General features: G+C 47.9%; 49 protein-coding genes and 1 other annotated feature. Of the genes, 11 read left to right on the top strand and 38 right to left on the bottom strand.

Going from position 1 to position 57,136, the window contains the following annotated elements:
- The 3 genes from tnpA to BMZ71_RS06575 form a co-directional block, all read right to left on the bottom strand.
- Positions 1–229: IS200/IS605 family transposase (tnpA, locus tag BMZ71_RS06585; RefSeq protein ID WP_143071397.1), on the bottom strand; the 229-nt coding region annotated here is incomplete at its 3' end.
- Between the two features lie 217 nt (positions 230–446).
- Complete coding sequence (locus BMZ71_RS06580) at positions 447–944, bottom strand: hypothetical protein (protein WP_086988837.1); 498 nt, start codon at positions 942–944, stop codon at positions 447–449.
- 296 nt (positions 945–1,240) lie between these two features.
- Positions 1,241–2,377: a M20 family metallopeptidase gene (locus tag BMZ71_RS06575; protein ID WP_177187524.1), complete on the bottom strand. Its 1,137-nt coding sequence runs from the start codon at positions 2,375–2,377 to the stop codon at positions 1,241–1,243.
- 274 nt (positions 2,378–2,651) lie between these two features.
- Between BMZ71_RS06575 and BMZ71_RS06570 the strand changes: the two genes are divergently transcribed.
- Positions 2,652–3,470 (top strand): aldo/keto reductase, encoded by an 819-nt coding sequence (locus BMZ71_RS06570; RefSeq protein WP_086988835.1) that lies wholly within the window; start codon positions 2,652–2,654, stop codon positions 3,468–3,470.
- Positions 3,471–4,085: 615 nt separating this feature from the next.
- On the top strand, positions 4,086–5,426 hold the full coding sequence (locus BMZ71_RS06565) for a DUF1576 domain-containing protein (RefSeq protein ID WP_086988834.1): 1,341 nt from the start codon (positions 4,086–4,088) through the stop codon (positions 5,424–5,426).
- Between the two features lie 84 nt (positions 5,427–5,510).
- Here the strand turns inward: BMZ71_RS06565 and BMZ71_RS06560 are convergent, their stop codons facing one another.
- Positions 5,511–6,251 (bottom strand): sulfite exporter TauE/SafE family protein, encoded by a 741-nt coding sequence (locus tag BMZ71_RS06560; protein WP_086988833.1) that lies wholly within the window; start codon positions 6,249–6,251, stop codon positions 5,511–5,513.
- A gap of 438 nt (positions 6,252–6,689) precedes the next feature.
- Between BMZ71_RS06560 and BMZ71_RS06555 the strand changes: the two genes are divergently transcribed.
- Both BMZ71_RS06555 and BMZ71_RS06550 read left to right on the top strand, forming a co-directional pair.
- Entirely contained in the window at positions 6,690–7,847 is a 1,158-nt protein-coding gene (locus BMZ71_RS06555) for an ROK family transcriptional regulator (protein ID WP_086988832.1), read from the top strand.
- A 244-nt stretch (positions 7,848–8,091) separates the two neighbouring features.
- Positions 8,092–9,330 (top strand): MFS transporter, encoded by a 1,239-nt coding sequence (locus BMZ71_RS06550; protein ID WP_086988831.1) that lies wholly within the window; start codon positions 8,092–8,094, stop codon positions 9,328–9,330.
- A 412-nt stretch (positions 9,331–9,742) separates the two neighbouring features.
- Here the strand turns inward: BMZ71_RS06550 and BMZ71_RS06545 are convergent, their stop codons facing one another.
- From BMZ71_RS06545 to BMZ71_RS06495, 11 genes are all read right to left on the bottom strand, one after another.
- The gene (locus BMZ71_RS06545) at positions 9,743–10,348 is read right to left on the bottom strand and encodes a TetR/AcrR family transcriptional regulator (RefSeq protein ID WP_086988830.1); all 606 of its coding nucleotides are present in this window, start codon (positions 10,346–10,348) and stop codon (positions 9,743–9,745) included.
- Positions 10,349–10,559: 211 nt separating this feature from the next.
- The gene (locus tag BMZ71_RS06540; RefSeq protein ID WP_068559140.1) at positions 10,560–11,258 is read right to left on the bottom strand and encodes a zinc metallopeptidase; all 699 of its coding nucleotides are present in this window, start codon (positions 11,256–11,258) and stop codon (positions 10,560–10,562) included.
- Positions 11,259–11,493: 235 nt separating this feature from the next.
- Entirely contained in the window at positions 11,494–12,693 is a 1,200-nt protein-coding gene (locus tag BMZ71_RS06535) for a MalY/PatB family protein (protein WP_086988829.1), read from the bottom strand.
- 141 nt (positions 12,694–12,834) lie between these two features.
- The gene (locus BMZ71_RS06530; RefSeq protein ID WP_086988828.1) at positions 12,835–14,508 is read right to left on the bottom strand and encodes an FAD-dependent oxidoreductase; all 1,674 of its coding nucleotides are present in this window, start codon (positions 14,506–14,508) and stop codon (positions 12,835–12,837) included.
- A gap of 31 nt (positions 14,509–14,539) precedes the next feature.
- Complete coding sequence (gene arsB, locus BMZ71_RS06525) at positions 14,540–15,625, bottom strand: ACR3 family arsenite efflux transporter (RefSeq protein WP_086988827.1); 1,086 nt, start codon at positions 15,623–15,625, stop codon at positions 14,540–14,542.
- Positions 15,626–15,666: 41 nt separating this feature from the next.
- On the bottom strand, positions 15,667–16,020 hold the full coding sequence (locus tag BMZ71_RS06520; RefSeq protein ID WP_086988826.1) for an ArsR/SmtB family transcription factor: 354 nt from the start codon (positions 16,018–16,020) through the stop codon (positions 15,667–15,669).
- 99 nt (positions 16,021–16,119) lie between these two features.
- Positions 16,120–16,644: an arsenic metallochaperone ArsD family protein gene (locus BMZ71_RS06515; RefSeq protein WP_086988825.1), complete on the bottom strand. Its 525-nt coding sequence runs from the start codon at positions 16,642–16,644 to the stop codon at positions 16,120–16,122.
- Positions 16,645–16,820: 176 nt separating this feature from the next.
- On the bottom strand, positions 16,821–17,054 hold the full coding sequence (locus tag BMZ71_RS06510; RefSeq protein ID WP_068559151.1) for a thioredoxin family protein: 234 nt from the start codon (positions 17,052–17,054) through the stop codon (positions 16,821–16,823).
- A gap of 32 nt (positions 17,055–17,086) precedes the next feature.
- Positions 17,087–18,091 carry a permease gene (locus BMZ71_RS06505; protein WP_086988824.1) on the bottom strand — a complete coding sequence of 335 codons (1,005 nt, stop codon included), beginning with the start codon at positions 18,089–18,091 and terminating at the stop codon, positions 17,087–17,089.
- Positions 18,092–18,291: 200 nt separating this feature from the next.
- Positions 18,292–18,525 carry a thioredoxin family protein gene (locus BMZ71_RS06500; RefSeq protein WP_086988860.1) on the bottom strand — a complete coding sequence of 78 codons (234 nt, stop codon included), beginning with the start codon at positions 18,523–18,525 and terminating at the stop codon, positions 18,292–18,294.
- 24 nt (positions 18,526–18,549) lie between these two features.
- Positions 18,550–18,840 carry an ArsR/SmtB family transcription factor gene (locus BMZ71_RS06495; RefSeq protein WP_086988823.1) on the bottom strand — a complete coding sequence of 97 codons (291 nt, stop codon included), beginning with the start codon at positions 18,838–18,840 and terminating at the stop codon, positions 18,550–18,552.
- Positions 18,841–19,405: 565 nt separating this feature from the next.
- Between BMZ71_RS06495 and BMZ71_RS06490 the strand changes: the two genes are divergently transcribed.
- On the top strand, positions 19,406–20,524 hold the full coding sequence (locus BMZ71_RS06490) for a 5-methyltetrahydropteroyltriglutamate--homocysteine S-methyltransferase (protein ID WP_086988859.1): 1,119 nt from the start codon (positions 19,406–19,408) through the stop codon (positions 20,522–20,524).
- A 94-nt stretch (positions 20,525–20,618) separates the two neighbouring features.
- Here the strand turns inward: BMZ71_RS06490 and BMZ71_RS06485 are convergent, their stop codons facing one another.
- Positions 20,619–21,941: a uracil-xanthine permease family protein gene (locus BMZ71_RS06485; RefSeq protein ID WP_068559159.1), complete on the bottom strand. Its 1,323-nt coding sequence runs from the start codon at positions 21,939–21,941 to the stop codon at positions 20,619–20,621.
- Between the two features lie 396 nt (positions 21,942–22,337).
- The gene (locus tag BMZ71_RS06480) at positions 22,338–23,360 is read right to left on the bottom strand and encodes a serine hydrolase domain-containing protein (RefSeq protein WP_245734398.1); all 1,023 of its coding nucleotides are present in this window, start codon (positions 23,358–23,360) and stop codon (positions 22,338–22,340) included.
- 214 nt (positions 23,361–23,574) lie between these two features.
- On the opposite strand from BMZ71_RS06480, the gene BMZ71_RS06475 reads away from it, so the two are divergent.
- A complete protein-coding gene (locus BMZ71_RS06475) occupies positions 23,575–24,765 on the top strand; it encodes an MFS transporter (protein WP_086988821.1) in 1,191 nt (396 codons plus the stop codon).
- Positions 24,766–24,838: 73 nt separating this feature from the next.
- Here BMZ71_RS06475 and BMZ71_RS06470 read toward each other — a convergent pair whose 3' ends face one another.
- The 3 genes from BMZ71_RS06470 to BMZ71_RS06460 all read right to left on the bottom strand — a co-directional run bounded on the left by BMZ71_RS06470 (position 24,839) and on the right by BMZ71_RS06460 (position 30,086).
- Positions 24,839–27,562, bottom strand: a complete 2,724-nt coding sequence (locus BMZ71_RS06470; protein ID WP_086988820.1) for a cation-translocating P-type ATPase — start codon at positions 27,560–27,562, stop codon at positions 24,839–24,841.
- A 328-nt stretch (positions 27,563–27,890) separates the two neighbouring features.
- Positions 27,891–29,129 (bottom strand): peptidase U32 family protein, encoded by a 1,239-nt coding sequence (locus tag BMZ71_RS06465; protein ID WP_068559164.1) that lies wholly within the window; start codon positions 29,127–29,129, stop codon positions 27,891–27,893.
- 36 nt (positions 29,130–29,165) lie between these two features.
- Positions 29,166–30,086 carry a peptidase U32 family protein gene (locus BMZ71_RS06460; RefSeq protein WP_086988819.1) on the bottom strand — a complete coding sequence of 307 codons (921 nt, stop codon included), beginning with the start codon at positions 30,084–30,086 and terminating at the stop codon, positions 29,166–29,168.
- A gap of 247 nt (positions 30,087–30,333) precedes the next feature.
- Here BMZ71_RS06460 and BMZ71_RS06455 point away from each other — a divergent pair, with 247 nt between their 5' ends.
- On the top strand, positions 30,334–31,881 hold the full coding sequence (locus BMZ71_RS06455; protein ID WP_177187523.1) for an NAD(P)H-hydrate dehydratase: 1,548 nt from the start codon (positions 30,334–30,336) through the stop codon (positions 31,879–31,881).
- 136 nt (positions 31,882–32,017) lie between these two features.
- Here BMZ71_RS06455 and BMZ71_RS06450 read toward each other — a convergent pair whose 3' ends face one another.
- A complete protein-coding gene (locus tag BMZ71_RS06450; protein ID WP_068559172.1) occupies positions 32,018–32,623 on the bottom strand; it encodes a cob(I)yrinic acid a,c-diamide adenosyltransferase in 606 nt (201 codons plus the stop codon).
- 213 nt (positions 32,624–32,836) lie between these two features.
- On the opposite strand from BMZ71_RS06450, the gene BMZ71_RS06445 reads away from it, so the two are divergent.
- A complete protein-coding gene (locus BMZ71_RS06445; protein ID WP_086988817.1) occupies positions 32,837–34,123 on the top strand; it encodes an AI-2E family transporter in 1,287 nt (428 codons plus the stop codon).
- 43 nt (positions 34,124–34,166) lie between these two features.
- Here BMZ71_RS06445 and BMZ71_RS06440 read toward each other — a convergent pair whose 3' ends face one another.
- Positions 34,167–35,162 (bottom strand): sodium:calcium antiporter, encoded by a 996-nt coding sequence (locus tag BMZ71_RS06440; protein WP_177187522.1) that lies wholly within the window; start codon positions 35,160–35,162, stop codon positions 34,167–34,169.
- A 39-nt stretch (positions 35,163–35,201) separates the two neighbouring features.
- Positions 35,202–35,924 (bottom strand): hypothetical protein, encoded by a 723-nt coding sequence (locus tag BMZ71_RS06435; RefSeq protein ID WP_086988815.1) that lies wholly within the window; start codon positions 35,922–35,924, stop codon positions 35,202–35,204.
- A gap of 228 nt (positions 35,925–36,152) precedes the next feature.
- Here BMZ71_RS06435 and BMZ71_RS06430 point away from each other — a divergent pair, with 228 nt between their 5' ends.
- Positions 36,153–36,929 carry an NRDE family protein gene (locus BMZ71_RS06430; RefSeq protein ID WP_086988814.1) on the top strand — a complete coding sequence of 259 codons (777 nt, stop codon included), beginning with the start codon at positions 36,153–36,155 and terminating at the stop codon, positions 36,927–36,929.
- 50 nt (positions 36,930–36,979) lie between these two features.
- Here the strand turns inward: BMZ71_RS06430 and gpmA are convergent, their stop codons facing one another.
- From gpmA to trpD, 6 genes are all read right to left on the bottom strand, one after another.
- Complete coding sequence (gene gpmA, locus BMZ71_RS06425; protein ID WP_086988858.1) at positions 36,980–37,666, bottom strand: 2,3-diphosphoglycerate-dependent phosphoglycerate mutase; 687 nt, start codon at positions 37,664–37,666, stop codon at positions 36,980–36,982.
- Positions 37,667–37,740: 74 nt separating this feature from the next.
- Entirely contained in the window at positions 37,741–38,517 is a 777-nt protein-coding gene (gene trpA / locus BMZ71_RS06420; RefSeq protein ID WP_086988813.1) for a tryptophan synthase subunit alpha, read from the bottom strand.
- On the bottom strand, positions 38,510–39,691 hold the full coding sequence (trpB, locus tag BMZ71_RS06415; RefSeq protein WP_068559181.1) for a tryptophan synthase subunit beta: 1,182 nt from the start codon (positions 39,689–39,691) through the stop codon (positions 38,510–38,512). Before trpB ends, trpA begins: the two co-directional genes overlap by 8 nt.
- Positions 39,688–40,299 (bottom strand): phosphoribosylanthranilate isomerase, encoded by a 612-nt coding sequence (locus tag BMZ71_RS06410; RefSeq protein ID WP_068559183.1) that lies wholly within the window; start codon positions 40,297–40,299, stop codon positions 39,688–39,690. Before BMZ71_RS06410 ends, trpB begins: the two co-directional genes overlap by 4 nt.
- Positions 40,299–41,081: an indole-3-glycerol phosphate synthase TrpC gene (gene trpC, locus BMZ71_RS06405; RefSeq protein ID WP_086988812.1), complete on the bottom strand. Its 783-nt coding sequence runs from the start codon at positions 41,079–41,081 to the stop codon at positions 40,299–40,301. Before trpC ends, BMZ71_RS06410 begins: the two co-directional genes overlap by 1 nt.
- Positions 41,078–42,145: an anthranilate phosphoribosyltransferase gene (trpD, locus tag BMZ71_RS06400; protein WP_245734397.1), complete on the bottom strand. Its 1,068-nt coding sequence runs from the start codon at positions 42,143–42,145 to the stop codon at positions 41,078–41,080. Before trpD ends, trpC begins: the two co-directional genes overlap by 4 nt.
- Positions 42,146–42,195: 50 nt before the next feature.
- Positions 42,196–42,438: a binding site (T-box leader), on the bottom strand.
- Between the two features lie 161 nt (positions 42,439–42,599).
- On the opposite strand from trpD, the gene BMZ71_RS06395 reads away from it, so the two are divergent.
- Complete coding sequence (locus BMZ71_RS06395) at positions 42,600–43,118, top strand: DNA-deoxyinosine glycosylase (RefSeq protein ID WP_218142779.1); 519 nt, start codon at positions 42,600–42,602, stop codon at positions 43,116–43,118.
- A 146-nt stretch (positions 43,119–43,264) separates the two neighbouring features.
- Here BMZ71_RS06395 and BMZ71_RS06390 read toward each other — a convergent pair whose 3' ends face one another.
- The 7 genes from BMZ71_RS06390 to BMZ71_RS06360 all read right to left on the bottom strand — a co-directional run bounded on the left by BMZ71_RS06390 (position 43,265) and on the right by BMZ71_RS06360 (position 54,617).
- Positions 43,265–44,545: an O-acetylhomoserine aminocarboxypropyltransferase/cysteine synthase family protein gene (locus BMZ71_RS06390; RefSeq protein ID WP_086988811.1), complete on the bottom strand. Its 1,281-nt coding sequence runs from the start codon at positions 44,543–44,545 to the stop codon at positions 43,265–43,267.
- A gap of 513 nt (positions 44,546–45,058) precedes the next feature.
- Positions 45,059–45,913: a creatininase family protein gene (locus tag BMZ71_RS06385; RefSeq protein WP_086988810.1), complete on the bottom strand. Its 855-nt coding sequence runs from the start codon at positions 45,911–45,913 to the stop codon at positions 45,059–45,061.
- 15 nt (positions 45,914–45,928) lie between these two features.
- Positions 45,929–47,401 carry an MFS transporter gene (locus BMZ71_RS06380; protein ID WP_086988809.1) on the bottom strand — a complete coding sequence of 491 codons (1,473 nt, stop codon included), beginning with the start codon at positions 47,399–47,401 and terminating at the stop codon, positions 45,929–45,931.
- 198 nt (positions 47,402–47,599) lie between these two features.
- Complete coding sequence (locus BMZ71_RS06375; RefSeq protein WP_245734396.1) at positions 47,600–49,051, bottom strand: MFS transporter; 1,452 nt, start codon at positions 49,049–49,051, stop codon at positions 47,600–47,602.
- A 961-nt stretch (positions 49,052–50,012) separates the two neighbouring features.
- Positions 50,013–51,881, bottom strand: coding sequence for an ABC transporter ATP-binding protein (locus tag BMZ71_RS06370; protein ID WP_068559200.1), 1,869 nt, complete (start codon positions 51,879–51,881; stop codon positions 50,013–50,015).
- On the bottom strand, positions 51,878–54,094 hold the full coding sequence (locus BMZ71_RS06365) for an ABC transporter ATP-binding protein (protein ID WP_218142778.1): 2,217 nt from the start codon (positions 54,092–54,094) through the stop codon (positions 51,878–51,880). Before BMZ71_RS06365 ends, BMZ71_RS06370 begins: the two co-directional genes overlap by 4 nt.
- 37 nt (positions 54,095–54,131) lie before the next feature.
- Positions 54,132–54,617, bottom strand: coding sequence for a MarR family winged helix-turn-helix transcriptional regulator (locus BMZ71_RS06360; RefSeq protein WP_177187521.1), 486 nt, complete (start codon positions 54,615–54,617; stop codon positions 54,132–54,134).
- Positions 54,618–54,770: 153 nt separating this feature from the next.
- Between BMZ71_RS06360 and BMZ71_RS06355 the strand changes: the two genes are divergently transcribed.
- Positions 54,771–55,157, top strand: a complete 387-nt coding sequence (locus BMZ71_RS06355) for an MmcQ/YjbR family DNA-binding protein (protein WP_086988855.1) — start codon at positions 54,771–54,773, stop codon at positions 55,155–55,157.
- Positions 55,158–55,193: 36 nt separating this feature from the next.
- Here the strand turns inward: BMZ71_RS06355 and BMZ71_RS06350 are convergent, their stop codons facing one another.
- Both BMZ71_RS06350 and BMZ71_RS06345 read right to left on the bottom strand, forming a co-directional pair.
- Positions 55,194–55,913: a 16S rRNA pseudouridine(516) synthase gene (locus BMZ71_RS06350; protein ID WP_086988806.1), complete on the bottom strand. Its 720-nt coding sequence runs from the start codon at positions 55,911–55,913 to the stop codon at positions 55,194–55,196.
- Between the two features lie 275 nt (positions 55,914–56,188).
- On the bottom strand, positions 56,189–57,136 hold a 948-nt coding region (locus BMZ71_RS06345), incomplete at its 5' end, for an IS4 family transposase (protein ID WP_177187520.1).

The following is a 57,136-nucleotide window of genomic DNA, read 5'->3' as shown; positions in this document are numbered from 1 at the left end:
ATGAAACATTTATCTTGGGCGGTATGCTTACCAACATGTGGATGTGATCCACACAGGCGGTCGCTTCGATTATTTCTACACCTTTTCTTTCGCATAACTGCCGAAGTATGACTCCTATATCTTGTTTTATCTTTCCGTAAATTGCTTGCCTCCGGTATTTGGGCGCAAAAACTATGTGATGCTTACAATTCCAAATGGTATGTGCTAAACTATTTTTGTCTTGAGACATATAAAGAATCCTCCTAAGTCATGAATATTGGTTGGCGAACCAAATATATTCTAGCACTTAGCGAGGATTTTTTAATACACCGCTGGAAGCTCTCCGGAACCATGGGCCTAGCCCATGGTTTTCAATTCCACAAGAAAACCATGGAGCTGCCTCGAGGCAGCTCCATGGTTTTTCTTATTATATTCTGTATCGCGACTCCGCGGAACCTACTGCATGATTACATTTCTGAAAGTCTGTCCTTCACGCTCTCGTATTCTTCCGGCGTGATGAGGCCTTCCGCCAATATTTCTTTTAAGCAGTTGATCTCCGCATCCAGATAATCCGGCAAAACGGGTTGCGAATTTGTTGAGGAGTTCTCTTTTTCACCCGGATGCAAGCCTTGGATTTTGTCCAGAACGACATGAAAGTGAGGCTCTTTTTTTGCGGCGGAGTGGGTGGACATTTCCACAAACCAGCCATCAAATTTCATCCTTAATTCCTCTTTTCGCATCTGCGTGTACTGGATGCTGAACACATCCTCTTTATGCTTGTCCTCAGCCTTGGCTTTGGATTTGATCAGATATATTTTTTCATCGGTCACCAATACATATTTTTTCGGATTCTCTTTCATCCCGAAATGAAGGTACTCCCCTTCAGAACAATACTGCTCAGCTAATTGCAGAATAACATCTTGGCACGTTACGGACACAACTGTCTTCTCACCAATTTTCACCATGTTACCACCCCTTCTGCTTAATCCCCCAGAAACATCCAATCACTCATTTGCTCGGCCTGTAGTCTACGCAAATCGGTATCTACGCCTGAAATCCTATACCTTTATTATCGCATCTGGGACAACAAAAGTGCTGTTCTTCCGGTGTGCTTCAGCAAGTATTTCCGCCGCGGAACACTGCCCCATCCAAAAAAACAGCAACGCAGAGGACCGAAAAAGGACCCTCGCGTTGCTGTTTTATTTATAGTTTATCTTGTCTGAATCGTTGCGGCTCACATAATGGAAAGACGATCTGTACTTTAGCAGAACATTTTCCGCCGGCTCATTTCTGCTATGACTGCCGTCAAAAGATCCAAGCGTTGCACAATGGAATCCAGCTCCACATATTCGTGATCGGTATGGAAAGCGCCGCCGATCAGACCGATGCTGCAGACCGTCGGAACACCGACACTGGTTGTGAAGTTGGCGTCGGATACGCCTCCCGATTTCTTGAACGAAACGAACGTGTCAATTTGCTTGCCGACATCCTCGAAGACGCTCCGCAACGCTTTCGCTCCCGGCACATCGACCATAGGCGGACGCTTGCCGATGACTTCGATGTTGATGCCGATCTCCATTTCGGTTGCATGACTCTGCAATTCCTCCAACATATCAAAGAAGGCCGTGACGTCTGCGGGATTTGAGTAACGGTAGTCCAATTCCATCTGGGCGTGCTCGGGGACGACATTCGGTACGCTGCCGCCTTGGATTGTGCCCGCATTGACAGACACACCGGCATCGTAATCAATCAAAGTATTCATGCGAACGATCCAATGAGCCAGTTCGTTGATGGCGCTGCGCCCTTCCTGGGGAGCGTCGCCGGCGTGGGAGGGCCGGCCCTTGAAATGGATCTTCAGTTTTTCGATGCCTTTCCTTTCCTTGATCATCGAACCGTCCGCTGAACTCGGCTCCATGACGAAGGCGAACTTGGACATTTTGGCTTTCTCGATGATCACTTCCCGGGAATAAAAGGAACTGATTTCCTCATCCGGATTGTGGATCACACAGATGTTGAGGCTTTGCTTCAGTTTTCCAGGCAAGTTTTCAAGCAGATAGGCCGTCAACAGGCTGCAGCCTTTCATGTCATAGACGCCAGGCCCATAAAGCCGCTCTCCTTCTATCTTGAAAGGCCGTCTGCTCGCTTCGCCATCCAGGAACACAGTATCAGTGTGGCCGATGAAGAGCAGATCGATGGGTTCGTCTTGAGCATTCGTCGCCACCAATACCGGCCCCACCTCCGGACCGACCGAAACCAGCTCGGTCAGAAAACCTTGCTGTCTATATTTCTCTTCCAAAAACGCCGCCACTTCCCGTGTACCCGCAGGATTTCTGCTGCCACTGTCGATATTGACGATCGTCTCCAATTCACGTAAATACTGATTCCTATCAAAGCTCATGGCCATTCCCCCTTGGCGAAATTATAACATTCACTCCTGTCTAAAATATACCGTTTTTTAAAAGCGTTATCAAATTAACCCTGACATCGATTGTCGCCATACATGACGAAACCAGATCCAATCGCATATTTGCAGACAAATTCCGGAATAATTCTTCCGTATCCCCTATCCATTTCTAAGCTATTTTGAATTTTCGAGCTATATCCTTTTACATCTGCCGCTGACTGCTCTAAACTGAATAATAGTAAACGTTATCATAACAGGAGGTTATTGAATGGCAAACAAAGATGTATTCACTTTTTATAATGGTGTGACGATTCCCTCCATCGGTTTCGGGACATGGCAAATCCCTAACGAAGAAGCCTACGCAGCGGTGACGATGGCTTTGAAGAATGGCTATACGCACATCGATACGGCGCATGCTTATCACAATGAGGAAAATGTCGGAAAAGCGATCCGCGACTTCGGCATTGCCCGCGAAGAAGTGTTCGTGACCAGCAAGCTGCCTGCGCAAGTAAAAGATTTCGACGGCGCCTTGCAGCACTTTGAAGAAACCATGAATAATCTTGGCTTGGATTACTTAGATCTTTACTTAATCCATGCGCCATGGCCATGGGATGAGATCGGCAAGGATTGCACCGAAGGCAACATCCAAGTTTGGAAAGCCATGGAACAGCTCTATGACGAAGGCCGGATCCGCGCAATCGGGGTTTCGAACTTCTCCATCAAAGACTTGCAAGCGATCCTGGACAATTGCGACATCGTCCCGATGGCGAATCAGATTCCTTTCTACATCGGCCGCGACCAAAAAGGACTGCTCGCTTTCTGTCAAACACACAAAATCGTTGTCGAAGCCTATTCACCTTTAGCTACAGGTGCGATTCTGGATAGCCCGGAAATCAAGCAGATGGCTGAAAAATACGGCGTGACGTCGGCGCAATTATCCATCCGTTACTGCTTGGAGAAGGATACCTTGCCTTTACCGAAGTCCACGCACGAAGCGCGCATCATCGAGAATGCGCAGCTTGACTTTAACATTTCGCCGGAAGATGTGGCCGTTCTGGATGCCATGAAAGATGTACGCGCAAAATAAATCATCAAAAAATCCTTGCAATGGACACATTCCATTGCAAGGATTTTTTTATTTTTACAGATGATAATTTTTACGAAAAATAGCAATCCATGCGAGTGCGCTGCTCCGGTGAGGCGCACACTCACCGAAGTTCTTCGGTAACTTCCAGCCGAAACTTCGGCGAGGCTGCGTTCATCGGATGATCCCAGCGGAATGTTGACCGATTTCCTGCGAAGGCACCGTTCACCGGAGTTAGAGTCGATGTATTCGATCATCAGCATACTTCTTCCCCCTAAATGATATTATCCTCTTTCTAAATCGTAGCGGTAAATATCCGAAAGTATACTAATCCGGACTGAAGCTGTTCAAAAGTACGCCTCTTTTGAACAGGTATCTCCTTTTTTACCAAAAATTCAGCACAAATTGTTCCAATTGTGTATTTACTATTGGAATATTAGCGGATTTTAGTAAAATTGAAAATAAATATTGTGAGAGTCGCTTTGGCCTTGTATAATTAAATGTAAGTTAACGTTTACATGATTTTATAAGCTTGAATTTACTTCCTTAAGACAAACAGCAATTTCCATATTTCATTTTCATTAATTAGTTTCAAAACAATAAGATTGGGGGACACTTATGATACAGAAAAGACAGCCTACTATGAGTGGCGCAGAGGAACTCTCCGAGCGATTAAAATACGGTTTATTGGCCGGCTTCGCCTTATTGATGGGCGGAGTGGCTTTCTTATTCAACAGTCCAAGAGAAATTTATGAAGGCAACCTTACCATCTTGGCCTCTCCGGCTAACCTGTTGACGGACTACATGGCTTTGACGAACGTTGGATCGGCATTGTTCAACGTTTCACTGATGACGCTGCAAGCCATCTGGATCGTCCGGATGGCAGATGCAAAGATCAACGGTCCGGTCATAGCCGGTATTTTAACGATTGCGGGATTCGCTTTTTTTGGCAAAAACTTATTCAACTCCATGCCCATCAGCATCGGCGCTTTCACTTATGCAAGGGTCACAAAAGTACCGATACACAAATCTTTGCTGGCCGCCCTTTTCGGAACAGCCTTGGCACCGCTGGTCAGTGAGCTCTCCTTCAACCTAGGCATCGGTCAACCCTATGGTGTGTTTCTGGGGCTGGGCGCCGGTTTTGTTTCCGGCTTCCTGATTCCCCCACTGGCGCATCATTTCGTTACCTTCACAAGAGGATTCAGCCTCTATAACGTCGGCTTCACCTGCGGCATCATCGGAACGGTCTTCATCTCTTTGATGCGCAATTTCGGCTTCGAAATCGAAACGGTAAATATCCTTGCCAGCGGCTATAACGGTCCATTTTCAGTGCTGTTGTATTCACTGTTCAGTTGCATGTTCCTGATTGGCCTGCAGATCAACGGATGGAGCTTCCATGGGCTGAAGCGGATCATGCGCCATTCGGGCCAATTGTCCACCGATTACCTGGAACTTGGCGGTTTAGGTGCGACGCTCATCAATATGGCATTGCTAGGATTCCTGGCTACGACATACATTCTGTTGATGGGTGGAGAAATCAATGGTCCGGTCCTGGGTGGCATCTTTACTGTCATAGGCTTTGGCGCTTTCGGGAAAAACGTCAAGAATGTCTTGCCGATTCTGATCGGGGTCACCCTGATGGGCAGACTTAACTATCAGGACAATCAATCAACAATCGTCCTTATTTCAGCACTGTTCGGAACAACTTTGGCACCGTTGGCCGGCCGATACGGGAACATTGCGGGCATCATCGCCGGAGCCATGCATCTGACGTTAGTCATGAATATCGGTTATCTTCATGGTGGCGTAAACCTCTACAACAATGGATTTTCGGGTGGACTCGTCGCTTCGATACTGGTCCCCATCCTTGAAGCATTCCACCTTCACCGGACCAACCAACGCGCCTTGCGCAGACCAGTCGATCCGGCTGATGAAGTTGAAGTAGATCGCACTAATTAACAGAAATATCCAGTCAGATTTTTTAATCCAGAAAAAAGAGATACCTTACGAGGGGACTAAAGTCCATTCATAAGGTGTCTCTTTTTAAATGAACAGACGCATCGCCGCAATCGCGGTCATGATCATGATGATGCGCTTGTACCACACTTCGTTTATCTTCCGGACGAATCTGATGCCCATCCAACTCCCCAATGCGATAAAAGGAATCATCAGCAACATATACCGTAGTGTTCCCCAAGTGACGGTCCGCCACATAAAGATATGGAATGGCAACTTCACAATATTCATCAGCAGAAAAAACCAAGCCGTCGTTCCGATCATCTTATTCTTGGTGAGATCTTGTGACAGCAAATAGACATTGAAAATGGGTCCTGCGGCATTGCCTACCATCGAAGAAAAACCGCTGACAGCCCCGACCATCCAATGGAAGATTGGATTTTTTGGAAGCGGCAAAACTCTTTTGGCGATCTCTCTGTAAATCAAAAGTCCTAAGCAAATCAATACAACTATGCCCAATAAGGCTTTGAACTGCCTGTCATCAAGATAATTACCCGTGATGGCGCCTATAGCGATACCCATTACGGCGGCAGGCAACAATTTCAGCACATCCCTGAATTTTCCCTGTTTGCCGTACTGAAAGATGGCAATCAAATCCCCCAGCATCAGCATCGGCAACATGATTCCGGCTGACGCCTTCCCGCCGAAAAGAATGGCAACGAGCGCCACCGCCGGAATTGTCGCGCCTTGTATGCCGGTTTTCGAAAAACCGATGATGATTGCCGCAATGATCAGCATCATCCATTCAATCCCATTTAAACCCAACATTCTGATATATGCCCCCTCCCGTGATTCCTTTCATTTTACCGATTTTCTAATTAAATGACAATGACTCAGAGGCCACAATCTAGAAAACGCTTAACCTCTTGACCTCCTTGAAAAAAAGTGCGCGATATTTGGGTTAGGAGGTCATCCAAACCTCGCAATTGCCAGTGAAAAGCGTTAAAATATAACCAAAGACGTATGCCAGCAACGACTGATTCCCTCAACCATCGCTCTTTATTGAGCCCACCCTGTTTTAAACAACTATGTAAACGCATTCACTACTAAGCTTCTGACTTCTATACAAGGTACTCCTGAGTCCAAGCGACTATCCGGAACACATTTTACCTTGCTCCAAAATAGCCCATCCTTGTATTTTTTTCAGATTCGTCATCTTTTTTTGCGCCCAAACCTCAAAAAAATCTGTAAAGGATGTGACACACCATGATCGTCAACCGCAACACCATACGGGAACAAAATGAGACCATCGTTTTGACAGCCATCATCAATCATCCCAATACTTCACGAGCGGCCATCTCTCATGATTCCGGACTCAACAAGGCAACCGTATCTGAAATTGTCAAAAAACTTCTTAAGGAAAAACTTGTCGTCGAACTCGGTACAGGTCAAAGTTCCATCGTTGGTGGGAGAAAACCGGTGTTGTTGAAGGTGAATGCAAATGGTGGATACGCGATGAGTTTGACCATTACACAAACAAAGATTTCTTCCCTCGTCTGCAATCTGCAAGGCAAGATCGTCGCCCAATATGATTTGGTCAGAAAAGTTGAGGCCAGCAATATCATCGACAGCATCGAAGAAGTCGTTCTCTATCATAGGAAGAACCTCAATAAAACACCGTTTCGCTTCGTAGGTATTGTAGTGTCAATCGACGGCTTCCTGCATGAAGATGAGATAGTAGCATCAACTAACAAAATGTTGGAGCATCTGACGGCCAAACATCTGGAAAGCGACGCTATCGACTGTCCGATCTATCTGGAAAATCAGAATAATCTGGCCGTGATTGCCGAAGCGGTATTCGCCCACTCTCCGGGGAACATCATCAGTATCGATCTGGACGAGGGCATCGGCTCCGGAATTTTGTTGCAGAACCGATTGTTCCGCAGCAAAAATAGTCTGGCCGGGAATCTGGGGCACACGATTCTCTATCCATTCGGAAAAGCTTGCGACTGCGGCAAACAGGGGTGCCTGAACCAATATTGCTCAACGGGAGCTTTGGTCGCGGAAATCAGAGACCTGAAGAACGATTCCTCACTTCATTTGACCGACCTGATTGCCCTGTACAAGACAGGCGATGAAGATGCCAAAAATGTAGTGGGACATCTCGTGCTGCATATGGGCGTCGCAATCAGCAATGTCGTCAGCCTGTTCGATCCTGAAAAAGTCTATCTGAATGGCGATCTTTTCCGTGCATTACCGGAATGTGTGACAGAAATCCAAACGGAATTGAACCGAACATCCGGACATAACATTCCGGTAAGTTTGTCCTCACTCGGACAAAATGGAGCTCTTTTGGGCGGAATCGCATTAGCACTCCAGCATTTCTTCCAAGTTCCTCAGCTGCAGCTGCACTTTGAAGAATGAAGTTTCGGATGAATGGAACGCAAATCAAAAAAGAATCAGCCTCTTTCTGACGTCACATCCTCACAGATGTGACGTTTTTTTGACACACTATTGATTTTTGTTAATTATTAATATAACATTTTATATGTAGATACATGTATTCGGTTTCATGAAACGACAGTCCGTATTGTAGGATGCCTTTTCGTTATACGGAAATCTGACAAGAATCATCTTTGACCTATTTGATGTAGAGAGGAATTATCATATGACCTTACGCCACTTTTTATCCTTCTTTTCTGCGGCCTTCTTGATCATGGCCATGTATATTGCCGGGAATGCCGTCGGTTTCTTCGTCGAGCCCATCACTTCGGAATTAGGCTTCACGCGCAGTGCCTTTTCGCTTTACATCAGCCTATCGACTCTGACCGGCGTTTTCGTACTTCCTCTGATTGGACAATTTCTCCCTAAATTTGGGGCAAAGCGCTTGCTTATTGGAGGAGGACTCTGGGTTTCGCTTGGATTTGTGTGGCTGGCATTCGCCACTCGTTTATGGCAATTTTATCTGGGAGGCATCTTCCTCGGTTTGTTCATGATGCCGATCACTATGTTTCTGGCGATTTTGTTGATCAACAATTGGTTTACCGCCAAAAAAGGATTGATGATGGGCTTGTTGAATGCCTCTGGAGGACTTGCGGGAGCTATCATTTCGATGATCATGCCGACATTTCTGGATAACTTCGGTTGGCGCATGGGTTACTTTTTGATTGCAGGACTTTTCGCGCTTCTGACTGTCCCGAACGGACTCTTTTTGCTGGTGGAAAATCCCGGAACTGTAGGCCTGAACGCTTATGGTGACCAACTGCCCGCTTACAACGAAAGCAATCAACCTATACACGATCTATCCATCACTTATGAAGATGCCAGAAAGATGAAACCGTTTTATATCCTGTTCATCGGCATTTTCCTTTCAGCTTTCGGAGGCGGAATGATGCAACATTTACCCGCGCACTTCAGCGGGATGAACTTCACATACGGACAGGTCGGCACATTGTTCTCGCTCGTCATGACCGGTATGATCATTGCCAACATTTCCGTCGGGGCCATCAATGACAAAATCGATTCGACCTTCACGCTTACACTTATTGTTGTCTGCATGCTGATTGCCTTGTTCTTCCTTGCGACAACCCGATCGTTCCTGGCCTTGTCGATCGTCATGTTCATCCTCGCATTCGGGATAGGCGGGCCAGCGGTGTTGACCCCTTTGATCGTGAGCGAAATCTTCGGTATCGCGGATTATCCGCGCATCTGGTCCATCCTCGGCATGGCGCCCTCCATCGGGATGTCCATCTCCGGCCCGCTTTGGGGAGCCGTTTACGACCTGACCGGTTCTTACGCAATCGGCATGTATGTGATGATGGGTCTGGCCATCCTTTACGGCATCTGCTATTTTTTCGCACTGAAAAGAGGCCCCTTAAAACAGCCTCTGAACATAACCAGCATCTAAAGTAATGTATGTAAGAAAAGCTGAACGGGTTCGTTCAGCCCTGAAAGAAATTTAGAAAATCTGTCCGCCTGAGCATCGAAGAGCGCAATAGGACAGATTTATCTAATTTCCGAAGGGCTAACCCGTAAAGCTGGACATCATTTTAGATGCATGAAACATTTTGCGAACTTGTGAAACACCTACGGTGATGCACTTTTGAGTTAAAAAAATTTTATAAATTCCTATCCCATTATAAAACCGCACAGTCATGCGCCTGTACGGTTTTTTTCTATTTTTTCAGTTACTTTCTCAACTGACTATTACTCTTCTTCAAATGGTCCGGTACTTCCTGGACTGCATTCAAATCAAGGTTACCTCTTCCCATGACATTTCCTACTGTCACTAAACGCAAACATACTTCGTTAGATGACGATCACGTTCCTCTGGTTATCTCCACCACACTTTGGGAAATGAAATAATACCCATACTCTCCCATGCGCTCCGGCGCGTCTTTCATACCATTCGTCACCCAAGAGTAGATCATCCCTTGATAGGCGAAGGCAACGGCTGTGATCCAGTGTTCATAAGGAATGACATTTTTTTTCGTCTGGACCTGTTGCTCCAGACGTCCTCTCAGATAGGTGTTGAATTTGAGCGGAAAGGAATAGCTGCTTCTTCCGTTGAAAAGAACGCTGAAGAAGCGTTCATTTTCTTTGATGTAGCTGAAGATGTCCGTGAACGCTTCAACTGTTTTTTGTCTGAACTCCGTTTCCATAGCATCGGACAAAGCCGTTTTCGTGATGGCTTTCCCTCTGTCCTGAAGTTCCTGGATCAGCGCATCGATATTTTTCTCCAATAAATCATGCTTGTCTTCATAGTGCAGATAAAAAGTTCCCCGATTCACTTTTGCACGTTTCGTAAGTTCCCTCACAGTCACTTCTTCGATGGATTTTTCTTCCAACAGTGTTATCAACGCATGCAAAAGATTTTTCTTTGTAGCTAAAACACGTTTGTCTTTAGATTGTTTATCAGGATTCATTATTAGCTCCTATTTTCAGAGTCTGGTCTGGAATTCTTTTCTGATATATACTTCCAAAATGCTAAGATTATTATAGTATAGCAACCCCAAGATAACAAGTGTAACGACTAGTCTCAAAAGGTTCATGGACCTAAAAAAACTGCTCCGGCCCGTTGAAATAGACCTAAGCAGTTTTTCAGGATGAAATTAGGACAATTAGCGTACCTAACGACTAATCGTCATTGTTTCCGCCACCGAAAAGCAAGAGCAGACGGAGCAGTTGCAAGAAACTCATGAAGGCAGCTGCGACATACGTCATGGCAGCTGCGACAAGAACTTTGCGTGCTTTCGGCACTTCTTGTGCATTCAGGATGCCACCATTCGAAAGAATTCTCAAAGCACGCCCGGATGCATTGAATTCGACTGGCAATGTGACCACTTGGAACAGGAAGCTGAACGAGAAGAAAAGAATACCCAAATTGAGGAACGTCTGGTTCATGCCAGAGAAAACACCGATCATGATCATCGGCATGGAAAGTGTCTGACCGAAATTAGCCGCCGGAACCAGAGCGGCACGTAACCGCAACGGAATATAGTTTTTTTGATCCTGGATTGCATGTCCGACTTCATGGGCAGCGACGCCGATGGCCGCGACCGAAGTCGAGTTGGCTGTCGTATCTGAAAGACGCAAAACTTTAGCGCGCGAGTCGTAGTGGTCCGTCAGATCTCCGCGGACGCGTTCGATCCGCACATCATGGATGCCCGATTGTTCGAGGATGAAGCGCGCTGCATCCGTAGCGGTGTATCCGTTTTGGCTTTTCACTTGGTTATAGGTATTGAAGGTACGCTTGACGAATCCCGAAGCAATCATGGAAACCGCGATGCCGAAGATGATCAATATATAGGTGCTATCGAAGAATGGATACAACATGTATCATCAACCTTTCTTTTATTTATTCTACAGTATAGCATCCGATTGTGAAGAAAGGATGAAGGATGCTTAGGTTGGGATAATTTTATAAAATTCTTTAGATATTATTGTTTGCAAAACCGGATTCCGCTTGGACGGAGTAAATCAACTGAAGTGGGAGCAGCGCGCTGCTGTCCGTGGGTTTCCACCAAAACTCTAGGGCTGCCTCGAAAAATCGAGACAGCCCTCAGTTTTTCTATTGATTTTGTGTCCGGTATTTTTTCATGACTGTTACCAAGCGCTCCATCGCTTCCATCAACGTTTTCGTAGGTGCCCCCAGACTGATCCGCTCATATCCTCGACCCTCGTCCCCGAAGATGTAGCCTTCATCCAGGAACACTTGCGCTTCCTGCTCCATGATTTCTTCCAACTGCTTGTGCGACAACCCAAAGGCACTGAAATCCATCCATTGCAGGTAGGTGCCTTCCAGATCGAAGACAGTCACTTCCGGCAGTTCCTTCGCCAAGAACTTCTTCAGCGTCTCATGGTTGTGCCAGATCAAAGCTTTGAACGCCTCCAACCAGTCCTCGGCTGCCGTGTAGGCGATCTCTGTCGCCTTCAAGCCGATAACATTGGTTCCTCCGCCAATGCCGGTCATTTCCATATCCATCTTGAAAGCCGTGTGGAGCTCCGGATTCGAAATGATGACATTGGAATTGCGCAGGCCCGCGATATTGAAGGACTTGCTGGCGGCGGTTGCCGTGATGCAGATGTCCGCAGCTGATTCGGATATGGATGCCATCGGTGTGAAAACATGGCCGGGCATGATCAGATCATGGTGGATTTCATCCGCCAAAATCACAACATCATTGGCGGCACAGATGTCGACGACACGCTCCAATTCCGCTTTGGTCCAGACGCGGCCGACTGGATTATGCGGGTTGCTGAACAGCATCAGCTTTGTATTCGGTTCTTTGGCTTTCTCAGTCAAACCCTCAAAATCAATTTCATAACGATCACCGTTGCGGATCAAAGAATTGTTGATGAGCTTGCGTTTCGTATTTTTGATTGACTTCATGAACGGATAATAGACCGGCCCCATGTAAAGGACACCATCGCCTGGATCGGTATACGCCCGAATAGCGGAATAGAATGCCGCGATGATGCCTGGTGTACAGATGATCCATTCCTTCTTGATTTCCCAAGCATGGCGGTTTCCCATCCAATTGATGATTGCGCGGTAATAGTCTTCGGTCGGCAGATCATAGCCCATTACGGCTGTTTCAATGTATTCCTGCAAACCCTCGACGATTTCCGGCGCTGTCTTTATGTCCAAATCCGCAACAGAAAAAGGAAAAACATCCTTTCCCACATTCGGATTGCTTCTGTACATGGCTGCCCATTTTTCGGACCCTGTATTGCTCCGATTGATGGGTGTTTCGAAATCATACTTCATCTATTCATCCTCCCAACATTTTACTTACTTTTCATTTTATCACTCGTTTTCACAATTGCTACCCCTAATCAGATTTTAATCCAAAGAAAATGGAGAATCCATTTCGGAGATTCTCCATTTTTCTCACATACAATCAAAGACTCACCTTTTAGTTTTTCTCTTCAGCATTATGAGGTAACTTTGATAATTTTTGTTGCCGCCTGAAAGGTTGTAGACTTCCTTGAAGCCTAAATTGATCAGGATATTCTGGGCGGCATTTCCGGTCACACCTTTGTTGCAGTAGGTAACTGTCGGGATATCTTTGGAAAGCTCACCGGCGCGTGCGCGCAGTTCCCCTAGCGGGACGTGGATCGCATCTTGGACGTGGCTCTTCTCGAAGTCTTTGGCGGAACGCGTGTCGATGACCTGGATAGATTCGCCTTTTTGCTGCATTTCGACCAGCCGGGCTGGCGTCATCAAAGGATTTCCGTGTAAGGCGTTATCCAATGCCATGCCTGTATAATGGATAGGATCTTTTGTCGTTGCGAATGGCGGTGCATAGGCTAAATCCAGATGGAACAGGTCTTCCGCTTTCGCCTTGAAAGTGATGGCAGTGGCAAGGACATCGATCCGTTTGTCCACACCTTGCGATCCTAAAACTTGTGCGCCTAAGACTCGTCCGGTGGCTTTATCCGCCAATGCCTTGATGATCAGTTCCTTGCCGCCAAGGTATTCGGCGTGGTCCGGCTTGATGTTGTATAGGACTTCCACGGCATAACCGGCCGCCTTCGCTTCTTTTTCGGTCATGCCCGTCTGGCCAACATGCAGATCGAATACGCGGAAGATGCCGGTACCCAGCACCCCGCGATGTTCCAGATTTCCGCCTGTGATCACATCTCCGGCGATACGTCCCATCTTGTTGGCCGTAGAGCCTAATGGACGGTAAATCGATTTGCCTGTAATGGCGGAGAAGCTTTCGGCCACATCACCGACCGCATATACATCCTGGATGTTCGTCTGCATTTTGCTGTTGACGGCAACTGCACCCGTCGCTCCGATCGTGACGCCGATTTCTTTGGCGAGCTCAGTGTTCGGTCGCACGCCGGCAGCCAGGATGACGATATCCGTTTCGATGGTGGCACCATTTGTCGTCACTACTTTTTTGACGGTCCCCTTACCTTCGATGGTCTTGACCGTATCCCCGAGGTGCAAATGCACCCCGTTGGCCATCAGCACTTCTTCCACCCGGAAAGCCATATCCGCGTCCATCGACGGCATCACTTGATTTTCCAGCTGCACGATAGTAACATCCCAGCCTTTATGCACGAGCTGTTCGGTCATTTCCAGACCGATGAACCCGGCACCGATGAGCAGCGCTTTTTTAGGTTGGTTCGTTTCCGAGTAACTTTCAATCTCACGAAGGTCCTGGATATTGCGGACGTGGAAGGCATTATCGTATTCAGCCTGATCGAACGGTGGAGGCGTCAGCGGAGCCGCACCTGTCGCGAAAACCAACACATCATAAGCGTCCTCTTTGACTTCGCCGGTCTTCAGATCTTTAACTTGAATCATTTTGGCTTCATGATCTACTTTCGTCACTCTGTGTTCTGTAAAGATGGAGACATCATATCTCTTTTTGAACCATTTCGCATCTCGTGGTGTCAGGCGATCCACTGAATCGACTTCCCCGCCAATTTTGTAGGGGATCCCGCAGACAGAATAGGAAATGTCCTTTCCTTGGTCATAGACGACAATCTCCGCTTCCTCTGTGTTTCTGCGCGCTTTGGCTGCAACGGAGGTGCCCGCCGCTACCGAACCGATTACGATGATTTTCATAATTCATTCTCCTTTTCAGTTAAAAGATGGCTTATTTTACCGCCTTTACAGGATTCACTGCACTATTTTCTTTTTCCGGAAACCAATGTCTTGTTGAATTGGCGATTTTTACCAAAATCAGCATCACCGGCACTTCAGTCAAGACACCCACAACCGTCGCCAATGCTGCTGGAGAATCCATTCCGAACAACGCGATGGCAACCGCCACCGATAATTCAAAAAAGTTCGATGCGCCGATCATCCCGGCTGGTGCGGCGATTGCGTGTGGAAGCTTCAAGGCCTTGCTTGCAAGATAGGCAATGAAGAAGATCAGGAATGTCTGCAGGATCAAAGGTACTGCGATCATCAAAATGTGCAACGGGTTCTCCAGGATGACCTCTCCTTGGAAAGAGAACAACAAGACCAGCATCAACAACAACCCCGCTGTAGTCGCGCCATCAAATTTCGAAAGAAAATCCTTCTCGAAATAAGCGACGCCTTTTTTCTTTGTGACGAAGATCCGCGTCAAGACTCCTCCAACCAAGGGAATCACAACGAACAAGATAACGGACAGAATCAAGGTATCCCAAGGCACCGTTACATTGCTGACACCTAGAAGAAATTTGACGATCGGAACGAAGGCAACCAGAATGATCAGATCATTGGTCGCAACCTGAACGACAGTGTACGCTGGGTTTCCTTTTGTTAATTGGCTCCAGACAAACACCATCGCTGTACAAGGTGCAGCTCCCAAGAGAATCGCACCAGCTAAGTACTCCGTCGCCAACTCGGGCGTAATGAAATTCTTGAAGACGACAAAGAAGAAAAACGCGGAAATGGCGTACATGCTGAACGGTTTGATCAACCAGTTCACTACCCATGTGACATAGAGTCCTTTCGGATTTTTTCCGACATCCCGGACACTTTGGAAATCCACCTTCATCATCATCGGATAGATCATGACCCAGATCAACACGGCCGTCGGGATCGAGACGTTTGCATATTCGAATTTCCCGAAGAATTCAGGTATGGCGGGCAGATATTTACCGATCAAAACCCCCACCACCATACAACTGGCTACCCAGACACTCAGATACTTATTGAAGAACGAGATGCTTGTTTGCTCTTTTCCACTCATTTTATTATACCCCCATTTATTGTTTTACGCTCTTTACAGCTCTATTTTTGCGTCACCTGATCAGCTCTTTTTTCTATTGCACACACCGCTTTTGACCGTACAGGTTCGCAGATGCAGGCCGGTGTATCAGCCGTCAGTTCCGCTGTGTCCGCCTTGAATTTTTCAAAGGCGTTTTTATTCAGGTCGTAATAGTGCCACGTGCCGGATTTTTCTGTCGTCACCAATCCCGCCTTCACCAACAGATTGATGTGATGGGATAAAGTTGGCTGGGTAAAATCGAAATGTTCTAGTATATCGCAGGCACACATGGCCCCACAGGAAAGCATATCGACAATTTTGACACGCTTCGGGTCGGCCAAAGCTTTTGCGACTTTTGCATAATTTTCATAATCCATGATTGCTGAATCCCCTTTTTACATAGAAGTTTTTCTATCTATCGTGGAAAAAGAAACTCGAGCCTAGGTAACCCGAGACACGAGTATTCTTTATTTTTGCTAGCAACATCCGCCATTCCCACAACCGCACGAGCCCTTAGTTGCTTTTGCAGCTTCCTCATGTTTATGGTGATGATGGTGCCCCTGTCCACCGCAGCCACAGCCGCCTTTTTCGCCATGGCCGCCGCAGCAGCCGGATTCTTCTTTTTCTTCTTTTTCCGCTTCGGCAAATTCCTCCGAACCGCCACAACCACAGCCGCCGCAACCACATGAACCTTCCGTTTCTTCAATGAAGCGGACGCCGATGTAGCTTGTGATTTCATCGTTGGTCGGATAGTTGCCGCTTTTCACGATTGCTCCATCCACAACAGTGATCGGCAATACGCTATTGCCTTCCGCCTCGATTTTTTCTTTAACGGCCTTGTTGAGCGTGAATTGATCCGCATCATCGGTTAAATTAAAAAGCAATGCCTCGTAATTCTCCAGTCCCTCCAAGGCCTGCATTACTGCTGCAATGCGCATGGCATCCTGACTGCTGAACAAGCTGCTGCTTGTTTCCGGTTCAAAAATAGTGATGTTTGTCATTTTTCGTATCTCCTCATTCTCTTTCTATTTGAAGATGAATCTTGTGTTGTTTTCATTTAAATATTGGTACTCTTATAATATAGATTTTCTTCTATCTATAGTCAATGCTAAATTCAACATGAAACAAAAAAAGTGCGGGGATAAATGTGTCTCTTCCCGCACTTTTGGTAACTTGCTTATTTTTTCAACAATTCTGTAATTTCTTCCGTACTGGCGACTTTACCGTAGGAAACAACTTTTTCGTCGATGACCAATCCCGGAGTGCGCATGATGCCGTATTTTGCGATGTCCTTCATGTCGGTCACTTTTGTGATGGTTGCTTCCATCCCCAGTTCCTTCAATGCCTCTTCCGTGTTCTTAGCCAAATTCACGCAATTTTTGCAGCCTATACCCAAAATTTTGATTTCCATGATGATATTCCTCCTGTTTATTATTTTTTTGATCACATAAAAATAGGTCCCAAGAAATTGAACACATAGCCGATGATGATGATGCCGACTGCCACGATTCCGAAGAAGAGGCCCAACAATTTCAGTTTGACGACCTGTTTCAGCATGACCATCGACGGCAAGGACAATGCCGTCACGCCCATCATGAAGGAAAGCACGGTTCCCAATCCGACCCCTTTTGCGACAAGTGCTTCGGAAATGGGCAGCGTCCCGAAAATATCCGCGTACATCGGAACCCCGACGAATGTTGCCACCAATACCGAATACCATTTATCCTGACCCAACAGAGCTGTGATGACGGATTCCGGAATCCAGTTGTGGATGGCCGCACCGATACCGACCCCAAGGAGCACGTAAAGCCATACTTTTTGGACGACTTCCTTCACCTGATCAACTGCATAATCGACACGATCTCTCCTTGTCAACTCGGCTTCCTCAAGTTCAATTGTCGGGCTACCGAACACAAAGGATTCGACCTGGTCCTCCAGGTGCGCTTTCCCGATGAAAGTTCCGCCGACAACCGCAAGGATCAATCCCACAACAACATAGGCGATGGCAATCTTCCAGTTGAAGATGCTGGCCAAGAGGATAATCGATGCCAAGTCAACAAGCGGTGAAGAAATCAGGAACGAAAACGTCACACCCAACGGCAGTCCCGAACCGGTGAAGCCGATGAAAAGCGGAATCGAAGAACAGGAACAGAATGGTGTGATCGTCCCCAGCAACGCCGCCAGAATATTGGCGGTGATCCCATCAAAACGTCCTAGAATTTTCTTCGTCCGCTCAGGCGGGAAAAAGCTTTGCACGTATGAAATCGAGAAAATCAGCACCGACAACAGAATGAAGATTTTGATGACGTCGTAGATGAAGAAATGGATGCTGCCGCCTACCCTACTGGCGAGGTCCAATCCGAAGACATCCCGGACAAGTATACCAACCAAATCGCTTAGCCACTGCATTTTTAATAACTGATCATTTAACCATTGAAAAATTCCCATAACGAATTGCACCTTCTAGTCTGTATTTTTACTACCCAAGACATTGATGTTTATCTATATATCAGTATACGCCCACACATAGATAAGTGTCAATGTGTTGTTTTTGGGTAGTGAAAGGCTTCAAAAAAGCTGCGATAATGCAGGAGCAGAACCCCAGTTTCGCAGCTTGTTCATCCAAAGATAGGTGTTTTCTCTGTTCTTCACTTTTGCAGCAGTTCTGCAATGTGTTTGGGCGTCAGGATACACCCATATGAGACGACCTTTTCATTGATGACCAGCCCCGGAGTCTGCATAATGCCGTACTTTGCGATTTCTTTCGGGTCCTCAACTTTGATGATGGTTGCTTCCATGCCGATCTTTTTAAGCGCCTCGACTGCATTAACTTGCAATTTTTCGCAGTTCCGGCACCCCGGTCCCAATATTTTGATTTCCATTTCCATCCCCTGCTTTCGAATGAATTATACAGTGGTGTTTTGTTTTGCCATGGTCTGAAAAAAGTCCTTCAACTCATCCAACTTTTCATGATTCACGGAGTATTTGACCCAAATGCCGTCTTTCCTGCTGTCCACCAAGCCACAATCCTTCATCATTTTCATGTGATAGGATAAAGTCGGTTGTGTGATCGAAAACTGATCCAATAACGCACAGGCGCACATTTCCCCTTCCGACAGTAAATCCATGATTTCCAATCTTGTTTCGTCCGATAAGACTTTCAGGCATTTCGCGTATATTTTGTATTCAATCGTCATATTCAGTTCCTCTTTTCCTGCTGTCTTTTGAGGCACTCCGGCCCGTTCTGTCGCCCTTAACGCCTTCATATAGACACCTATCTATATGAAGTATATACTCTCACGGTATGAATTGCAATTTCCTTCTTGAACAGAAAGAATCGAAATGAAAATACACCAAAATGAAAAATTAATTAAAAAAGGTTTGACTCATTCTTATTCGCTTGTTATTATATATATATAAATTTCAAAATAAAATCACATTGAAAAGATAAGTACGGATGGACGAAATGCACAGAGAACCTCGGCAGTTGAGAAGAGGACAGGGATGCTATCCGGAAAATGGTCTTCGAGTGAGTGGACGGCGAACGCTCTTTTTAGAACCTTAGCTCTCCACGGGAATGCCCGTTACAGCATCACAGTATCCCGGAACAGCGATTTGTTGCGGCGTACTGGTTAAGGGGAAAATCGAGAGGTTTTTCTGAATCAAGGTGGTAACACGGTGAATTTTTCATACGTCCTTGCGCAACATATTGCGCAAGGACGTATTTTTTTACAAAAAAACAAACGAAAGAAGGAAAATGTCATGACAACCCAAACAACTTTAAGCAGAACGAAGGCGCCATTCCGCGCAGACCACGTAGGAAGTTTCTTGCGTCCCGAAAGCATCAAAAAAGCCCGCAAAGAGCTGGCTGAAGGCAAAATCACGAAGGAAGCCCTGCGCGAAATCGAAAATGTTGAAATCACGCGCATCGTCGACAAACAGATTGCGCTTGGCTACAAAGGCATCACCGACGGAGAGTTCCGACGCTCTTATTGGCATTTCGATTTCCTTGAGAACCTCTTGGGCTTTGAAGGTTACCTTGCGGCTCAAGGCAAACAATTCCACAACGTTGTGACCAGCGCCCACAGCGTCCGCAACATCGGCAAAATCGCCTTTAATCCGGAACATCCATTCTTTGCGGACTATGCTTTCTTGGCTGAAGCAGTCGGCGATAGAGCCGTTGCGAAAGTATCGATCCCGAGCCCGAACCAATTGATCCGCCTCGGTTTCCGCAATGAAGAAATTTATCCTACATTGGAGGAGTATGCTGCCGATCTGCAGCAAGCATACCGCGACACCATCCTGCACTTCTACTCGTTGGGTAACCGTTACATCCAGATCGATGACACTTTCTGGGGCGACCTTTGCTCGGACAAAGCATTGGAAATCTTCGGTTCTCAGGAAACTTACGATGAATTGAAACGCGTCGCTACTGAAAACGTCAAAAATATCCAGATCGGTCTGCCTGAAGATCTGGTCGTCACGACGCATATCTGCCGCGGCAATTTCCGCTCGTCCTACTCGCAAGAAGGCGCTTATGAGCCTGTTGCGAAAGAATTATTCGTCGAAACCGGCTTTGACGGCTTCTTTCTGGAATACGACACTGACCGTGCTGGTGGGTTCGAACCATTGCGCTACTACACAGGCGACGGCCAAATTATCCTAGGCTTGATCACTTCAAAAACACCGGAATTGGAAGATATCGCCGAAGTCAAAGCACGCATCACTGAAGCAACCAAGTATGTGCCGTTGGAGCAATTATGCCTGAGCCCGCAATGCGGCTTCGCTTCGACCGAAGAAGGAAACAATCTGACGGAAGAGCAACAGTGGGCGAAATTGGCTTTGGTCAAACAGATCGCTGACGAAGTCTGGGGCGACTGATAGTTCGCATAGTTTTTTTGGTCTAAGCGCCCAAAAATCCCAATAGAAAAAAGGCATCGCCGCTCTGTAATTGAGCGGCGATGCCTTTTTTGCATTAATGTTTGTGCTCTTCTTTTTTATGAATCGGATGTTTTGGGTTATACGCTTCTTCATGCGGCAGAACCAAGTTCAACGCAATACCGGTAATAGCGCTCAATGCTGTACCTGACAAGGTAACCACGCCTGCGATATCCAGAACCGCGCCGCCCAGTCCCAGCACTAGCATCGAGCTGGCGATGATCAGGTTGCGGACGTGGTTGAAATCGATTTGTTCTTCGATCAGTACTTTCAGACCATTACTGGCGATGACACCATACAACAGAATGGACATCCCGCCCAATACAGATGTTGGGATGGTTGAAATCAGCGCAGTGAATTTTCCAAAGAAGCTCAAACCGATTGCGATGAAGGCAGCGTTACGGATGACGGAAACGGATGCGATGCGCGTCATCCCGATGACGCCGGTATTTTCACCGTAAGTCGTATTCGCCGGTCCACCGATGAAAGCTGAAACCGCAGTCGCTACACCATCGCCCATAAGCGTCCGGGAAAGACCCGGATCTTTCAGGAATTGACGGTTACAGATTTTGCCCAAAACAGTATGGTCGCCGATATGTTCAGAAATCGTAACCAATGCGACTGGGATGATGGCCAATGTTTCCGGTCCGAAATACAGATCGTAAGAATTGAACCAAGGTGTTTCAAACGGTAGATAGAATCCCGGCAGTTCGAACCATTTCGCATCCAATACAGGTTGGAAATCGACCAGACCCATGAAAAGTGCGATGACGTATCCTCCGATGATTCCGATCAGGAAAGGTATGATTTTGAAAAAGCCTTTCCCTTTCGTGTTGATGAACGAAGTGATCAGGAACGTTGCAATCGCCACAATGATATGACGGATATCCCCATCCGCCACGAAGCCGGCATTGGTTACTGCAGACGAAGCCAGTCCCAATCCGATGACCATGATCATCGGTCCGATGACGATCGGCGGCAGCAATTTGTCGATCCATTTCGTACCCAGCATTTTGACAATTCCAGCGATCAGGACGTAGACAAGCCCCACCATGATGACGCCTGTCTGTGCGGCCTTGATGTCCCCGCCCATTTGTTCAATGGCCACAGCCATTGCTGTAATGTAGGCGAACGAAGATCCCAGATAGACGGGAACTTTCGCTTTTGTTGCCACCTGATAAATCAGGGTGCCGATTCCGCTCGCGAACAAAGCGACCGAGACGGGCATCCCTAAAATTAACGGAACTAATATCGTTGCTCCGAACATTGCAAAAACGTGTTGAAAACTCAACAGAATGCCTTTCAGAACTTCCGGTTTTTCGTCCACGTCCAATAATAACGGTTTTTGGTTGATTGCCATACCTTTTCCTCCTAGTTTTTGGGCAAAAAAATACCCTTTTGACGTTTATTTGCAAAAGGACCTAAGGTATCAAATGTATGTGATTTGTTACCCTTCATGATCTCTCTGAATCATATTAAAGGACTTTGCTTTCACTATCTTATCAATTGTCAGTGGAATTTTCAATAGCAGTTTTCATGTGAATTTTCTCATTTTATACTATCCAAAATGTTAATCAGCTGTCATACTATATTCAGAGTATCACTGTATACTCTTTAGTTACTGAGAGAAACTACTCTTTTTCTTTGGATCTCCGAACCGGATCGGTGAAGCTGCAACTTCGCCGCCCACTTTCTAAAGAACTTTGTCCATCCAAGGACAGCAAAAAAACGCCATCCTAAAAGTGGCGTTTTTTTGCTATTCTGCTGTTTCCTTCCGGGCTTCCTTCCTATATATGGCGATCAGCTCGTCGCGGACCGCGATCCACTCGGGTCTGTGGTCTTTGAGATGGACCCGGTTCGAAAGCAGTATGAACGCTGTTTGCTGGTTCAGATCCAGTATCATAAACGTTCCGGTATAACCGGTGTGCCACAATACAAAATCTTCCCCTTCCTGAATCAGATTCCATCCCAAAGAGCGTGGCTGGCTCGGGACATTCCCCCAATCCCTCAGCAATGTACGGATACTCTCTTCACGCAAAATCCGTTGGCCTTCCCATTCCCCAAAATGCAGCATCATCCGGGAAAAGCGGATCAAATCTTTCATTGGTGCGAACAAGCCGGCACTCCCGCAATGTCCTCCCAAAGACAGCGCTTTGGGGTCATGCACAACGCCACGGATTACGCCTCTTGTCGGGTGGTTCTGCGTAGGAACACAGCGCATCGGATCGGTCGGATGGAAGGTACTTTCCGTCATGGCAAGAGGACGTTTGATGCGTTCTTCAAAATTTTTTTCCACCGATTTTCCGGTCAGCTTCTCGATGATGAAGCCCGCAAGGAGCAATCCGGTATCGGTATAGGCCACATTTTTGCCTAGATTCTCTCCTGGCGTAAGGGCGATCAAGGCGGCAATGAGTTCATCGGCAGTCAACGCATCGCGGTTTTTGATATAGCCTTTCAGATCTGAAGTATGCGTCAGCAGATGGCGGATCGTCACCGCAGCAGAAGGGAACTCGGGCAGATACGCCTGCACCGGATCTTCGAAGTTGATTGCCCCTTCTTCTTGTAGCTGGAGCAGCAGCGTCGTCGTGACGATCACTTTTGTTAAAGATGCCACATCATAGAGCATGCCTTCCCGTAAGGATTCCCGTTCAGGCAGGATCGCCGCCGATCCGACCATTCGCGTTTCTGTTTTGTCCATGTCGATGAAGGTGTAGCTCACTCCTGGGAAAACATTGCCTTTCAGCATTTCAGCGATTTTCTTTTGGGTTTGTGGATACATCAGCAGACATCACCTTTCCGTTAGTATAGTTGTCTATCATTATAGCGCATCCCTAGCTTGATGCACGGCCGATTTCGAACGCTTTTTACAATTTTATGGAGAATTGGTGTGAGATTTGCGAAGCACTTTTCAAATTAAGAAAGAAACAGCTTTATCACCGGATCATGTGTTAGAATATTGTATACTAGTGAACTTATTGGAGGAATGCATTTCGATGGGGTATTTTAAGGAGCGTTTGTATCAGCAATATGTGATATTATTCATCTTCTACTTTATGTCCATGGCGGCTTTGTCATCATTGATCACCGTCTACATGCGCGACATAGGAAAAAACGGGTCGGAAATTTCATTCATCCTGATCCTTTCAAACATAATCGCACTCATCATCCAAGGACTGATCGGTTATTCAAACGAGCAATGGGGAACCCGTAAAACGGTGACCATCTACGTCCTGATCTCAGCCGTCATCAGCATGGGACTCTTTTTCTTCACAGGCAACTGGCTCTTTGGGCTCGTTTACGGATTGGCGAACGCCATCACCTTGGGACTCGCACCTCTGTTTGATGTGCTCGCGGCCAACAGTCCTTACAGATTCGGCCAAATTCGCCTCTGGGGAACAATCGGCTATGCGGCCGGGCAACAAATTTCAGGGATCATCTATGATTTTCTGTCTCCAAAATCCATTTTTATTCTCTATCTCGCCTGCTACTTCGCAAGCATCGTGTTCCTTTATACGTTGCCAAAACCGGAGCAACCAGTTGTCTCTTCAAAACAGCCAGCCGAGAAGAAAGAAGAGATTTCCGGGGGGCATACAATCAGAAATATATTCCAGAATAAACTTTTCATCACTTATCTGCTTTTGGCTTTCATCATTTTCGGCACAAACACGGTCAACACCAGTTATCTTCCGCTGCTTTTGACCGATACGGGAGCCCCGGTCGCAATTGTCAGCACGACCTTAACCGTAGCCTTGTTTGCGGAAGTCATCGCGATGGCTTTTTCACACCGCTTCATGGACCATTTCACGAATAAACAGCTGCTTCTGGCCGTTTTGTTCCTTTCAGGAACGGAATATCTGATCAATTTCCTGTCGGATGACTTTTTAGTGCTTTCGATAGCGACCGTATTGACCAAGTTTTTCGCTTCCGGAACCTTCATCATGCTGAACCTCAAGATGGTCTCTACCTTGCTGAACCGGAAACTGATCGCTACAGGAACTGCAGTCGTCGCCATGCTTTCCAGGAACATCGGCACCATCTTCTTCCAATTGATGGCGGGTCCGGTAATCGATAATGTAGGGCTCAATTATCTCTACTTGATCCTTTTCGTCTTTACGGTTCTCGCTGCGGTGATTGCCTTGCTGTTCAAAGTACCGGCTCAGCCGAAAGAACGCCTTTTTTCTTGATGATAGCTTTAATCGCAAAAAACGACCAGGGAATCCAATTTCCCCGGCCGTTTTTTTTAATTTCAGGAATTCATCAGTTTCTGACTCGTTTGATGATCAGTTTCGTCGCTTCCATCAACGCGACGGCGGTCAAGGCCAGTCCTGCTGCTATCCCGAAATGCACCAAGCCGAAGTCGGCCGGTATCGAGAAGATGCCGCGCACCGCTGGCAACAAAGTCGCCGCATACAATGTGCTGCAGAAAGCTACAGCATAAAGGACATATTTATTCGAAAAGAAACCCGCTCCGATAGCGGTCTGGGAATTAGAACGCGCTGGAAACGTCTGTAAAGTACGCGCGATGATCAAAGTTGAGAAGGCCATCGCCACACTAATTTCGGCAGAATAAACCATACCGATGAATTGCGAAAGGATGACGGCTCCCCCGATCAGTATCCCTCGGTAGATGACAGAAACGAGCGTATCTCCGGAGAAAATGCCCTCGTTTGGATCCCTTGGTTTGCGACTCATCACATCAGGCTCGCCCTTCTCCATACCCAATGCAATCGCGGGAATCGAATCATTGACCAAGTTGATGAACAGCAGTTGCAGGGCTGTGAATGGATTTACCCAGTCCATCAGCAGCGCTGCGATGATGGCGATGATGGCCCCCAAGTTGCCCGAGAAGAGATAGGCGATGGCTTTCTTGATGTTGTCATAGACGTTGCGGCCTACTCCGACCGCGCTGACGATGGAAACGAAATTATCGTCGGTCAGCACCATCGCTGCCGCCTCTTTGGCGACATCCGTTCCGCTGCCCATGGCGATGCCGATGTCTGCTTGCTTCAAAGCCGGAGCATCGTTCACCCCGTCACCCGTCATCGCAGTGACATGACCTTTATTCTGCCATGCGCGGACAATCCGGATTTTGTTCTCAGGAGATACCCGAGCATAGACGGATACACGTTCCAAAACAGCATCCAATTCCCGATCACTTAGGTTGTCCAGCTCCTGTCCGGTTAAAGCAAGGTCGTCCTCTCCCGAAATGCCGATATCGCGGGCAATCGCGCGCGCTGTCGTTTTATGGTCGCCGGTGATCATCACCGTTTTGATGCCTGCTTTCTTGGCTTCCGCAACAGCGCCATGAACCTCTTCGCGCGGTGGATCAATCATCGCCATAAGCCCGACCAGAATCAGATCATGCTCCGCATCGAAATCGAGCGCCTCTGCTGCCTCCATCGGCCGATAGGCGAAAGCCAATACGCGGAGGGCACGATCCGAAAAATGTTCATTCTTTTCCTTGATGTTTTCAAGGATTTCATTCGTCAACGGCACCACTTCTCCATCAATCAAAACTTTGGTACTGCGCCCGAAAACCACATCCGGGCCGCCTTTCGTCAGCAACAGATGTTCCCCGTTGATTGTGTGGACCGTCGACATCAGTTTGCGTTCCGAATCGAAAGGCAAGTCCGCCACACGCGGATAAGCTTTCCTTAGCTCATCGTATGGCTGATTCATTTTATTGCTGAAGGCGATCATGGCTACTTCCGTGGGGTCCCCCACCTCGTGTCCGTCCATATTGATGCTGGCATCATTAGCCAAGACGGCGACCTGCATCAAGCGCTGCTCATCGGATGACCAGGTCTGCGGATGAGCATTGAAACTACCGGATTGGCCGTTCACCAAATAATGGTCGACGATTGTCATCTTATTCTGGGTCAAAGTTCCTGTCTTATCGGTGGCTATGATGCTGGTCGATCCCAACGTTTCTACTGCAGACAATTTGCGGATGATCGCATGTTTCTTGGCCATCTTTTTCGTCCCGATCGAAAGGACAATCGTCACGATCGACTGCAGGGCTTCCGGAATCGCTGCAACCGCGACGGCGACAGCGAACATGAAGGCGCTCAGTACGCCGGACCCGATATCCGTCGTTCCCTCCGCCATCATACGGATGAACTGGATTCCGAAAATAAGTCCGGAAAGCATCAGGATGCCCACACCCAATTTTTTACTGAAATGCTCCAGATTCTTTTGCAGCGGCGTTTGCTTTGCCAACGCATTATCCAATAAGTTCGCCACCTTACCGATTTCGGTGTCGTTGGCGATGGCGGTGACGATGAATTCTCCCCGGCCGTACACAGCCAGCGTTCCGCTATGGACCATATTCGAGCGATCGCCCACCGGAACTGCTCCGTTGATATCCATCACTTCTTTATCGGCGGGGATGGACTCCCCGGTCAGCATCCCTTCATCCACCTTGAGCGCACTCGCTTCAAACAGTCGACCGTCTGCCGGGACATAATCACCAGCATCCAGGCTGACGATATCTCCGATGACCAATTCCCTAGCAGGAACGGTCAGCCTCATACCCGCCCTTTTAACTTTTGCCATCGGAGCGGACAAACTTTTCAATGCATCCAGCGAGCCTTCTGCTTTCCTTGTCTGGATGACGCTGACAATCGCATTGATCATCAGAACTGCAAAGATAATCAATGATTCTGCTGCATGCCCCATCACCATCTGAATGGTAGCAACAGCCAGCAACACCAGAACCATTGCATCCTTGAACGTCTCAACAAACAACTTCAGGACCGAATCTCGTTCCTTCGTTTCCAATTCGTTGAACCCGTGCTCCGCTTGCTTCGTTTTGACGGACTGTTCATCGAGACCTTCTTTAGTGCTGCCCGTTTCCGCAAAAATATTCTCCAAGCTTTTCTGGTATGCCGCCAAGGAATCCCCTCCAGGTTTGTTATTGTGCGGGTAGCCCGCATTCTTTTTTGCCGCTATCGTTTTCGTGGTTGTTCTTTCGTTTTCCATCTGAAATCCCCCTGTTATTGGATATCTATTTTTAACCAGCCGTTGCTCCCTTATCTGTTTCCTGCTTCAAGTTTTCGCCGCGCTTCCCTCCTTGTTTTCCGCAAATAACTAATAAAAAAGAGACTTATGCACTAACGTCTCTCTCAAGAAACGTTAGGCATAAGTCTCACTATTTAAGGCAACACCAGAAGACCCTCTCGGATCTACTTATTGTTGGCATTGCCACAGCAAAGCTGCTAGTTACTCCCTTACGGAAAAACTTTTATTCAGTTCTTAATCAATATAAACGGTAAGCCCGAAAAAAGCAAATCTTAAGCTTACACTTTTTCTATTTCTTTTTGCGGATCATATCGAAACGTTCAACCGCGAAAGGAACTTTCATCTTCACGATCATCATGGCATTGGGTGCACGGTCGATCGCTTCATCGTGTTCGTTCCAGATGGCTTCCACAGTCAGCTTATTGTGGCGCAGGCCGGGACCGTAAAATTCGATTTCGTCCCCGACACCGAAATTGTTCCGTTGCTGAATTGTGGCCATCTGCGTTTCCGGATCATATGCCATCACTTGGCCGACGAACCCGTAGCGCGGAATTTTGCGGCGTTGGCCGAAGAGCTGTTCATCCTCGGTAGGATCTTTGTAGAAGAAGCCGGTCGCCAATTCGCGTTGGGCGACTTTCCACAATTCATCCACCCATTCCTGCTTCAATTCGTAATGATCTGGATCGGCGCAATAAGCATCCACAGCTTTGCGGTAAACATTGACTACCGTAGACACGTAGTGGATCGATTTCATGCGCCCTTCTATCTTCAGGCTGTCTACGCCGCTCTCGATCAGGTCGGGCAGGTGTTCCAGCATCGACAGATCGACGGCACTCATGGAGAATTTCTCTTCGATGCCTTCTTCGCCGGCACCTACAGGGTTCTGTTGTCCCAACAACGGCATATCGAACAAGCCATATTTCCAACGGCAAGACTGCGCGCAGCCTCCGCGATTGGCATCACGGTTCGACATGTGGTTGGAGAGGACACAACGGCCCGAATAGGAGATGCACATCGCCCCGTGGACGAAGGCTTCGATTTCGACATCGGTCTTCTCATTCATTTCCTGGATTTCTGCCATCGATACTTCACGGGCCAAAACAACGCGTTCCAAGCCTTCGCTCGCCCAAAAATTGAGCGTCTGGTAATTGGTCGCGGAAGCCTGTGTCGACAAATGGATCGGCAAGCCGGGTGCATCGGTCACCGCAATTTCCATCAGTGCGGGATCCGAAATCAGCACCGCATCGATGCCGATATCGCGGATTGTGCGGAAGAATTCGCCTGCACCTTCCTCGTTGCCTTCATGGGTGACCATGTTCGCGGCGACATAGATCTTCGAACCGTGGCTATGTGCAAAAGCGACTGCTTCAGCCATTTCCTCATAGTCGAAATTGCCTGCGCGGCTGCGCAATCCATAAGCTTCTCCACCGATATAGACGGCATCAGCTCCGTAGTGGATGGCTGTCTTCAATTTTTCTAATGTTCCGCCCGGGGCCAAGACCTCGGGCTTCTTTGTTATTGTTCGCATGTGTGTGTACACTCTCTTTCTTTCAGTATCAAAGTATCAGACAACTTCGTTAGGATCCTTGGAATAGAATCCGCTATCCAGCTCACGGTTGGCGGGATGCAAAGCATGCAATTCGGCATCCAAACGTTCCGCCAATGCTTCCGTCCAGTTCCCTTCCGCCAAGGCTTCGCGCGCCTCAACGAACAGCTTCGCGATTGCGACAAAATTTTCTCCCGGTGTGAACAACCCGTCCAGCATCCATTGCGAGACACCGATAGCCGTCAGTTCGCCCAGATGAGGCATCAAATCAAGATCATTGTTGGCGAAGATGTGCGTTCCGTTGCGGTCCTGATAGATGGAATAATGGGAATCCACTTTTTTCGGCTCGGAAATGAACAACCCGCGCTCTTTGTTCACCGCTTCCTCTTTCTCGATGAAATTGAAGTAGTTTTCAAGCAAATTACGTTTTGATTGGTGGATGCAAGTAGCACCGTACACCAATACTTCGACCGGAACCAAAGCGCCCGGAATGAGTTTCTTCATTTCCTCGAAAGGCACTTCGCGGGCCAGCACGGAACCGACCGCTCCCCTTTTCGCCCAGAAATTGATCTGTCCGCTTGAAGTCACCATGACTTGTGCGTCATAACGGTAAGGGATGAACAAATCCTGTTCCCGCATGACCTGCACGACGCCCGGGTCGCCCAACGTGATGCTGTCGACTTCCGCTTCACGCAAGAAAGCCAGATATTCGGCCACCTGGTTGATCCGATCGTTATGGAAGATCGCGTTCACCGCGGCACTGACCTGCGCGCCTTTCTCATGCGCATAGGCAATGATCTCGCGCTGTTCCTCTCTGGTGAAGGAATACGGCAAACGCAGTCCGTACTCATCCTCTCCTATATATAGTATATCTACACCGCAATCCACCAATTCCTTGGCTTGCGCTACTGACTCGGCTGTTGCAATCAGCTCGATCATCCTACATTCCTCCCTTATTCGAGTTCCTTGATAAGATTATCACATTACTTATAAAAAGTGAATGACTGTTTTCCCTAAGTTTTTAGAAATTTACTGTGCAAAAGTGCTGTGGCTTGTTAAGACAATCATTAGATTCCGCCTATATATAGCTATATCAGGCTCCCCGTATTCTTTCCAGCACTAAGAATGGTATAATAGCAAATGTGAAAATGGAATGACATCCATCAACGTTCAGGAGGAATATTTAATGAAAAAACTTGTCAACAGCCAACAGATGAAGAAAATCGACGCCTTTACGATCGATGAAATCGGCATCCCAGCCATGGTGCTGATGGAAAATGCAGCGAATGAGGTCGTCGCAGCCATGGAAGAACGCATATCAGGAGAGGATATCATCCTCGTGATCTGCGGTTCAGGCAACAACGGCGGCGACGGAATGGCGGCAGCCCGCATTTTGTTGAACCACGGCTTCCAGGTGGATGTATTCCTGATCGGTGAACGTGACAAATTATCGCCCGAGTCCAGAAAACAACTCGATATCATCGAAAACCTGGAAATGGTCATCTGGGATGACATCAGCGAAATCAATTTCAAAGGCTACACCGTCTTGGTCGATGCGATTTTCGGCATCGGGTTGGACAGGCCGGCAGAAGGAAAATACGCGGAGACGATCCAACTCATGAACGCGTTCCAAGGATATGTCTTTGCCGTCGACATCCCATCCGGCATCTCAGCCGACAATGGACAAGTGCTCGGGACCGCTGTCCGGGCGGATGTGACCATCACTTTCGGGATCGAAAAAATCGGCCAGCTGCTTTACCCAGGTTCTTTGCACACCGGAAAATTGATCGTCAGCGACATCGGTTTCCCGCCAAGCACCATGGATGTCATTTCTTCGAATGTGCTGTTCTATGAAGAGAGCGATCTTTTTTCGCTTCCGAGACGCGCGGCCTATTCGAACAAAGGCACTTACGGCCGGGTCGTGATCATCGCCGGATCCGCAAACATGAGCGGGGCTGCCTTCTTGTCGGCAAAAGCCGCCTACCGTTCCGGCGCAGGTCTTGTCCAGATCATCACACCGGATGAGAACCGCGCCATCCTTCAGATGCAGCTGCCTGAAGCCATCCTGACGACTTACCAGCCGGATGGATTGGATCAGGAGAGCGAACGCCTGAAAATCATCGACGCAGTGTCCTGCGCCGATGCGATTGTTGTCGGACCTGGAATCGGGAGGTCCGATGCAGCCCGCACTGTGGTCGATTTGGTTCTCGAAAACAGCCAGATCCCTTTGATCATCGATGCGGATGCTTTGAATATCCTTTCCGATCGTTTCAACGAAGCAGCTTTACCGGGGAACGATTCCCGTGCCCGTATCAGCGCAGTGGCGCAGGCCGTTCCGGCGGGGAGCATCCTTACCCCGCATTTGAAAGAACTGGCGCGTCTTTTGGCTAAGGACTTGGTGGAAATAAAAGCGGACCTCCTGGGGTCTGCGGCGTTCTGCACGGCTGATTCAGATTTGACCTTTGTCATGAAGGATGCCCGGACTGTGGTTGCCCATCAGGATGAGCATTACATCAACGCGAGCGGCAACAACGGCATGGCGACAGGCGGTTCTGGCGATGTCCTGACCGGCATCATCGCCGGCTTGTTGGCTCAAGGTTTGGCCCCTTCCGAGGCGGCTAAATTGGGCGTCTACATCCACGGTTTGGCAGGGGATATCGCAGCCCAGGAAAAATCCGAATACAGCTTGATGGCTTCGGATCTCATCGAAGCTTTGCCGGCGGTATTACGCTGATTTTTTACTGTTAAAACGAATGAAACGCATAAGGAACCCGGCAGCGGTCTGCCGGGTTCCTTATGCGTTTTTGGGATTTTCTTCTCCGGCAAAAGTGCCCTTCACCGGAGAGAAAGCCGATTCTTGGCGGCCTCCTTTATTCCGTTTTCTTCTTGGAATTGCCCGCTTCACCGGAAATACGGAATACTTTTTCACTGCGCTCGTATGGCACGTCAGGAACGCCTTTGCGGGCATTGGCGACCCGGGCCACGACAAACAGATAATCAGAAAGCCGGTTGATGAACTTCAGGACGAACGGATTCACTTCTTCCGGCTCTTGCTCCATGAAGGTGACGATCCGGCGTTCCGCGTCGCGGGTCGTCGTCCGCAAAATGTGGAACCAGCTGGCCAGTTCCGTTCCGCCCGGTATGATGAAGTACTGAGTCTCCTCCGGCTCTTCGCTGTAGCCATCGATTTTCTTCTCCAACCAGTCGATGTGATCCTGTGCGATCTTGTACTCCCGGTGCCCTTTAGGGATCGACAGATCTGAGGAACAATCGAACAGGAACTGCTGGATGAGCGCCATGTCCTCCTGGATGTCCTCGCCGCAATCATTTTTCGTACCGACTAGCCCGAACCATGAGTTCAGACCGTCCAGCGCGCCGAAAGCTTCGATCCTCTCGGCGTTTTTCGGAAGAGCTTTGCCACCTCCGATACGTGTGTTGCCTTTATCGCCTGTGCGTGTATAGATGCTGTATTTCATTTGTTGCCGTCCTCCTCTGGTGTTGTTTTTTGTTCTGTCATTTTAACACATTTCATTCCGGGACCACTCAAACGAGCAATCGTATGACAGAATTTCCCGGAAATAGGACCTTTGCAGTATGGATTTCAAAGGGAACTCTGGTAAACTAAAAATAGAAACCCGCTATGCCGCTATACGGGCCAAATCCGGCTACGGCATAAGAAAGGACAGCATATGCAAAAGAAAGAAACGAAAATAACAATACCCGAAGATACGCGCCTCATCTCCTTTTTGGGCGGCAAGACAATCATCTATATCCTGTCCGCCCTGATTCTGATCGGCATACTCATCTTCACGATGGATACCATCTCCTTCATCTTCAAACCGCTGCAGATCATGTTTTCAACAGTCGTAGCACCCGTGATTTTAGCAATCGTCTTCTATTATATCTTCAATCCGCTGGTGACCTTCCTCGAAAGAAGGAAAATCAACCGGGGAATGGCGACATCGCTCGTCTTCGTCCTCTTCATTTTTATGTTGGTCTACGGATTTGTGCTTTTGGTTCCGATTTTATCGAATCAGCTGACGAATCTGGTCAATGAATTTCCTACCTATATCGAACAAATGAATGCCTATTTCGACAGACTGCTCGCAAACAGCACCTTCAAGGATTATTATGAACAAGCGCAAAATTGGTTGGACAGCACCGTGGGCAGCATCCCTGAAATGATTCTGGCCTGGATCGGTAATTCAAGCGAAAAAATTATGAACATCTTTTCCACAATTTCGAGCGTAGTGGTCGTGACTGTCACTTTCCCGGTCATCCTTTTTTTCATGCTGAAGGACCAAGGGAAGTTCAAACCATTTGTCATGAAGAACGTCCCGCCTGTTTTTCGTGATGATGTCGAAAAAATATCCAGACAGATGTCGCTTCAGGTCGGATCCTATGTCCAAGGCCAGTTGCTAGTTGCCTTGAGTCTGGGCGCTTTGTTGATAGTCGGGTACTTGATCATCAGGTTGGATTATGCCTTCGTCCTTGCCCTGATCGCTACCTTGACAGCGGTCATCCCTTTCATCGGCGCCACTATTGGCGTTATACCAGCCTTGTTCGTTGCAGCCTTCACTTCACCAGCCATGCTCCTAAAAATGGGCGTCGTCTGGGCATTGGCACAGTTCATCCAAGGCAACATCATCGAACCGAGCATCATGGGTCGAAATTTGAAAATGCATCCGTTGACGATCATCATCGTTTTGTTGATTATGGGCAATCTTCTGGGTTTAATCGGTATGATTCTGGGCGTGCCATTGTTCGCGATGCTGAAAATACTGCTAGAGCATGTACTCGAAAAGTTCAAGATTCGGTACAATCGTTACTTTGCTGAAGTGGCGGGTCCTTTCGAGCTGGAAGAGGAAGAGCCTGTCTTGGTGAACGGCTCTACCCCCGTTAAGGATTTCGCGACCGTTGCTGTGGTCCAGGATGTTCCTGATAATGATAACGAAAACGGTACAGAAGAACGATAACCAAAAAGGTTCGCGATCCCCGCGGGGATCGCGAACCTTTTTTCTATAGAAAATAGTTCCATATCAAATACACGAGATAGAAAAAAATCAAAATCCGCCCTTCTTTTCTGCTGATTACTTCCCGTTTATTGTTGTAGGAAAAGTACCCCAAAACTGCCAGGAGAATAGCCAAAGCCGGAAAATGGATCTGATAGAAATCCGAACTGACGACCATTCCTCCCGGTGTCAATCCTAATGCCACACCAAGAACGAACAAAGTATTCAACAGATTGGACCCCATGATGTTCCCCATCGCCAATGCGCCGTAGCCTTTTTTTACGGAAACAATCGTCGTACTTATTTCCGGCAGTCCGGTTCCGAAGGCAACGACCGTGGAAGCGATGACCGATTCAGGGATACCAATCCGGAAAGCTCCGATTTCAACCGTACTCACCAAAACAGAGGCACTCGCAATCACAAACCCCGCACTGATGAGCAATTTAATCAATTTGACCAGAATCGACAGGTCTTTCTCCTTGTCTTCTTCTATGATAGCCTCTTGATCCGACTTCTTTCCTTCCCGCACTGTCCAGTAGAAATAAACCGGAGTGAGCATAAGGAAAACTATGCCCAGCCACTGTGGTATCTTGCCTTGTCCATCCGCATGAAAAATCGGCAAGGAAGAGAGAAGCAACAAGAGCGAAAGCGCCGACAAAACAGTATGTTTATATGCCGTCTTCCGGTTGACGGGTATGCTACCATAAAGCGCGCCGATCCCCAGAATGAAGCTGGTATTCACGATCGTCGAACCAATGACATTACCCAAAGAAAGAATACCGTTGCCCTTCAAGGACGAAGAAATCGACACCGCTAATTCCGGTAGGGAGGTTCCCAAAGAAACAATCGTTGCGCCGATGACCAGTTCGGACATCCCCCACTCCAAAGACAATGAAATGGCCTCATCAACTAAAATATCCGTCGCCTTTGACAACACCAAAATACAGAGGACAAGCACTGCAACCAGCACATATCCGTTCATTTGTTCCAATAGCAGCTGCATAGTCCCCTCCTCCTTAACATGATAATCTGATCTTCTCATCTAATAAGTCACTTGCTGATAATCCGCTGGTATTTCAAAAGCATCCTCCGAAACATTATCTGACAATTCGAGAATTTCCATGATCGATTCAAAGGACTCATCAATCGTCTTGATTTTTTTCAGGTCGGAGCCATCAAAATAATAGAATATCTGAGTTCCGCCCTCAGTGCGGTATTCCTCGTACACCAGGCCGTCTTCCTCACCACTGCCGATGTACTCGATGTCATCCACCTCGACCGGCTCGCTTGATTCCGGCATTTCCGGTAGAGTCTCATCACCCTCAGCCGTTGTCTGGGGCATAACAATAACCGTTTTACTGACGTGGTCGATCATATAGATATTATCGTCCATCATCACCATTGCAGTTTCGGTGTCTGCGGATTTTGATTGCATCGCGGTTCTGTCGCCCGAAACGGTCATCATCGTTTCAGATTCCATCATTTCACCTTCAAATGTTGTAGTGGAACGAAAAGCCATATAGTAATTGCCGCTTTCCATAATTTCTATGTAGCTTTTTGAAAGTTTACCCAAACGGTCGCCGATTTCAGTGGATTCTGCCGATACGTTTTCCTTGTCGCTGCTCGTGGTATCTGCCGCCGAACTGCTCTGCGCTGTCGCTTGAGTTGAACTTTCGTCTTCAGCTGTTTCCTGTGTTTGGTTGCAACTTGCCAAAAAAAGACTGGCCAACAGTACTGCCCAATATTTTTTTCTATCTTTCAGCATCTTAAAACAACTCCTTCGAATAGTGTTGATCCTTTCGCTGCAATTCCGATTGGCGTGATGCTATTTCCTTTATCCTTATTATAGCTCATATCCAGCGCGTTTTGAAATTTGGCATAAGCGTTCGAGCATCCGACAAAAGACCTTAAACAACGCGGTTTTTCATTTCAGCCTAACGTTCGGTGCGTGTTATACTTGTGAAAACAAGATCATCTTACTGGGGGAATAACTATGTGTCTGATTTCGATACAACTCAGGCAACATGCGGTGTACAAATTGGTGCTCGTGGCCAATAGGGACGAGCAATATGACCGGCCTGCCTTGCCTGCGCACTTCTGGCCGGATCATCCCGATCTGTTGGCCGGGAAAGATTTGAGCGCTCGCGGCACTTGGCTTGGGATCACCAAACAAGGCAGAATAGCCGCCGTGACCAACAGTTATTTGATAACCACTCAGGAATCCGATCAAAAATTGTCCCGCGGCAACTTGGTGATGGATTACTTGACTGGCAACATTGGACCCGAGGGCTACCTGGAGCAGATCAGGCAACAGCGGACCGACTACAACGGCTTCAACCTGTTAATCGGTTCAAGCGACAGTCTTCATCATTACAACAATATTTTGGACGAAATCAGCATCATTCAAACAGGCAGCCATGCCGTCAGCAACGCTACGCTCGATACACCATGGCCAAAAGTCACCCTCACCAAAGCGGCAATGGCCGAACTGGCTTCTTCATCCGAGTTGGACGAAGAGGCCATCTTCCGCATCATGGCGGACAGGACTCCCCCGTCGGATGATCAACTGCCGGATTTGCCGCTGCCGTTGCCGATTTTGCGCGCCGTCTCCGCCAATTTCATCCGGACGGAACGCTACGGCACTCGCTCCACGACACTGATCCTCATCGACCATTCCGATCGGGTGACTTTCGTGGAAAGATGTTACCTGCCAGATGGAACCAGCAGTGACGTCCGTTTCAACTTTCAATTGATGGCTGAAGAAAAATGATGCAACAAAAGATGCGGCCGGGATTCCGATTCCTGGCCGCATCTTTTTTGTTAAAGATAGTATTTCCTGATAATCGTCAGGTCATCATTCAATTCATAGACCAACGGCTGCCCGGTAGGAATTTCCAAGGCCATGATCTCATCATCGGGTATTTCTTCGATATATTTGATCAAAGCCCGCAACGAGTTTCCGTGGGCCGCCACCAAAATCGTCTTGCGGTCCAATAACGCCGGAGCGATCTGGTCTTCCCAGAATGGAATGACGCGGTCCAAAGTGGTCTCCAAATTTTCCCCCATCGGAATGACACGCTTCTGCAGGTTGGCGTACCGTCGATCCCTGACCGGTGACAGCGGATTATCCGGATCCATCAGCGGCGGCAACGTATTGTAGGAGCGTCGCCATTTCAGGACTTGGTCTTCTCCATATTTTTCGGCCGTTTCCTGTTTGTTCAGTCCTTGAAGATCGCCATAGTGCCGTTCATTGAGCCGCCAACTCTTCACTTCCGGTATCCATAATTGATCCATTTCATCCAGAACAATATGGCACGTTTTGATCGCCCGCTGCAACACGGACGTGAACGCCATATCAAATTCAATCCCGGCTTCCTTGAGTTTCCGTCCGGCTTCTCTCGCTTCCCTAACGCCCTGTTCACTCAAATCGACATCCGTCCAGCCCGTAAACAGGTTCAATAAATTCCACTCGCTTGCGCCATGACGAATCAAAATGATTTTCCTCATCACCATCACTACTTTCCGCCTGTATTTTTCTTTCATTATACTGCTACAAGCGGTCTGGTTCACGTTTAAGGACTTCAGTTACCGCTGCGGATGGCCCCCACCATTTCCGCCACGAAGGCTCCGACCGGTTTGGGCGAATCCTTCCCGTACTGTTCCATGATGTTGATGATTGCGGAACCGATGATGACGCCATCACCGACTTCACTCATGGCTTTGGCTTGTTGCGCGTTGGAAATCCCGAAGCCGATGGCGCAAGGGATGTCGCTGATTTTGCGGATTTCCGCCAAAATGCTGCCGATATCGGTTGTGATGTCGCTGCGCACGCCGGTGACTCCTAAGGAAGAAACGACATACAGGAAGCCTTCAGCTTCTTTGGCGATCATGGCGATCCGTTCCGCAGAGGAAGGTGCCACCATGAAAATGTAGGTGATGCCATGATCCCGGCAGGCTTCCTGGATGAAGCCCTTCTCCTCGAACGGAACGTCCGGGATGATGACGCCGTCGACGCCGGTCTCTTTGCAGCGCGCCATGAATTTATCGATGCCGTAGACGAACACCGGATTGATGTAGGTCATGAAGACGAAAGGCGTATCGATTTCGGTGCGCAATTCAGTCACCATTTGGAAAATATCGTCGGTATTGATACCGTTCGCCAAAGCCCGCTCATCGGCTTTTTGGATGGCCGGGCCTTCCGCAACGGGATCGGAGAACGGGATGCCGATTTCGACGATGTCCGCTCCGTTCGCAACGCTTTCCCTGATGATTGTTTTCGTGGTTTCCAAGTCTGGATCCCCTGCAGTAATGAAAGGGATGAATGCTTTATGCTTAAAGGCTGCTGTGATCTTATTCATGGATGTCAACTCCCTTGTATCTTGCGATTGCTGCAACGTCCTTATCGCCACGGCCCGACAAACAAATAACGATGATTTTTTCGGGATCCAGCGTCGGCGCCAAAACCATAGCGTGCGCGATTGCATGTGAACTTTCGATTGCCGGGATGATGCCTTCCATCCGCGCCAGGTATTCAAAGGCGGCGACAGCTTCGTCATCCGTCACTGAAACATACTCAGCGCGGCCCCGGTCATAGAGGTCCGCATGCTCAGGCCCGATGCCCGGATAGTCCAGTCCAGCCGATATCGAATAAACAGGAGCGATCTGGCCGTATTCATCCTGGCAGAAATAGGATTTCATGCCGTGGAAAATGCCCGGCGTACCGGTCGCGATTGTCGCAGCCGTATCTTGGGTGTGGATGCCTCTGCCGGCAGCTTCGCAGCCGATCAAGCGCACGCTTTCGTCGCCGATGAAGTCATAGAAAGTCCCGATCGCATTCGAGCCACCGCCAACGCAAGCCATCACGACATCCGGCAGCTTGCCTTCCGCCTTGGCCATCTGAGTTTTTGTCTCTTCCCCGATGATTTTCTGGAAATCGCGGACCATGGTCGGGAATGGATGCGGCCCCATGACCGAGCCGATGCAGTAATGCGACTCTTCGAACGTTGAAGCCCAATCCTTCATCGCTTCGTTGACCGCGTCCTTAAGCGTGGCAGTGCCGCTTGTCACAGGAATCACTTTCGTGCCCAACAATTCCATTCGGAACACGTTCAAGGCTTGGCGCTGGGTGTCCTCTTCGCCCATGTAGACGACGCACTCCATGTCCAAAAGCGCAGCTGCTGTTGCCGTCGCCACGCCGTGCTGGCCGGCGCCGGTCTCAGCGATAATGCGTTTCTTGCCCATCTTTTTGGCCAACAATACTTGGCCGAGCGCATTGTTGATCTTATGCGAGCCCGTGTGGTTCAGGTCTTCGCGTTTCAGGTAGACTTTTGCTCCGCCGAGGTTCTTTGTCATCTTTTCCGCGTAATAGAGGCGGGATGGCCGGCCTGCGTAGTTGTCCAACAGATCGTTCAATTCTTTTTTGAAGTCCGGATCCTCTTTGAGTCGGAAAAAAGCCTCCGATAGTTCCAAACAAGCGTTCATCAAGGTTTCGGGAATGAACTGTCCCCCATGTGCTCCAAAATAACTTGTCATTTTTTTGACCTCCCAATGATTTCCATTACTGCTCTGATTTTTTCAAAATCCTTCACGCCGTCCGTTTCGACGCCGCTCGAGATGTCCACTGCGTATGGCTGCATCTGTTTGATGGCCCCCTCAAGATTGCCGGCGTGCAGGCCGCCCGCCAGGAAGAATGGCTGCGTCGCTTCTTTCAGCAAATCCCAGTTGAATGTCTTTCCGGTTCCACCTGCCACACCGCTTTGGTATGTGTCATAGAGGAGAATATCGGCAGCATATGCCTTCTTGACATCAGCGGCGTCCTTGACCGCAACCGCTTTGATGATCGGAAGTGTGATCCACTTGCCCAACTCTTCTATATAAGCGTTATCCTCATCGCCGTGGAGCTGCACGATCTGGATTGCCCGGCTCTCCACGATTGCGACGATGTTTTCGATCGGTTCGTTGACGAAGACGCCGACTGCCGGAATGGCTTCGTCTAGGGCGGCCCTGATTTCCAGCGCCTGTTCCAACGATATCTGGCGCTTGCTGGGAGCGAAGATGAAGCCTGCAAAATCCGGGCGTAGCTCGTTCAGCATTTCAGCATCCTCGACTCGTTTCAGACCGCAGATTTTTACTTTAACCATCAGCCGATTCCCCGCAGGCGGTCCAGCATGCCTTTTTTGTCTGGAGAAATCATCATCGTTTCGCCGATCAGGATCGCATCGACGTTTCCCTCTTCCAATTCGATGACTTGCTGTCTTTCCGAGATGCCGCTCTCGGCCACGAAAAGGATGTCATCCGGCACCAGTGCGCGCAGCCTGATGGACTGTTGGATATCCACTTTGAAGGTCTTCAAGTCCCTGTTGTTGACGCCGATCATTTTTGGGTTCGTCCGCAACGCTTTCAGGAGCTCTTCTTCGGTGTGGGCCTCCACCAGGGCCGAAAGCCCCAGTTCGCGGGCCAAGCGTTGCAAGGCATCCAACTCCTCTTCGTTCAGGATGGTCGCGATCAACAGTACGGCATCCGCGCCGATGAACTTCGCCTCATAGATCTGATAGGCATCGATGATGAAATCTTTCCGGATGACCGGAAGCGATACTGCCTGTTTTATCTCCGTCAGGAAGCGATTTTCGCCTTGGAAAAAATCGGGCTCCGTCAATACCGATAGCGCGGATGCGCCTGCTTCTTCGTAGGCCTTGGCGATTTCGAGGTATGGGAAATCCTCCACAATCACGCCTTTCGAAGGGGACGCCTTCTTGCATTCGCAGATGAAACGGATCCCTTCACCGGTCAGCGCCTTTTCGAATGGGAAATCCTGATTGATCGGCATCGCCAAGGCGGCTTGCTTCATTTCTTCCAATGGGATTGCCTGTTTGGCTTTTTCCACGCGTATTTTTGTCGCTGCTATGATCTCGTCCAATATCATTTTGTCGCCTCCTGTGATGAAGTGATGAATTGCTTTAATTTCCCCAGTGCCGCTCCGCTGTCGATCAGTTCGGCTGCACGTTTGATGCCGTCAGCGATCGTATAATCGTCGTTGGCCAGATAAATGGCCATGCCGGCGTTCAACAGCACTGTATCGCGCTTCGGTCCTTTTTCGCCACTTAGGATAGCCAAGGCGATTGCGGCATTTTCAGCCGGTTCCCCGCCAACCAGATCTTCGTTGGTGCAGTACTCGAAGCCGTAATCTTTCGGATCGAATGTGAAGTGGGTGACCTTGCCGTCGCGGAGCTCCGCTACTTCCGATGTTGTGGTCAAAGTTATTTCATCCAGACCGTCATTGCCACCGAACACCAAAGCTCTTTCCATCTGCAATTGGTTCAGCACTTCAGCCATCGTGTCCACCAGCGCGACATCATACACGCCGAGCAACTGCATATTCGCATTGGCTGGGTTCGCCAATGGCCCCAGGACGTTGAAGATTGTCCGGACACCCATTTCTTTCCTGACGGGTGCCGCGTGTTTCATTGAAGGATGGTATTTTTGGGCGTACATGAAGCACATTCCGATTTCTTCCAGCATCGCTTCGCTTCGCTGTGCGCTGGCTTCGATGTTCACACCTAATTCTTCCAGCACATCTGCGCTGCCGCATTTGCTTGAGGAGCTGCGGTTGCCGTGTTTCGCCACCGGAATCCCTGCGGCTGCGATGACAAAAGAAGAGACGGTTGAGATATTGAAAGTGAAGGCTTGATCGCCGCCGGTTCCGACGATGTCCAATGCCGTTGTTTTCGTCTGCACCTTATTTGAAAAATCACGCATCACTTCAGCGGAAGCACTGATTTCTCCGGCCGTCTCGCCTTTCATCCGCATAGCAGTCAGGTAAGATGCAATCTGGACCGGACTGGCTTGACCGCTCATAATCTGGTGCATGATGTTCTTCGTCAACTGCGGGGAAAGCTCTTCTTTTTTCACTAGTTTATCGATAGCGGCTTTCATGCTGTCTTGCGGGAGAATTTCTTCGGTCTGTTTCGTCTCTTTTATCTCTAGCATTTCATTCACCTCATCATTTTTTGTGTACAAAAAAAGCCCTTGTCCCCCTTTAAAGGGACAAGAGCTTGCATTCTCCTGCGATACCACCCAAATTGACGATAATAATCGCCCACTCGTTCACATACCAACATATGTGCCTGTCTGTTAACGGATCAGGTTCCCCGTTTGCCCCTACTCTTTTCAAGGCAACCCTCTCAAGTCCATTCGGCATCCCCTTCGCTATCGCACTCTCACTGGCGGCGACTCTCTGGAAACAAGGTATGATGCGTACTCCTCTTGATTATCGGTTTTATTAGATGGAAATGATTTTTCTAACGATTTCTTAATGTTGGGATTATTTTAACGCATCGCTATGCTTCCGTCAACTGTTTTATTTATTTAATTTGGCAAGCTCGAATGTTTCCTGCTCCAGCACGGTTTTGGTAGAATGGATGCACAATAACCTTGAAAGGGTGTGTTCCGACTGAAACAATCCGATAAACTTTTCTCGATGGCACCCGTCATCGATCCGGACGCCAAGGTCCTGATTCTGGGATCGATGCCCGGCGCGAAGTCGCTGGAAGCACAGCACTACTACGGGAATCCCAGGAACCATTTCTGGGAAATCATTTTCTCCCTGCTAGAGAAAGAGGATCCGGTCACCTACGAGGATCGCCTTTCGCTTCTGAAAAAGCATCATATCGCCCTTTGGGATGTCATCCACTCCTGTTACCGTGAAGGCAGCCTCGATTCGGCCATCAAAGAGGAACAGCCGAACGACTTGAAGCCCCTTCTGCGCGAACATCCCCAGATCAAAGCCATCGCCTTCAACGGCGGAAAAGCTTACCGCAGCTACAAAAAGCACTTCGGACTGGATGAGCACTCCGGACTTGTTTACCTGCCGCTCCCCTCGACCAGCCCCATGCGCGGCAAGCATGTTAAATCGTTGCCGGAAAAATTGGAAGCTTGGTCGGTGCTGAATGAGTATCTTTGAGGCATACGGAATTCAGAAGATGTCCGATATCGCTGATGAATCGGACAATCGCCGTTTGGTTTGGGCACTCGTTGTCCGATTAATGTCCCCCAGAAAAAAGCCGGTCTGTCAGAACCCAAATTCTGACAGACCGGCTTTCGCATGTTTTAGATTTGTTCGAAAGCTTGATCCAAGTCGGCGATGATGTCATCGGCATTTTCGATCCCGATGGACAGACGGATCATGTCTCCAGAAACACCCGCAGCAATGAGGTCTTCGTCGCTCAATTGCGCGTGGGTCGTGCTGGCCGGATGGATGACCAGCGATTTCGCATCGGCAACATTCGCAAGCAGCGAGAACAATTCCAACTTGTCGATCCACTCGATGCCGGCTTGCTTGCCGCCCTTGATGCCGAAAGTGAAGATCGAGCCGGCGCCTTTAGGGAAGTATTTGTCAGCAAGCGCCTTGTATTTGCTATCCGGCAGTTCCGGATAATTCACCCAGGAAACTTTCGGGTGGTTCGCCAGATAAGCGACAACCTTGCGGGTATTTTCGACATGGCGTTCGACGCGCAATGACAAAGTTTCGATTCCCTGCAGCAACAGGAAGGAATCGATCGGGCCGATACAGGCTCCCGTATCACGCAGCACTTGCACACGGATTTTGGTCGTGAACGCGCCCGGTCCCAGATCCGTATAGACCAATCCGTTGTAATGCGCATCCGGTGTTGTGAAGCCAGGGTATCTTCCGCTGGCCGCAAAATCGAATTTACCGGATTCGACGATGACACCGCCCATAGTTGTGCCATGCCCACCCAGGAATTTAGTGGCGGAGTGGACCACCACATCGGCACCGAATTCGAATGGACGGATCAGGTAAGGCGTGCCGAACGTGTTATCCACGATCAAGATGATGCCATGCTTATGCGCAATTTCAGCGACTTTTTCGATATCAATCAGATTGGTGCTTGGGTTTCCGATCGATTCGATGAAGATGGCTTTCGTCTTTTCCGTGATGGCTGCTTCGAAGTTAGCCGTATCTTCAGGATCAATGAAAGTAGTTTTGATGCCCAAATTTGGCAAAGTCGCGCTGAAAAGATTGTAGGTGCCGCCGTAAAGCGTGCTGGCAGCGACGATCTCGTCACCCGCATGCGCAACATTCAGGATAGCGTACGTGATCGCAGCAGAACCTGAAGCGACCGTAACCGCTGATGTTCCGCCCTCAAGCGCCGCAACGCGTGCATCCACGACTGCGGTCGTAGGATTCGTCAAACGGGTATAGACATTCCCGGCATCCGTCAAAGCGAAACGGCCGGCAGCCTGTTCGGCGCTATCAAAAACGAAAGCGGTAGTTTGGTAAATCGGCACTGCACGGGCTCCGGTAACGGGGTCCGGTACTTGGCCTGCATGTACTTGCAACGTTTCAAAACTGTAATTTTTCTCTGTCATTTGTCATCTTTCCCTTCTGGTTTTGGATATATTCTTGCATGGCAGTTGCTCTTCTGGGTCATTTCCGATTTGCCGAGGTTGCCTCTTCTGTTCATTTCTCTGATTTTGCAAAAAGTAAAAAAGCCCTCGTCCCTATATTCCAACTGATTGAAATACAGGGACGAAAGCTCTTCGTGTTACCACCCATGTTCGTATGGACCTCGCGATCCATACCTTAAAAAGTACGCAAGCTCCCGCTTGTTATACTCTTGTGCGCTATCGTGCACAAACCGAAACAACACTATCCGCATTGCTTTGCTCCGAGACCATCTTCGCTTTTTTTCATCATACCCCTTTTCACCTACCGGGGCTCTCTGGAATGACGATCGAAAGGTACTCTTCTCTTCATCGCTCTTCTATTAAAATTTAATTAAATATAGCATCTGTTTCTCACCTTGTCAAACATTTTTATCGGTTTGAGCATTCCACAAAAAAAACTGCCCCCACATTACGAGGAGCAGTCTGTGAAACTATTCAACTGTTTTTTTGTCGATTGTAGGCAGCTGGCACGTGTGGATAACGTTCGTAAACCTCTTCAAGATAATCTTCTTGAATCGCCATTTCCTTAAGTAAAGTTGGAAAATCAATTGTATCCACCATCTTATTAAGCAGTACCAGTCCTTCTTCTGCCATGCGGTCTCGTGTTTCAACATCAGGTATGGCAGAAGTTGCCATATGGTCCGAATGTTCCTTGAAATAATAACCGGTTGCTCCGGATTGAAAGGCTTGGGCACTCAGGTTACCGAAAACCGCTGGTGTCTGGGTAACCGGCTCTGCATAATCAGATGTCAGCAAAATATCATCCAAACGATTACGCAGCTTGTAAGCCCCAAGAATCATCTTATCCAAATTGAGCATCATCGCTTTCGGATCTGAAAAGACACCGGATTTCTGGGCGGTTATCATGCCATCAATATAGAGGATGGCTACCCCTGTTTCATCAAAGAAATCACGCACAACCGGATGGATGGAGATATGGGCTGGGCCGTGCAGGCTAATATAGATCTGCTTTTTGAAGCCTGACCGTAATAAAGACTGTGCCAGACCATGCAACATATCGGCACTTTCCCTGACGGTCAATTGGATGGTTCCCTTACCTGAGGCGGTTGCCCCTGAATAAATGTAAGGCACATGCGGAAGGACAAGTGAATTTGTCCTTTCAGCCATCAACAAGGCAATCCCCTCAGCCAATATTGTTTCGCAATCCAAGGGTAGGCCCCCATGTAGTTCGGTTGGTCCAAAAGGCACGATGATGACATCGTTCTCCTTTAAGTAAGCCTCCACTTCATCATTGACCAAAACATTCAATAAGTGACTTCTTAATTTCATAAGTGCACCTCGCTATTATACTTCTGGTTCATCATTTTTCTTATCAAATTCCTCAAGTCTTGCCAGACGAGCTGAAGTCATCGCCTCACGTGTTTCATCAGTAATGTTCCAAATGAATTTGAATGAAACCCATGATAATAAAGCACAAACGGCTGGACCAACAAGGTTCATTAGAACTAATCCTTCAACAGCTTGAGCTGATTGCGCTTGACCAGCTTGAGCGGCCTGTTGGCTGTAACCAATCCAACCAATCATCAAGACAACAAGGGATTGCGCCAACATTTGGCCAAGACGTCTTGTCAGCGAGAAGTTACCGTAGATGGAACCTTCGGAACGTTTGCCAGTGATGTATTCGTTGTAGTCAATGGATTCTGAAACAAGACCCCATTGAAGTTGAACGGACATCAGCATGAAAGCAATACCGACACTGGCAGAAACCATGTATAGGAATGGTGGCAAGTCACCCACTAATTTCCAGACGTACAAGCCAATAAAGATAGCGGCACTCAATAGTAAATAAGTACGGATTACTTTAACTGTAGATCCAATGAATTTCACCAAATATGGAGCGATAAGCAGCAGTATTACTGGTAACCCTTGACCGATTAAAGCAGCAGTTCCCATTAAACCAATATCACCAAATACATCGCCATAAATATAAGGAAGCGTTGTATTGAATAAGGTTGAACCGAAAACGATTACAATCGAGTGCAAACATAGTGATAAGAACGCCTTGTTTTTAGCTAATGTAACAAAAATATCTGTGACTTTTGTCGGTTCTGTTTGTTCTTCTGCGGCAAGTTTCGCTGCAACATTCCGTTCTTCAGTTCCCCAATAGTGGAAGAAGATCAGTGCACCGCCTAAGACAGCCGCGAAGATACCTGAAACCATATAACCTGTTGTGTTTTCACCTAAACGCGAAAGAATCACCGGTATAATCATTGAACTGATCAGACCACCGACTGTTGATCCCATGCCACGAGCCGAAGATAAAGTAGTTCTTTCTCTATCGTTTATGGCCATTACCCCAAGAACGGATCCCATGGCAATGTTCATCATAGTGTAACCTAATTCGTAGATAACTTTTAATAGAAAAATAGCTACTAAACGCATCATACCATCAAACATTGAAGGAACAGAGAAGAATGCAATAAGACCGATAACAATCAAAGGAATAGAGCGCAACATCCAAGGACGGAACTTATCTTTTTGGCCATGTGCCTTAGAGAAGGACTTATCCATGATAGTACCCATCATCGGGTCATTGACCATATCCCAAATATTCCAAACGAGCAACAGTATAGATAGCGTTGCAAATGGGATGCCTAATACGTTTGTAAGATATCGGTTCATAAATGTTCCGATCAAGACCAGGGTAGCAACCCCACCGGCATCTCCGGCACCATAACCCAATTTATGCTTCAGGGTTAGACTGCTTTTCATTTCGTTTGCTGCATTTTGCTGCTTGACAACTTTTTCCTCTGCCATAAAATTTTCCTCTTTTCTCTCTTTTACTTGGTGAACTATATCCGTTTTTGACAAAAAACCTTTGCAAAAGATGATTTCAAACCACCTATAAGTCTGAATTTCTGGCTCATATTCAGAAATTAAGACTCATTGGTTATAATTTTATATCCGCGAAATCGCTAACATTATTATTTTTCCTTTTGCTCAAAAATAAAAGTTTTATTCGTTCATTGCAGGGATTGTATTAGGGATTGCTTGAGGCAATTCTGCATCGCCATCACTTGGGTCAGATTGTTTCATTGCTGCAATTTTAATTTGAACGCTTTCCATTGTTTCTTTATCCAATGGGTAGAATTTCATGAACGTTAAAGCAATAAGTGTACCAACTAAAGGCAAGACTGAAATCATTACAATACCAGCCAGGCGCAATTGTGGAGATAGCGGCGTGTCAGCCGTTGGATAAGCTTGCGCAAATCCTACAGCGGCTAAGATCCAACCGATCGACATAGGTGCGAAAGATGATGCTACAGAGTCAGTCAATGAGAACATCGTACTCAACATTCCAGAAACATAACGTCCGGAAACACTTGTTTCGTAATCGGAGACATCCGCTGCCATTGTCAAGGCCAAACCTGATGGAGTGGATGTGAATCCTTTCGCACAAGCAAAAACGATTGTGAAGGCAACTGTCCATAACGATATGTTAGAGAAGCTCAAGTCCCCTGGATTCGCAAAGAAAAGCAAGCAGCCTAATAGGGCCAATGAAACAACGGCACCTTGCAAGTACCGAACATAGGAGTAACGCAATCCTCTTTTTTGCGCAATTGTCGCCGCAAAGGTTGTGAACAAAAGGTTAGGCAAAATCAGCACCAACGAGATTGTTCCTGATAAACCAAAGTTACCGAAGATAATACCAAACAGGATCATCAATACAACTTGATCTCCGAACATTTGCGCATTGAACTTCACAAAAGCTGCTGCCATGGTCAACATTTGCAAAGGTCTGTTGCCTTTGACGATTGCCCAGTAATCTTTGAACGATGTTTTAGTCGTTTTTTCACCAATACCAAAGTATTGTTTGTTGTCTTTTTCCGCAATACCAATAACTGCCAAAATTCCGAGGATAGCTGAGATGACCATGACTCCTGGGATAAATACTTTGAAGAATTCCGGAGTAAAACCGCCGTATTTTGGCGCTAAGAAGTTTGCGACAACAATTTGACCACCCGTAAACAATAATGTCGTTACCCAACCATCAACGATATTGAAGATAGGACGTTGTTTTGGATCGCTTGTCAACGCTGCTTGACCGGCTTTTGTAACCGTCGCTTGCAAGGAATAACCGATTTTATGCACGACTAACGCAAGCAAGAAAATCGGAATTTTCATTCCTTCGCCGAGGCCATGAATATTGAATAATACCAAGAATGAAATAACAGTAATAAGATTGCCTAAAACCATAATGGGACGATACTTACCGAATTTAGTATCCGTTTTATCAATCAAAACTCCGATAGCCGGGTCAATAACCCCATCAAAGATACGGATATACCCCATAATTTGACTGACGAACAACGCGGTTAAGCCTAAAAGACCTGTGGAATAGTAGACGACAAAACCAAAAGCGAACAAGTAAATATTTGTTGATGAGTTATTCAAAGTGAATAACACGATCGATCTGCCATAGTTTGGCTCGATTGAGTTTCGTTTCGTTCAGAACCGTTGAATCCTTTTTTGACATAAAATTCCCCTCCAAATTAAAAATCCAGAACTTATAAACAGTATTTTGTTATCACATTATGAAACTCCGTTACTATTAAAAGAATTCGTAACGGACTTAATAAAACCTGGTTATAAGATCTAAGGAAAGAATACCATCGAAAGGTAACCGGTTACAACTCTTTTATTATTAACAATTTGTGAACGCTATCATCCTCGCCGAGATAAGTGCCTTACGATGCCATTTCTTGATGGTTTAGACTCCTCTTGCGGATGCTCCAATTTCCATTTGGGACCGCTTCGATAAGCATTTTTCAAAATCTGTATTGACAAATCCACTTTAACGACTATTTTTTGGAAATTGGGCAAAAAAAATAAAGAAGATGATCCCGATTGCGGCTTGGGATCATCTTCTTTAGACTGCATGATGCAGTTTTATTGTCATAATAGAGAACTTTTATAGAATCAAAAGTGCATCACCGTTGGTGTTTTATAGAGTTTCAAAATATTCTATGCATCCCAAAGCATTGGCTAGCTGCACGGGTTAGCCCTTCGGAAAAAAGAATAAGGAACCTCTTGTCTCTGCGAACCAAGACATACTGTTCGACTTGTCATGGTTCTTGCCATCTTTGATGGCTTAGAAACATGATACAACTGACCGGTACGGTCACGTTGATTCCTTTGTTTCGGAAGTCTCTCAGCAATTGCGCTCTACGATGCTCATTTGCATGGGACTCTTAGGGATTCATCCCTTAGAGTCCCAGTACAAGGTGACCGTAGGGAACGTTGCGAGGCCAGATTTCCTAAATTGTCATGACTCTTGCGATTTCAATCACTTAGAGGCATGATACACTTGACCGATTAGGTCACAGTGTTTCCTTAATCAGGGCTGAGCGAACCCGTTTCGCTTTTCTTATACTTCTTCGCCTTCGTCGAATTGGCTGTTGTAGAGTTCGGCGTAGAAGCCACCATTCGCCAGCAATTCTTCGTGGGTTCCTTGTTCGACGATGTCCCCGTTGTTCATGCAGAGGATCAGGTCGGCATTTTTGATGGTTGACAGACGATGCGCGATGATGAAGCTCGTCCTGCCGTGCATCAGCGTGTCCATCGCTTTCTGGATCAGCACTTCCGTCCGCGTATCGACCGAACTCGTCGCTTCATCCAGGATCATGATCTGCGGATCGGCAAGGATGGCGCGCGCGATCGTCAACAATTGCTTCTCTCCCTGAGAAACGTTGTTGGCTTCCTCGTTCAGGACCATGTCATAACCATCCGGCAATGTCCGGACAAAGTGATCCACTTGCGCAGCTTTCGCGGCAGCGATGACTTCCTCATCCGTCGCATCCAGTTTCCCGTAGCGGATGTTTTCCATAATGGTGCCGTTGTATAGCCATGTATCCTGCAGCACCATCCCGAATTCCGTCCGCAGATCGCTGCGCGTGAAATCGGTAAGTTTGTGGTTGTCGATGTAGATGGCTCCACCCGTCAAATCGTAGAAACGCATCAGCAATTTCACCATCGTCGTCTTGCCGGCACCGGTAGGACCAACGAGCGCGACTTTTTGTCCTTCTTTGATATCAGCGGAGAAGTCCTTGATGACCAGATGATCCGGTTCATAACCGAACTTGACATGCTCGAAACGGACATTCCCTTTCACATCAGCGGTCGCCATTTCGATTTTTGCTTCGGTCACTGTCTCTTCTTCCTCTTCCAGGAATTCGAAGATTCGTTCAGAGGCAGCCACCATCCGTTGCAATTGACTCCCCACTTGCGCGACTTGCGTCAAAGGTTGGGTGAAGTTGCGCACGTACTGTAGGAAGGCTTGGATATCCCCGATCGTCATATTTCCGGCAGCCGCCATCGCACCACCCATGATGCAGACTACGACATACCCAAGATTTCCGATCAGGCTCAACAAGGGCATCATCAAACCGGAAAGGAATTCAGCTTTGAATCCGGCTTCGATCAATTGATCATTCTCTTTATCGAAAGCGGCAACCGATTTTGCTTCCCCGTTGAAGGCTTTCATAACCACATGTCCGCCATACATCTCTTCAACATGGCCATTGACCGCACCCAAGTATTTTTGCTGATTAGCGAAGTGCTTCTGCGACTTCGACATGATCAGCATCAGGAGCATCATGGACACAATCAGCACGCCAAGGATGACAAGTGTCAGCGACCAACTGATCGTCAGCATCATGATGAAAACACCTACCAGTGTTGTGATCGACGTGATGATTTGGGTGAGGCTCTGGTTCAGACTGGTATTCAGCGTATCCACATCATTCGTGATCCTGGAAAGCACGTCCCCTTGGCTGTTCTTGTGGAAATAAGCCAGCGGCAATTTGTTGATTTTCTCCATGATGTCTTTGCGCAGTTTATAGGAAACTTTTGCGGAGACACCCGACATCAGAAACCCTTGCAGATAAGAGAAAGTGGCACTCAGCACGTACAAGCCCAAAAGCCCCAACAGTACGGTACCGATGTAATCGAAATCGATTTCTCCGGATCCGCCAGTGAATTTCAGCATGATGCCGGCGACCAATTTATCGATGGCCAAAGCCATGATTTTTGGTCCGACAATCCCGAATAGAGAGGACGAAATCGCCAAAATGAAGACAACTGCCATCAGCCATTTGAACGGCGACAGATACGCGGCCAATTTTTTGAATCCGCCTTTGAAGTCCTTCGCTTTCACCACCGGAGCGCTCATCCCACCCATGGGACCATGGCCTCCGCCCGGTCCGCCTTGCGTTCTTCTTTGTTTCATTTCGCTCATGCTAATTCCTCCTCCGAAAGCTGAGATTTAGCAATTTCTTGATAAGTCTCACAGTTTTTCATCAACGCATCGTGAGTCCCTATCCCAACGATCCTGCCTTTATCTAGAACGATGATCTGTTCCGCATCCATTATCGTGCTGATCCGCTGTGCCACGATCAGGACAGTTGCGTTATCCGTGTAGGCATCCAAAGCCGAACGTAAAGCCGCATCCGTTTTGAAGTCCAACGCCGAGAAACTATCGTCAAAAATATAGATCGGCGCTTTTTTAACCAATGCACGCGCAATGGACAAGCGCTGTTTCTGCCCACCGCTGACGTTGCCGCCGCCTTGTGCAATAGCCGTTTCGATGCCGTCTTCCATCTCAGAAACAAAGTTTTTCGCTTGGGCGACTTCGAGTGCTTTCATGATTTCATCCGTCGAAGCATCATCTTTTCCATACGCTATGTTGGATACAATATTCCCGGAGAAAAGCATCCCCTTCTGCGGGACATAGCCAATGTTAGCGCGCAGATCGGCTTGTGTCATTTTGCGGATGTCGATGCCGTCGATTTCGATGGCGCCGTCCGTCACATCATAGAAGCGCGGAATCAGATTGATCAATGTCGATTTACCAGAACCGGTCGAACCGATGATTGCCGTCGTTTCGCCTGGTCTAGCGGTAAAGCAAATGTTGTTCAACACGTTCTCGCTCGCCTTCGGATAATGATAAGAAACATCCTTGAAGGTGATGAGGCCTTCATTCTTTAAGCTCGGTTGCGCGTCGTTTGGATCCGTGATACTCAAATCCGTATCCAACACTTCCCCGATCCGTGTTGCCGATACAGAAGCACGCGGCAAGAAGATGAACATCATTGAAATCATCAAGAAGGCCATGATGATCTGCATCACATATTGGATATAGGCCATCATATCCCCGATCTGCAGGGCAGAATCAGCGACTTGCTGGCTTCCGAACCAGATGATCAGCAGCGAAACACCGTTCATGACGAGCATCATGGCAGGCATCAACAGCGACATCAAACGCTGCACAAAGCGGTTTGTATAGGTGTAATCTTCATTGGCGTCGTTGAATCGGTTCTCTTCAAATGGTTCATTCCCGAAAGCGCGGATGACCATCATGCCGGAAAGATTCTCACGGCTGACCAGATTCAATCTGTCCGTCAAGCTTTGCAGCACTTTGAACTTCGGCATCGCGATCGACAGGATCGACATCATGATACCGATAAGGGCAATAACCGCAACGGCGATCGTCCACGCCAGCGAAACGCTCTTGTCTATTGCCATGATCAGACCACCAGTAGCCAAAATCGGTGCATAGCACAGCATGCGGATACCTATAGTGATCAGCTGCTGGATTTGCTGCACGTCATTGGTTGTGCGCGTAATCAAGGATGCTGTTGAAAAATTATCGAACTCAGTGTTGGAAAAACTTTCGACTTTGGCGAAGACATCCCTTCTCATCCGACCGGACACTTTCGCGGCGATACGCGAAGAGAAATACGCGACCGCTACGGAAGCAACAGACACCGCAACTGCGATGGCGAGCATCTGTGCGCCTTTCGTCATGATGTATTGGTTTTGGAGCGCATCCATATCCGCTCCTAGATCTTGATAGAATAGTTTCGTGAACAGGATCCCGATTTGGCTGTAGAGCATCGGCTCGGCAGCATCGGCAACATCCATCGATGCAGTGAACGCTTCCTGTGGCAGCTGTTGCAGTTGCGGCACCAACGCGTACAGTTGATCCAAATCGACATTCTCGAAGCCGCTCTCGGCATCGACTGCCGCGGTACCGCCTTGCTGTCCGCCCATTTCCTGCATAAACGTCACGAAGCTGTAGCTTGCCTTGCTGAAGATGCTCTCCAACGAGATCAGTTGTTCCGGATCGGTTTCATCCAGCACGTAGAAATCCGTTTCCTGGCTTTCCGGAAATTCTGCGTTGTAGGCCTCGGCTTCCGCCGATCCACCCTCGATCAGCTCATAGCTTTCCTGGAACGTTTCCTTATCCTCTTCATCCATGAACAATGTCATAAGCGCGAAACCTTCCGCCGGCAGTGCTTCAGGCGCTTCCTGTTCGACGCCTCCGTTCTGGATGCCCGTGTTGACGATGTCACTCATCAGATTCGGCAGGCTCAATTCGCCGATCGCCTGACCGAACAAAATCAGCAAGCTGACCAGTATCGTACCGGCAAAAGGTTTTAAGTACTTCATTATCACTTTCATATGCTTTCCCTATTCTTTCCTAAATTTAGTTGTTTTCTTTTTTATGCACATGCCCGTGTCCATGTCCATGTTGGTGGCTGCAGCCGCCTTCCAGGTTGTGCAGCATCCTTATGAAGCATTCTTCCAACACGTCCAGCTCCTCTTCAGTAAAGCCTTCGAAAACTTTTTTATTGGCTTCATGCATAGCCCGCTTCATCTCTTCTGAGGCGGCGATGCTTTTTTCGGTCAGATGAATGCTCTTGGAGCGGGCATCCTTCGAACTGATCGTGCGTGTGACGAAACCCTTCGCTTCCAGCCGTTTGATGATTCCGGTCACGGTCGGATTAGTAAGATTGAAAGTCTCCTCAATGTCTTTTTGAATCACTTCCTCGTCACCACGGCTCTTCAGATAGAAAAGCACATGAATCTGGGAAGTGGTCAGATCGATTTTACCCACCAGGAGGTTCATCTGTTCCTTGAATTGGTTATGAAGCATCGGGATATAGGCCCCCATCATCTCGCGTGATATCAAAATGTCTCCTCCTTTCCGAACAGTTATACATAGCACGCTATCTATTATCGCATTATCCATCCATATGTCAATAGATTCGATCCGATGCGAGCCATTTTCGGAAAAATTGAATATAATGGAGATAGCATCAAATGAATTGGAAAGGAGATCAGCATGGAAGAAACAATTTCTGTCCGGGATCGGCTTATTGCCCTTTGCCAAGAACACGCGCATGTCATCGAAGATTATCCGTTCGGCGACTCAGAATGGACCGTCATGCGCCACGAAGGCAACCGGAAAACTTTCGCTTACATCTATGAACGGAACGGTGAAGTTTGGCTGAACGTAAAGAATACTCCCGAGCGGAACGACTTTCTGCGCGAGACGATTCCGGAAATCATGCCTGCCTATCATATGAACAAGACCCATTGGATCACCTTGCGGATCGTCTCCGAAGAACTCTTCCCGGTCGCTGACCGGATCATCACGGAAAGCTACCGGTTGACGCAGACCAAACCGAGGGAAAAACCAATGGCACACCAAAAAGAGGAAGAGCTTTGATTAGCTCCTCCTCTTTTTGGTTGATTTGCCTTCTTTCTAGCGGAAATACGGCTTCAGTTGTTCCAATTCCGCTTCGTTGAGCGGCCGGTAGCTGCCCGGCGGAATCGATTTATCCAATTCGATCGGTCCCATCGTCAGGCGTTTCAGGTAAGTGACCTTTTTGCCGACCGAAAGAAACATCTTCTTCACTTGGTGGAATTTCCCTTCGCTGATGTCCAGCAGCACGCGGCTTTCGTCGTCTCCGTGGCTGAGGATGGTCAAATGGGCAGGCTTGCAGGTCGTCCCTCCGTGGAAGACGATTCCTTCAGCGAAGGCTTCCTGATCGGCGACGGTCACGCGCTCGTTCACGACGACCTCGTAGCGTTTCGTCACTTTTTTATGCGGCAGCAACAGCTGATAGCCCAGCTGCCCATTGTCCGTGATCAGCAGCAGCCCTTCTGTATCCTTGTCCAGTCGTCCCACAGGATAGAGACCCGGTCTGCGGTCGGACGGATCGATCAGATCGATGACGGTGCGGTTGCCTTCATCGGATACCGCCGTCACAACGCCAGCCGGTTTGTGCAGCATATAGTAGACATTGGTGCGATTCGTCAGCGTTTTCCCCGAAACAATGACCGTCTGTAGTTGCGGATCAACATTGCGGTTTTCCGCCAGCACGATTTCCCCGTCGATGCTGACTTGTTTGCTTCTGATCAATTTTTTCACTTGTCCTCGCGAACCGTAGCCGCATTCGCTGAGCAGTTTGTCCAATCGCATCCAGCCTCTTCCTTTCTGTCCTTATTGCAGTCCTTTTATTCTAAGCGGAAAAGATACTTGACGCAAGTTCTCGCAAAAAACCAGAACGTGAATCCATTATTCCCATATGCTCAGATTTTTTTCCACATTATTTTCTAATCTTTTCCTTACACTTTCCAGCCAGTTCTGCTATACTATCCACTATATAAAAATAAGCTGTATTTATTATAAACTCAACTTTCGCACACTAAAAAAGACCATATAGACTTGATACATCAACATTTCCAGCTATAATATTATGCCGCTAAAGCACTTGGAAGCTGCTTTTCCGGTTGTGGGAATGCTCGTTTCAAGAAAGTTGGTAAGTTATCGAAAACTCTATCCAGAAGTGACTCCACCATTTCTTCGGACAGGACAGGTTCTTCTGTCAGGGAAGCCTTCAGACAGTCAAATACCAATAGAATCGCCTCTGCAAAGCGGATGTCCTCCAGTTCATCACAACACAAGAAGAACAGCTGACCGATGGTCCTGGGATCCTGCTCTTCGCGTGTACGAAGGGCGAGCATGATGTAACGGGTGAAGACAATTGTCGTGTGGGCTACCATCGCATCGTAACTGCGGCACTGGAACTCTTTTCCTAGCGCCAGATGTGACTTTGCCACCTTGAAGAAACACTCGATATCCCAGCGTTTGCCATAGAGACGCACAATTTCTTCTTCAGGCAGATTGATATCCGTGGACAAGATTGCAAGCCAATTTTTGGAGCGATTTCGGTCACGCACGAAGACAATACGGGCCTGAATTTCTTTTTCATTATCGTCCAGTCCCAAGCTGACGACAACAGATGCGAGGATCTTGGCACGACCACGTTTTTTGCGCACAACTTGATACAACTGGGTCAGTGTATACTTTTGCCCTTCATACGTGTAGTAGACGCGGTGCATACGTTTCAGCATACAGACTACCTCGAGTGGATACTCCGAAACCACGCGCTTGATTGCTTTTGGAAATGCGAACCAACTATCGAAAAGTAACGTTCGAGCGCAGAGTTGGAGCGGATTTATATCATCAAGCAAGTCGAACAGCGCTTCTGTTGACTTTTTGACGGCTTCCTTCCGACGCTTGTAACCCACGGTGCGCTTATCTATGGTCGGGTTGATTTCCTGGAAACGGTTCGATTGTTTTTCTGAGCTCAATAAAGAGAACGCAAGCGGCACGAAAGTGTTCCCATCCGACCAACCCAA

Source organism: Trichococcus flocculiformis, assembly GCF_900113645.1.
GTDB classification, from domain to species: domain Bacteria; phylum Bacillota; class Bacilli; order Lactobacillales; family Aerococcaceae; genus Trichococcus; species Trichococcus flocculiformis.
The sequence above is the reverse complement of the archived record's forward strand: the minus strand, read 5'-3'. Positions and strand labels throughout refer to the sequence as shown.

Coding starts and splice junctions, on each gene's coding strand:
- BMZ71_RS06580 (WP_086988837.1), bottom strand. CDS start 944: ATGGTGAAAATTGGTGAGAAGACAGTTGTGTCCGTAACGTGCCAAGAT.
- BMZ71_RS06575 (WP_177187524.1), bottom strand. CDS start 2,377: ATGAGCTTTGATAGGAATCAGTATTTACGTGAATTGGAGACGATCGTC.
- BMZ71_RS06570 (WP_086988835.1), top strand. CDS start 2,652: ATGGCAAACAAAGATGTATTCACTTTTTATAATGGTGTGACGATTCCC.
- BMZ71_RS06565 (WP_086988834.1), top strand. CDS start 4,086: ATGATACAGAAAAGACAGCCTACTATGAGTGGCGCAGAGGAACTCTCC.
- BMZ71_RS06560 (WP_086988833.1), bottom strand. CDS start 6,251: ATGTTGGGTTTAAATGGGATTGAATGGATGATGCTGATCATTGCGGCA.
- BMZ71_RS06555 (WP_086988832.1), top strand. CDS start 6,690: ATGATCGTCAACCGCAACACCATACGGGAACAAAATGAGACCATCGTT.
- BMZ71_RS06550 (WP_086988831.1), top strand. CDS start 8,092: ATGACCTTACGCCACTTTTTATCCTTCTTTTCTGCGGCCTTCTTGATC.
- BMZ71_RS06545 (WP_086988830.1), bottom strand. CDS start 10,348: ATGAATCCTGATAAACAATCTAAAGACAAACGTGTTTTAGCTACAAAG.
- BMZ71_RS06540 (WP_068559140.1), bottom strand. CDS start 11,258: ATGTTGTATCCATTCTTCGATAGCACCTATATATTGATCATCTTCGGC.
- BMZ71_RS06535 (WP_086988829.1), bottom strand. CDS start 12,693: ATGAAGTATGATTTCGAAACACCCATCAATCGGAGCAATACAGGGTCC.
- BMZ71_RS06530 (WP_086988828.1), bottom strand. CDS start 14,508: ATGAAAATCATCGTAATCGGTTCGGTAGCGGCGGGCACCTCCGTTGCA.
- arsB (WP_086988827.1), bottom strand. CDS start 15,625: ATGAGTGGAAAAGAGCAAACAAGCATCTCGTTCTTCAATAAGTATCTG.
- BMZ71_RS06520 (WP_086988826.1), bottom strand. CDS start 16,020: ATGGATTATGAAAATTATGCAAAAGTCGCAAAAGCTTTGGCCGACCCG.
- BMZ71_RS06515 (WP_086988825.1), bottom strand. CDS start 16,644: ATGACAAACATCACTATTTTTGAACCGGAAACAAGCAGCAGCTTGTTC.
- BMZ71_RS06510 (WP_068559151.1), bottom strand. CDS start 17,054: ATGGAAATCAAAATTTTGGGTATAGGCTGCAAAAATTGCGTGAATTTG.
- BMZ71_RS06505 (WP_086988824.1), bottom strand. CDS start 18,091: ATGGGAATTTTTCAATGGTTAAATGATCAGTTATTAAAAATGCAGTGG.
- BMZ71_RS06500 (WP_086988860.1), bottom strand. CDS start 18,525: ATGGAAATCAAAATATTGGGACCGGGGTGCCGGAACTGCGAAAAATTG.
- BMZ71_RS06495 (WP_086988823.1), bottom strand. CDS start 18,840: ATGACGATTGAATACAAAATATACGCGAAATGCCTGAAAGTCTTATCG.
- BMZ71_RS06490 (WP_086988859.1), top strand. CDS start 19,406: ATGACAACCCAAACAACTTTAAGCAGAACGAAGGCGCCATTCCGCGCA.
- BMZ71_RS06485 (WP_068559159.1), bottom strand. CDS start 21,941: ATGGCAATCAACCAAAAACCGTTATTATTGGACGTGGACGAAAAACCG.
- BMZ71_RS06480 (WP_245734398.1), bottom strand. CDS start 23,360: ATGTATCCACAAACCCAAAAGAAAATCGCTGAAATGCTGAAAGGCAAT.
- BMZ71_RS06475 (WP_086988821.1), top strand. CDS start 23,575: ATGGGGTATTTTAAGGAGCGTTTGTATCAGCAATATGTGATATTATTC.
- BMZ71_RS06470 (WP_086988820.1), bottom strand. CDS start 27,562: ATGGAAAACGAAAGAACAACCACGAAAACGATAGCGGCAAAAAAGAAT.
- BMZ71_RS06465 (WP_068559164.1), bottom strand. CDS start 29,129: ATGCGAACAATAACAAAGAAGCCCGAGGTCTTGGCCCCGGGCGGAACA.
- BMZ71_RS06460 (WP_086988819.1), bottom strand. CDS start 30,086: ATGATCGAGCTGATTGCAACAGCCGAGTCAGTAGCGCAAGCCAAGGAA.
- BMZ71_RS06455 (WP_177187523.1), top strand. CDS start 30,334: ATGAAAAAACTTGTCAACAGCCAACAGATGAAGAAAATCGACGCCTTT.
- BMZ71_RS06450 (WP_068559172.1), bottom strand. CDS start 32,623: ATGAAATACAGCATCTATACACGCACAGGCGATAAAGGCAACACACGT.
- BMZ71_RS06445 (WP_086988817.1), top strand. CDS start 32,837: ATGCAAAAGAAAGAAACGAAAATAACAATACCCGAAGATACGCGCCTC.
- BMZ71_RS06440 (WP_177187522.1), bottom strand. CDS start 35,162: ATGCAGCTGCTATTGGAACAAATGAACGGATATGTGCTGGTTGCAGTG.
- BMZ71_RS06435 (WP_086988815.1), bottom strand. CDS start 35,924: ATGCTGAAAGATAGAAAAAAATATTGGGCAGTACTGTTGGCCAGTCTT.
- BMZ71_RS06430 (WP_086988814.1), top strand. CDS start 36,153: ATGTGTCTGATTTCGATACAACTCAGGCAACATGCGGTGTACAAATTG.
- gpmA (WP_086988858.1), bottom strand. CDS start 37,666: ATGAGGAAAATCATTTTGATTCGTCATGGCGCAAGCGAGTGGAATTTA.
- trpA (WP_086988813.1), bottom strand. CDS start 38,517: ATGAATAAGATCACAGCAGCCTTTAAGCATAAAGCATTCATCCCTTTC.
- trpB (WP_068559181.1), bottom strand. CDS start 39,691: ATGACAAGTTATTTTGGAGCACATGGGGGACAGTTCATTCCCGAAACC.
- BMZ71_RS06410 (WP_068559183.1), bottom strand. CDS start 40,299: ATGGTTAAAGTAAAAATCTGCGGTCTGAAACGAGTCGAGGATGCTGAA.
- trpC (WP_086988812.1), bottom strand. CDS start 41,081: ATGATATTGGACGAGATCATAGCAGCGACAAAAATACGCGTGGAAAAA.
- trpD (WP_245734397.1), bottom strand. CDS start 42,145: ATGCTAGAGATAAAAGAGACGAAACAGACCGAAGAAATTCTCCCGCAA.
- BMZ71_RS06390 (WP_086988811.1), bottom strand. CDS start 44,545: ATGACAGAGAAAAATTACAGTTTTGAAACGTTGCAAGTACATGCAGGC.
- BMZ71_RS06385 (WP_086988810.1), bottom strand. CDS start 45,913: ATGAAATTAAGAAGTCACTTATTGAATGTTTTGGTCAATGATGAAGTG.
- BMZ71_RS06380 (WP_086988809.1), bottom strand. CDS start 47,401: ATGGCAGAGGAAAAAGTTGTCAAGCAGCAAAATGCAGCAAACGAAATG.
- BMZ71_RS06370 (WP_068559200.1), bottom strand. CDS start 51,881: ATGAGCGAAATGAAACAAAGAAGAACGCAAGGCGGACCGGGCGGAGGC.
- BMZ71_RS06365 (WP_218142778.1), bottom strand. CDS start 54,094: ATGAAGTACTTAAAACCTTTTGCCGGTACGATACTGGTCAGCTTGCTG.
- BMZ71_RS06355 (WP_086988855.1), top strand. CDS start 54,771: ATGGAAGAAACAATTTCTGTCCGGGATCGGCTTATTGCCCTTTGCCAA.
- BMZ71_RS06350 (WP_086988806.1), bottom strand. CDS start 55,913: ATGCGATTGGACAAACTGCTCAGCGAATGCGGCTACGGTTCGCGAGGA.